Here is a 51,657-nt window from a genome sequence, read left to right as displayed (position 1 = left end):
GAACACTTGAAAATAGTAGACAGATTTGCTTATTGGCAGGTGTGGCAATTTTATTGAAAAGATTTTAAACAGGCTCTAAAACAATGATAATAAATAATTGTTTTTTAGAAGCTCTGAACGTTTTCCAAATACCAATTTCCTTTTTCCGTTCAGTAAGAAAATGGTCATAAGAATAGGAAATGAAAAAACATGAAAATAGCAGGATAATGAATTCACATGCAATTAACAGTTACTCTATTCCAGAAACTTTTGGATATGAAAGAAATGCTGCATACATATAAAAAATTGTAACTGATAGAATACTACTTACAAGATACACTATATACAGTGAAAAATTGCGAGTTATATTTTTAAGTGCGAGTGAAAATATTGACATCATTCTCCCCCACTTCTTTAGAGATATACAGTAGTATACGTTGATTGAAACTGAATTGCTTTTCTTCATAGGAACGTTGCATCTCATGAACAATCTTGCCATCTTTCAAAAATATGACCCTGTTGCAAAAACTAGCAGCTACAGAGTCGTGAGTTACCATTAAAATAGTTGTTTTATGTGTTTCATTCAATGTTTTTAGTATATTCAATACATCATAAGCAGATTTTGAATCTAGATTTCCCGTCGGTTCATCAGCAAATAACAGATAAGGATCATTAATTAATGAACGGATAATAGCTGCTCTTTGTTGTTGTCCCCCAGAGATTTCATAGGGATACTTTGGCAAAAGTGATTCAATATTTAGTTCATTCCCTAATGTATTGAGTTTATCCCTGACACCTTTTTTACTCCCCATTCTTAAAGCTGCGGGTAGAAGAATATTTTCTTCAATTGTTAAGTGATCTAACAAATTATAATTTTGAAAAATAAAACCAATATTTTCACGACGATAATTGCTTAATTGATCACCATCCATATTAGTTAAATTTTGTCCTTTAATTGTAATATCTCCATTTGAAGGAAAATCAAGAGAGGAAAGTACATTTAAAAGTGTAGACTTTCCACTCCCTGAAGGTCCCATAATTCCTACAAAATCTCCTTCATGAACAGTTAAGTTGACATTATTTAAAACTGGATATTCTCGGAATTTAGTTTTGTAAACTTTTTCGATTCCTTTAGCTTCTAACATAATCATGGTATACCTCCATTCTATCCTGTGCATTAACATGTAAATTCTTTTTTATTCCAAATGCTTATACAAACGCTAACACTAATAATCATGATACCTAGAATCAGAACGTATAAAGTGTTACTTCCTGTGCTGAGCGCATGGAAGATACTCTGGACAGATAATAAAAAGAACGATAATTGACTAATGTACAAGCACCCGATGTAGATTCCGATCAGAAGGAAAAAGCTAATAACTGCATTTGAAATTATGACACTTATTAAACTAGCAAGAGCTAAGCCACACATTTGAATAATAAAAAACAATCCATATACTTGTACTGTATATAATATCGCTTCTATCGCGGTCTTTTGTTGGCCGTAGAACATAAAAGCATCATCGGCTTTAAAAAACACCAACCCAAGTACTATGCCAACAAAAAGAACAACAAATAAGTAGAGTAACACCATTATAGAAAGAGAAAACCATTTTGACATAAGAAAGGTTATACGTTGAAAAGGCCTAATTAAAAATAGACGATATGCTCCTGAGTTGTATTCTACATTTAAGCTATTCAAGAAACATACAGGCATGAAAATCAAAGTAATTAAGAAAGAAGATTCCTTTAATAAAAACCATGAAAAATTCCAAGAATTTAGTGGAACTTGTTGCCCATCATTATAAATCCCCACTCCATAGTACTTTAAAAACCAAGCCTGAAGAAAAACAATGACAGTAAAAATCCCCAACATCCATTTGCTTTTTTTCTGATTCCATAGTCGTTCCCATTCACTTATAACTAATGCTTTCAATTAAACTCCCTCCTAGTTTTCAAATAAAATAATCTCTTTTCACAAATGACAGGTATGCGAACATTCCAAATAGGAAAATATAAATCGCTTCCACTATAACAATATAAATGTTTATACTATTACTTGTTGAAAGTATAAATGCTATACCTGTATGCTGAATTTTAACGATTGACATGTACATAAGGTGTAGTACAGTATTAGCGCTAATTATCGTTTGGTTAGAGAATTCTAAAATCTGTGGAATTGCAATAGCAAAGAAAATAAAGGCTACTCCTGATCCAAGAGTAATCATCGTACTTCTACTTAACGCCCCTATTAATGTAAATACAGAAACAATACAAACCATAGTAATGAAACATGCGAAGAAATACTTTAAGTTATATAATATCGCCCCTGCAATAGACACCTTGGTTTCATCTATAAATGTTATTAATGTATCTACCTTTGGAAAGAATAAATAACCCGCTATAGAATTAAAAATCCAAAACAAAGTTAAATATAGAAACATGGTAGTTAATATAGTAGCAAGTTTAGCTACAAACAATTGTGAGGTAGAGAATGGACGAATTAAAATCATTCTTAATTGTCCATTTTCTACTTCATACGCTATAACAGTGGAAATCAGTATTATAGCGATAATATTAAACGAAACCACAAGATGCTCAGAAATACTTATTATAGGAAAATTTAAAGCAGTAACGTAATCTGGTCTTCCAGGAGAAGTATGTTGATTCCAGTTTAAGTAATATTTCACTGACGCAACTACCATTAAAGGTAAGAAAAACAAGATTAACCAAGTTATTTTTTGCGTCCAAAGCCTTTCGAATTCAGAAATAAAAAGTCCCCTCATGATGTCATCATCTCCACAAACACATCTTCCAACCTTTTTGTTGGATCTGTAATTAATTCATCTTTCCTTCCTTGCGTAATAAGTTTTCCATTTCTAATTATGACAAGACGGTCACAGATTTGCTGAATTTCATCTAGTAAATGGCTTGAAATAAAAAAGGTTAAATTTTTCTTTTCACGAAGTTCAAGAATTAATTCCCTTAACTCTCTCATGCCCATAGGATCCAGGCCATTTGCTGGCTCATCTAACAAAATAACATCAGGATCACCTAGAAGAGCTTGTGCAATGCCAAGTCGCTGTCTCATTCCTAATGAATAATTTTTAATTTTCACATCCGCATCCTCAGTTAACCTTACAATAGATAGTATTGCTTCTACTTGTTCCAATTGTTCTTTTCGCGAAAGAGCAGGGTATAATCTCGCTAAATTTTGTAGCATTTTTCTACCCGTCATATATGGGAAGAATATTGGTGATTCAATAATTGCCCCCATATTCATCAAAGCCTGTTGTCTATTTTGATTTACATCTTGACCACTTATTTTTATGGCCCCTTTTGTCGGGCGAATTAATCCTGTAAACATACGCATAACAGTTGTTTTTCCTGCCCCATTCGGCCCCAGAAAACCACAAATATCTCCTTTATATATTTTAGTTGAAAAATCATTTACTATTGTCTTACCACCTACTGTTTTTGTTAAGTGATTTGCTTCTAAAACTATTTCATTATTCATATAAAATCCCTCCTTATGGACTAATATAGAAGACAAATATAAAAAAAAAATAAAGAAAAGAAAGAAAAAAATAAAAAACTCACATTTTTGTGAGTTTTAGTGCATTTCAACTGTTTCATGTACAGTTACTGACTTTCTTTTCTCAAATTCCTTAAAGAGTATATGCAATACTTCTTGATTATTAGGTAAAACATAGTTCGGTTTCAAAGACATAGTCGCAATTTCAAAAGCCGTTGTTTTCAAAGGCGGAATCACTATATGATCATATTCTCCTAAAAGACTAACATTATTCTGAACTACTTTTTTCTCCCACATTAATTTGTTCATATTAGGAAAAAAGAGAACTGGTTTATCATGAGCAAGAATGACTGTACTTAATAAATCATCAGCTAAACCATGAGCTACTTTTGAAATAGTATTTCCTGTAGCCGGTAGTACCATTAGTAAGTCTGCCCATCTAGCCAATTCCACATGACCTGGTTTACCACTTAGAGTAAGTTCCTCATCAACAAATACCTCATTACAATATAATTTCACAGTTTCTGCAGGGATAAGCTTTATTGCACTTTTTGTCATGATAACCTTTACTTCACTAAAATTCGCTTTCAATATAGCTAAATATTGAAAAATCCCAGCTACTGCAATAGATCCGCTTACTCCTACTAATATTTTCTTAGAACTGAGCAATTGCTTCATTTGGTCCATACTGTAACATCCTCTCAATTTTTTATTAGGAAATTAAAAATACTCCGTCCCACCATGGCTCCTCTACTGCGCTTAGACTTAATAAAGTTAAAAGTACACCACTTACACCTTCCAATAGTCCAACCTTGTTTAACTCATTGGATGTTTGCTCATTGGATTGTAAGTCTTTAAAACCAAATGGTGCTTGAGGATCATATGCATCCATTACATAATCTATTAATTTTATAATGGACTGCATCGATATCTCCCCATTTTCATCCTTTGCCATCCTAATAGACATTTGTAATAATCCCGCTCTTCCATGACAAAATGTTGGAGATGCTAAATCCCATTCCTCCTCACTTTGCAAAAGTGTATCTTGATAAGAACTTAAAGCTATTTTCATGGATTTCTGATCCTTCAAAGATCTCCCAGCCAAATAGAGAGCTCTTGCTACTCCTGGATTTCCATAGCACCAACCTTTTCGCTTTGGATACACATGGTATGCTTGGTCATTGACCACTTCTTTAAAACTAAGCCTGGCAGGCCACGAACCTTCATCTTGCCATCTTATTAACCAATCTATCATTTTACGAATCGCTTGCTTTTGCCCAGGGACTTCAATTCCTTGTTCAATAGCCAACGCCATCAAGGAAAGCGGGCCAGGCATTCCATGAGCATGGCCACAATTGAAATTCCCATCCGGAAATAGTATCTTATCAGTTTCCAAAAACTGATTGGCGTACGGTACGTACCAACCAGGTACAACTTCACCATTCACTTCAATGTCATTAGACATATTAATAAAACAATTGAGAATTTTTTTGAGTGCTTCTGAATTTGATTCAAGTTGAATATTTTGCAACAAATAACGCCCTACTCCAGTAGCGCCCTGAATTGTATCGTACATAAATGGATGAACACCACACTCTTCTTTCTGATAGTTCAATACAAGATGTAACTGCGATAATACAAATTCATTTAACTTTTTCAAAAATATATGATATCTTTCATAGTTACGCGAAGCATATGAAGTCGCATACGCAATACCAGAAACACCGCCAAACATAGAAATACTATTCACACCTTGTTTTTCTATTGCCTTTTGTATTTCTATCAAGTGACTATGTGCAATAAGATCCCATCCCTCTTCTGGAAACTGTCGATCTAATTCTGCAAATAACATAATAGTTCCTGGATAACCATGGGATAAAGTAATGGGGTCCCATGGATGAAGTGTTCCTCCGTTTGGTATATTATCAGGCTCCATAACAATTTTTTCTACATACATCGGATCCTTTAATCGCTCTGCTATATCACGAACTAACTTTAATGCTTTATTTCTTTTTTCAATACTAATTCCCTGTAACCAAAATGATTTTTTTTCTGTAGTTAATCGCATAGTTTTCTCCTCTCTAATTACACCTTCACTTGAATTTTAGAATGATTTATAAAATTTTTAGCTTGCAACTCAAATAGTCTTGCGTATATTCCTTTTACTTTTAGTAATTCATTATGAGTACCTAGTTCCGCGACTCTACCTTTATCAAGGACCATAATCTTTGTAGCATGCCTTACAGTTGAATACCGATGAGATATAAAAAGCCCCATACAATTCTTGGTAATTTCTTTAAAATCTCTAAAAACCTCTTCTTCTGCTTCTGGATCTAATGCGGCAGTAGGTTCATCTAGAATATATAGGCCCGCATCCCTCATGTATGCTCGTGAAATGGCGATTCTTTGCCATTGTCCTCCAGATAACTGTATTCCGTTCGCAAAAGTTTTACCAAGTTGTGTATCCATTTTGTTAGGCAAATTATTAATCATCTTTAATGCTCCAGATTTTTTAGCAGCCGCTTGTATAGCCATCACTTGATCGGCTTTTTTATAATCACCATAGCCAATATTATCTTTAACATCTAGTTCATATCTAACAAAGTCTTGGAAAATGGCACTCACCTTATCCTGCCATTCATTTGTACTGTATTGATGAATGGATTTTCCATCTAATAGAATAATCCCTTCAAAGTCCGTATAAAGTTTTGTAATTAACTTTACAATTGTAGATTTACCCGAACCATTAGATCCGACAAGAGCCAATGTTTCACCTGGTTTTATGTGAAAATTCACTTTTTTTAATATATATTCTTTTTGACCGGGATACTTAAAAGAGACATTTATAAATCGAATACCTTTTTCTTCAAAAGAGATACTTTCTATATAAGTATTGTCTCTATTATTTGAAACATCCCTTTCTTCAGGGATGTCCAAAAATGAGAATAGTTGAGTCATATAAAGATTGTTTTGATGCATATTAAAAATCATATACATTAATTCATTAGATGTTTTTTGTGTAGTATTTACAGCTTGAAAATAAGCGATAAGACTTCCAATAGCAATAATCCCTGTTACAGCATCCATAACCACCATAAACTGCACAAACATTACAAAAGCAACACTAATTAATTGGAAAAACAGGTCAATCCTCATCTTTTTTAAAAGCAAATGTCTATCTTGCTGATAAAATAGATTGAAGATATTCGAATAATTTTTGAGAAGCAAATTGCCTAATCCAAATAATTTCACTTCTTTTACTGTGATGTCTGTTGTTAGCAAATAGTAGTAATAAAATTGTTTTCGTGTTTCTTCAGCACGCTTATGACTAATTAAAAAAATTTCTTTTCCAATTTTCATGATGGACCAAGAAGAGATTAGTGGTAACAGAATTAAAATTAGGGTAAACTGCCAATTCCAAATCATTAAGATACCGGAAATAGAAATCACAGTTATTCCACTTTTTATAATCCCCATAAGTTCTTCAAAAATGGCAAATGGTTTATATGTGGAATCTTGGCGCGCTCTTTGAAGTTTATTGTAAATTTCTGGGTTCTCAAAACTGGAATAAGGTAATCTTTTTGCTTTTTCTATTAATTTTACATTGATTTTATTAGAAAGAAGATTTCGGTAAAGCTGTTTATATGTTTCCAAAACGGATCCTGTAACACCCGTTAAAATTGTAACTAGTGCAAAAGCTATAAAAAACGGTAAAACATGGGTAAAATAAGCATCCTGGTACCCATTCTGGTAGATGTTCTGTACTGTATTAACGAGGTATTGGATTGTCAAAATCAATGCTGCAGGTAATAATCCATTTAAAAAATTTAAGGTAAGCACACAGAAGAAATACCCTCTGTGCGTTTCCCATAAAAGTTTAAATAAACCAGGCCAATAATGAAAAGACTTTAGAATATTTATAAATGATAGTTTCTCATCTTCAGGTACGTGATTGAGTATCTGTTTCATTCTGATTCCTCCAATATCGCTGGCTTGATAAGATATGCCGCGTAAAGGCAAGTGCTTTTTTCTCTAGTTCTCGATTAGCTCCCAATAGTCGATTACAATGCATATGAATAATTGCTCCCATAATTGTTTGTTGTTTATTCCAGAGCATGTCTTCATTTTTATATTGTTGAATGCTGGAAACATATTCTTTTAAGGATTCTCTCCGAACTAATAAACTTTTATAAATTTCTTGTCCAATTGCTGAATTGTAATTACGTAAATTACTCCAATCACCTTCAGAATTTCCAATGTTACTTAATAATTTTCTCATTGGTCTAAATTCATCAATGAATTCATATTTATCCGTATTGCTTTCTATGGTTTCCAATTGTTGTTCATAAGTTAATCCAAAATTATCCATGATCTCAATTATGTTTAAGGATGCTAATACATGTACTGGCAGTTCCGCTTGTTGTCCTATCACATTAAGAAGCATTGTTACTGACCTACTATCGTAATGGAAGAAATTCTCGGCCAATTCTATCAGATACGGACCACCATATCGTTCTACTTCTCGTTCATACGTATCAACCGTCATTTTGTGGATAAATCCAGAGTCCATTAAATTATTTGCCCAATCCCTTAAATAGGTAAGAACAGATGCATTCAACTTCTCGGGATCTCCATAAAAACGCAAACGAATATGAGCATCCGGATCACGATATCGCATAAAGAACCATGATTGAGCCATACCACTTTGCACAATATAATTAGAAAATGATGTCATATATTTTGAAATAAATTCATTCTCTCTTGCTTGTGGAACATAAAGCTTAACATATAGCCATTCACTTCCAGGCAAACGGTAAATCATTTTCTCACTAACCATTTCTTTTTTCCCGTCTTCAACAGCTCCTATACTTTTTCTTTTAGCGACATCGTTCATTTTTTTCAATGGAAAAACAACTTCCATTGCATGACTACCAAGCGGACTGCTTAGACAATTTTTATTGATGTCCTGTAATGACTCTCTCAACTGTAATCTACCCTGCTTAAAAAGTTCATTCTTTAATTCTCGAAGGTGAAGAATATTTTCAAGATCAATTAAAATCCTGTTGTCGCTATACGTCATATATACATGGCGTGGAACCGTCCATTTCTCTCTCCATTTTTCAAATAGGATTAAAAATTCATCATCACTTTTAGGTTTATTTTTCATGCCAATAGTCTCTCTATTTAACTTCCAAATTGCAGGAGAAAGAATGATATTTTTGTAACGAATCCTTGGATAATAAGGTGAAGATGTCATATTACCCCAATTAAATATTCTCCAGTGGTCTAAATCATTTAGAGAAACTTCTCTCATGAAGCGATAAATATTAGGGCCACTTTGGTAATTTAATACATTACCAGCTACTACTTTAATTCTTTTCCCTAATTTTTTAGATTTCAGATAAAAGTTTTCTAATGATGCTCCAACAACAATGTCATCAATTGGAATTTGCAAAGTATCGTCATCTCCATTTGTTCCAAGAGTTACCGTTACTTCTCTTGTAGTTTTTCCAATTGCCACATTCGCTGAACGGCCAGTTGCCGGAAGAAAACTTCCCTCTACCATAACAATATCGTTATTAAATTGATGGTCAATCTCCACTTCTTGTTGCTGAATTTTACGTCTAACATTTGGATCTAAGATATCTAGAAATCGACCAAATGTGCTTCCTGCTGCATGAGACCCTGGATTTGGGCTTAGGCATAGCGTGTACTTTCCATTGTCTAATTCCTCTTGCGAAGTAGCATACAATTCTCCATATACTTCAAATGAATCCGGAGCGTATCGAGTATCTTTTTCTATTCCAATTCTGCTAATTATTTCATCTGTAATTTCAATTTCTTTTTGCTGATTATGAATAGCTTCAATAAGCATATATGATAATTGAACATTACGTTCTTCATCTAAAGGCAGCGTAAAATTTTCTCCATCCCTATTCCCTTTTGGGTTTTTATATGTCGCGGGTGCTCCAAGCCCTAATTCCTCACTTAAAAGTTCTACCAATGGAACTTCCCTGGTAGTTCCATATTTTTCCAAAAAAATCAATATGATATTTTTGGAGATGAGGGAATCCAACTCCACTATCAGCTATACTCCATAACACCTGAGCTGCTTTACTAACATCATTTGCTACGTTTTTTCCAATGGCTAAATCTTGCGTATTTAGAGCGAAATCGACTTGAAGGGGTGTTGTAACTTCATAAATCCTCTTCATTAATAGGATAAGATTGTTGTAAACAGAAAGCCCCTTCCCAAGCGGTAATTGATCATAAACAAGTATTAAATCTTTTACCTTCAGTAAATCTTCCCATATTTGATTTTCACCAACTCTTATTTTTAACTTGTCAATCACATAATCAAATGGAGAGTCATATGTAAGTGGCGGTCTTAGTTCAGTTATAAGGTATTCTTGTTCTACCAACTGGAGAATAAAGTTTTCCATTACCTTTACTTCTGTGCCTGGATAGTCATTTTGCAACTTTTGGAGAAGCTCTTTCACTTTAATATGTGTTTCAGCTAAATCTAGAACTTTCCTAACAACTTCACTATACAAAATTGAAATATTCTCCTTTTTCTCCATATCCTTCTTGCGAAGTTGTCCACATTCAGTTGAAAAAGGTAAATATAGGCGGTTTCCGACACGATAAGCAGCATGATTTTTACTAACCATTAAAGATTGGAGAATACTAGGATTTTTTTCAAGTGATGAAACCACTCCCAATAACCATTCCATATCAGGACGAGTTCTTTTCTTAAATTGTTCAAAATGGCTCATTTCAAGTAAAGATTTTTCCTTAAACTCTCCGGATGCTACCCCAGAAAAAGCTCCAAAAGGTGTTGGGCGTGTTGTCATTCTTAACATATATCGTAATACAGAAGATATTACTTGTTGTGTTTTCCTACTACTTAAATCACCATGTATATGTTTAAGAGATTCAAGCAAAGAAGGACTTGCAATGGCAATAGCTTCCTTAATGTAATCCATTTCTGCATATTCTCTTAATTTTTTAATCAATACTTCTTGATTCTTAATTTGATATAACGCGTTAAATGGTAAAAACGGGGATCTAATCATAAAAAATGGTAGAGGTTCAAATATATTATTACATGCGGTTTTATTTGATGTATGGATAGGCTTCCTTTTTTCTGAAATCATTTTGAATCTTCCTTTCTGTTCTAATCAAGTATTGTAATAGGAGAAAAGAGGGACACATCTGTGTTCCCTCTTTTTGGGCATTCAATTAGCAACAGAAGCTATTGAATGAACCTGTGTTTCCACAACCAGGCGTACAAGCTGAAATACTTGTAATTTGTGGATCTACATCGCCTGTAGCTGTTGTTACTTGTACATCTAAATCAAAAAGGTTTTTTTCATTAATCATTTTCTTTTCCCCCTAAAGTTTTTTTAAGACAATATGTCTTATTTAGCAATTAGCAACAGAAGCTATTGAATGAACCTGTGTTTCCACAACCAGGCGTACAAGCTGAGATACTTGTAATTTGTGGATCTACATCACCTGTAGCTGTTGTTACTTGTACATCTAAATCAAAAAGGTTTTTTTCATTAATCATTTTCTTTTCCCCCTAAAAATTTTTTAAGACGTTATGTCTTATGTGTCTAATTTATCAGATAAATATCCTAGTAGAATCCGTATATTCCGCAAGCTTATATTGTAAATTCACGCATTATAAAATAAAAAATATGTAAATTAAGTATTGAAAATTTAAGGACTATATTGAAAACATCCCGTTTTTATTGTATTTTTTTATATAGAACCAAAATACAGAATATTTAGAAAGAGGGTTATTTTTATGAATAAAGCACTATGGGAATTTCTAATGGAGATGAAAAAAAACAAACTTACCTTTGAAAATTATGAATTATGTCCTTCATTGGAAACTCTATCAGTTGAAGAGCGAATTGTATTAGATGAGTATGCAAAGGATTTCCGGGTGAAAAATGATGGTGGAAATCAGTGGGTTTAGAGATTGTTTAATCAATCACATTGCTTACCATATCCCCTACCGTAATCAAAGTGATGAATCTGAAATACTTCTATTTATTCAGAAATGTCTTTCCCAAAAAGGAAAGGTTTTAAATCCAGAATCTTCCGGTTTCTCTTGGGGAGAGCTATATCTAGCTCTTTCTTTTTTGACCAAACGACAACCAATAACAAAGAGAGAATTGGATAAGGCAATGGGGATTGAATTTATTTTTTTATCAGCGGATATAATAGATGATTTGTGTGATGGAGACATATTAAATCCATTATATTTTAAAAATGAATATCCCCGTTTTTTGTTAGTTTCTCAATATTTACTTATGCAAGGACTGATATACTTAACTTATAAGACAAAAGATACTGCAACAGGAGATCTTCTCCAACAACTAATACATTCGTGTTGTGGGGAATGGAAAGATATCCAATTTTGTTTTTCAATAGATAAAAAAATAATTTTAAGTGAAGAAGAATATATGAAGCTTATTGAAAAGAAATCGGGTCTACTAACAGAAACTATCTTTCGAACTATTAATCCTGAAAATAGAATTTTAAAAGAAATCACATCATATATAGGGATAGCTGGCCAGCTAAGAAATGATGCTAATGATGCCATGACAGATAATAAATATGACCTTCAGGAATTAAAGGCTTATCTTCCTTTTTTAAAAGCTTATGAATATAGTTACATAACACAAGATGATTTTTTTAAAAATTTAACGGACAAACAAATTTCTTCTTCACCTGAAGTACGGGCATTGGTTCGGGATTACATAGAACAATCTGGAGCACTTCACTATTGTCGTATCCTATCTCGGCTATATTATAGAAAAGCATTTGCACTCTTAGAAAAGAATTTTATTCTTTCTACAGACGAAATGACTTATTTTCAAATGATGGTTATAGGCAGGGATCACTTCTATGCGTAATATTGGGTTCTGTATTCCTTTAAGCATTTTATATTTACTAATACTTTTAACGAATAACTACTATTTTCACTCTAGTAATTTTAAATAAAGTGTTAACTCTTTATTAATTAGTCATTTTTATATGATCAGCGTTATTAGTCTTATTTTTTTCACTATAGGGTTAATTAGCTTTTTAAAAAAAAGACAATCTATTGTAGCAAAAAAATTCTTTTCTCTAACATCTGTCTTTGGGATAGCCATTCTAACATCTTTATTATCTAGCTATGATATAAATATTTTTAAAGCTATAGAGGTGAGTAGCATTTTTATGCTTTCTTATCTATTAATAAGTTTTTTCTCTAATTTCCCTGTATCTACCAAACCAAAATATGTGAAAATATTCAACCTTGTATCATTTTTAATTTCAACAGGATTGACTATTATTTATATATTTTTTTGTTGTTTTGGATATATGTCTAACAATAATTTTAGCTTTTTATTTAAAGTTTTACTAATCACTAACCTATTTCTCAGTATTAGCATCTGTGTTTTTCTTATTTCATTACATTTACGAGAAAATAATCTTAAGGTGAAAAGTCAATTATATATTCTAATTTTTGGTATTATCCTTAGTTTTTTACCAATTGTTCTACTTAATCTGATTCCTGGTCTACTTTTTGGGGAATCTAAAATTCCATTTACATATTGTTTACCTAGTATTATTATATTTCCTTTAACTATTTCTTATTTATTAATAAAGCAAGAAGTTATTGAATTTGAGATTAGAATTTCTAAATGGCTAACAAACTCACTCTTTTACTTGCTCAATTTATTCCTTTTAAATTTATCGGTTGAACAATTCATAGATTTGTCACAAAAAGAAATATTCATACTATGCAGCTTAAGTGTATTATCTGTTGTACTCTCTGTATATATATATAAACTTATTCTCTCATTATTTAGGTATTTCAACATAAAAAATGATGCGCAATCAGGTTTACATAAGATTGAACTTTTTCAAACACTCTCTAAGGAGAAACATGCTAAAGAGCTTGCAAAATTAATAGGACAGCTTATTAACCAGATGTTCAACATTAATGGTGTGTCTATAATATGGAACTCAAATAGTATTTATCATTCATTATATGAGACAGGTATTTTTCAGGATATGGATAAATTTGAGCTATTTAACCAATTGAATCAACTTGAACAGAATCTGTTACTAAAGGAAGGTACTACTCCTATTCATATTCAGTTTGAAAAATACCACTTAATTTGTTTTCCAATACTTATTTACCAAGGCATGCAGGGAGCTATTATTATTGGTGAAAAAAATGATTATACATTATTTAAACCTAAAGAAATTAATGAACTTGAAGAGGTTGTAATAAACTCGGCAAATTTACTATTAAGTGTTAATACCCTCAATAGTAATAAAAAAGAAATTCGGAAAGCAAAGGTAAAGGCTCAAAACTGGAAACAATTTAACTACCAAATTATACAGTCTCTAGAGGACGAAAGGAAAAGGCTTTCGATTTTCTTACATGATGAAATTCTTCAAATTCTTATTTTGCAATTAAACGAAATAAGAATACTTCAGACTAAGAGAAACTTTTCTATAGATATATTAAATTCAATGGATGAGCAACTTGAAGATATTATCTATAGTATTAGAAAAATGTGTCATAATCTTCACCCTATTATCGTAGAAGATTTAGGCTTAGAAGCGAGTTTACACACACTAAAACGCGAGTTCGAATTAAATTATCGCATTCTCATTCATATACAATTTAATTGCAAATTAAAAATTCTCTCGAAGAATCTCGAAATACAGATCTATCGCATAATAAAAGAGCTACTGAATAATGCTATTAAGCATTCCAAGGGGAATAATGTTCAAATACATATCATAGAAGAAAAAGGCTGCTATGTTTGTACTGTAGAAGATGATGGCATAGGCTTTTGTGTTCCAAACAGTTTTTCTGAATTTAGTACAAGCAACCACCTTGGCCTAATGACTATCCAGCGTCAAGTTTCCGAGTTAAACGGAAATTTGAGAATATCTTCTGAAAAAGACCATGGGACATTAGTCACATTTACCATTCCAGTAAATTGGGAGGAAAAAAATGAGTATACATACACTACTAGTGGATGACCATTTGCTAGTTATGCTAGGCATCCAAAGACTACTAGAATCTGAGGAAGATATTAAGGTAATTAATACCGTCAATGATCCTTCCATATTAATTAAAACCGTGGCAGAAACCCGTCCTGATGTAATTGTTACGGACATCAGGATGAAGCAATATAACGGCATTGAACTTACAAAAGATTTATTGGCAAAATTTCCGGATGTAAAGGTTGTAATTCTATCAGGATATGATCATGAAGAATATTATAATGCGGCCTTTGAAGCTGGAGCAAGTGCATACATCACGAAAGAAAGATCAGCATTTGACCTAGCTAACGCCATTCGTCAAAGTCACATGGGATATATACTATTTTCTAAAAATCAAATTATGGGAAATAATATTGAAGCACTAACTTCTGCTGAACAAAGAATACTTCACTTAATCTCAAAAGATAAAACAAATTATGAGATTAGTATGGACCTTTCCATCAGCAAAAGAACTGTAGAATATCACATTTCTTCAATTATTAGAAAATTGGGTGTAGATTCAAGAGTTGGAGCAGTCGTAAAAGGGATTAAAAAAGGATTAATTGAGGGTTTTTAATTACAAAAGGACATTGCAAAACAGTTCCATTACAAAGTCTCTTGAAAGATAAGGTAATGCGGAAGTATAGCTCAATACTACCAGAGCCATAAAATGAAGAAATAGGTCCCAGTGATGAAGGCCTATTTCTTCATTTTAAACAACTGTTATCCTAATCATTTATTGATATTTTTTAAAACCCCAAAAATAAAATCCTTTCTTACATTAACTGTTACGCATACATCGGAAACTTAAAAGCTTCTCACAACCTCCATATAAATATGCCTCCTTTGTTTTGATAACTAAACTGTATGTAAACACCGTTCCTATTTCTATATACTTTATCAAGTTATGATTACACTGATGTTATTTAGGAGGTTTTATATTATTCACCTGTCCACCTTATATTTTGACTTCATAGCGTACATTTTTTCCTAATACTAGAGTATAACAATGCCGATAACAGTTCCTCTTAATAATAGCTTTACTAAACTGTACTTTCGTTAGAAGAGAGAGACCCTTAGACAAAAATTATCTAAGGGAAAAATAGCGTAACATTTTTATAAATCTTCTTTATTTTTCGTATCACTCAGCGATTTATGTACCCTTATGCGATATAAATTACCAATTATTTCCCTGTATCATATTCACATATATGTAAAATATCACTTATATCAATTTCCTTAATATAAGACGATTCGTAAACAAGTTGGGGTATAATCATCTTTTAATCATCATAACGGTTTCTGCTTAAACTTTTGATAGTTCCGTACCTTTAACAGAAGTATACTGCCACAATCTGTACAAATATAAGCATCTACTGGTGAAGATGTGAACATCGTCTCCTTTTTCCGTATTTGTGCATATCCGACAAACTCACCTTCTCCTATGTTATGAGAACCACAATTAGAGCATGTCTGCACGACTTTTTGTTTCATGAGAGCACCACCTTTAATCTGTTTCCACTCCCTTCGACAGTTCAATTCCATTTCCCTTCCAAAAAACTTCTTATTCTCCTACATTACAACAGGAATCTCAAAACAAAAATCGTATATATACTATGAAATATATTTATTAACGGAGGAATTTTATGACTACTGTTATGACACTCGATATAGCAACAGAAATTGAAAATGCAGAAATTGATATGCTCTCTTCTAGATTAGAGGGACTACAAGCAATGAGTGGAAATCCAATGCAAGTGCAAATGAAAAATTTCGGTAGTGCCACTGCCTTTTCATCAAAAATAATTGCCGGTCCTGCTTTTAATACGGTAAAAGGTATTACAAATGTAGATGCGATTGATGCAATCATTTCTTATTATAAATCACTACAAATTCCTTGCCGTTTTGAAATTACACCAGCGCAAGGCACAACTGAACTATTTCAATACTTATCTCAAAAAGGTTTTTACCAATCTAGCTTCCATACTGCTTTGTATAGTATACCGAGAAAGGGTTCATCACTTCTTCCTTCTAATATTACATTACGAAAACTGAAAGAAAATGAATTTGATATTTTTGCAGACATATATGTACGTGGATTTAATATGCCATCCTTTACAAAAGATGGTGTTCGCCAAAATAACGAAATTCTTTACAATGAACCAGGATGGCATTTTTTCATAGCAGAAATTCAAAATAGCCCTGCTGGTATTGGTGTCCTGTATATAAATAAAGGTGTCGCATCATTAGCTGCTTCTGCTACTTTGCCAGAATTTCAGCGTAAAGGCTGTCATACTGCATTAATTCAAAAGCGCATTAAGACAGCTATTGAATCCAATTGTACTTTAATAGTTGGACAAGCAAGGTTCGGTAGCGGCAGTCAAAATAACATGGAACGTGCCCACATGAAAATTGCTTATACAAAATCAATATGGACCGCAAAAGACATATAATTTACTTTATTTCACCTTCCGTTACATTTTTAAACATTTTATGACAAATCCTTTTCTATCCTATTAATCATTTGAATATTCAAACTAGATTTGTTACGATATTACTAGATACATCATTCAACTTGCAATATGAAAAGAGAATTCTAATCAAACTACAAGGAGGAGAAATGTATGACTAAACATGATCATGGTTTAAAAGAAAAAGTAGAAGGTGCCATTGATAAGGTAAAAGGTGAAGTAAAAGAAGTTGTTGGGAAAGTAACTGACAATAAGAAATTACAAGCTGAAGGAAAATGGGATAAGGTGAAAGACACTGCTAAAGATACAGTTGGTAATGTAAAAGAAAAAGTACATGAATATAAAGAACATAAGAAAGAAAAATAAAAAAAGAGCCCATCGGCTCTTTTTTTATTTTCCATCATTCTTCTCTAGCACGTATAAATCTTCTTCGATATTCGTTAATTTCTCACTTACAAGCTTTCTTGCATCTCCAATTGCTTGATTATATGCAAACGGTCCAACTAATTTAATCATTTCTTCTATTAAACGCTCTGCTTGGAAACGTCCAATTTCATCTAAATCTTCTTCCATAAAAAATTGCTGAATTTGTGCTACAAGTTCTTCTTTTTTATCATTTGGTATTTTTATATTCATCATCGTTGTTACTCCTCTATATTTAAGATAGTATCTTCCTTAACTCTACCATAGAAAAACGATTACCAGGACAGCTTTTTGTAACTCCTTCTAACTCTCTATGACCGAGTATATTTTCTTTCTTTATAGCAAATTGCTTCATAAACAGTTTGCATAAAGAATATAATGCATTCACTTGTGCAGGAGTTGGATCGTATTTATCGAAATTTCCCGTCATACATATTCCAATTGTATGGCGGTTATGGTCTTTCGCGTGCGCTCCAATATGTAAACCTCGTCCTTCCACTACAGTTCCATCCTTTTCGATAAAATAGTTGTAACCAATTCCGCTCCACCCCCTTACAGTTTGATGAAATTCATGCGTTTTATACACGTCCCATCCATCTTCAGCTGTATGGTGAATAATCAGTTTGTTTACTTTTTCTAAAGGAACTAATTCATCTTGAAATGTTAGATTGACACGTTTAATTTCCATTTGAACTGCCTCCTCTTAAAAATCAATCATAATAATCGTTTTATCATCTGGCCTTATTCTCTTTTCCGCTTCTAGCTCTTCAATAATTGCTATATATTCGTTTATACTATTCTTTCTTATATATGCAACAGTTTGTTCTAATGACCAATCTGGGTGAAATAACCCGTCTGAACAAATAAAAATCCCACTCACTTCATCTGTATGTAATTCACCATGTTGTAAATAATTTATCGCTTCTTTCATTCCATTTGCAACTGAATAACCATTTGGGATATTTGCAAGATAACGATTGTATTTTAACTGTTCTCGAACATCTTGAAAAACATATTCTTCTGGTACAGATAACCCTTTTTTACGATCTTCTTCCCTCTTCTTTTTTGCTCTTTTACTAATTCCTTCAACTGTGTCTTTCGTTAATACTTGCATCGTTCCATTTTGAAAAGTTGCGACAATCATACAGTCCCCAAGCTGCGCATATTCAATTTTCTCACCAACTATTTGGACTGCCGCGATACATGTGCACCACAAATGCTCTTTTTTTCTCGTGTCTACTTCATATTCTAACATTTTGCTTTGCAATGCTTCATTTGCTTTGGCAACCGCAAATTGTAAACTATGATTCTCTCGTAATGCAGTAAAATAACTTGCAAATAAATGCGAAGCGATGTATGCTCCATTATGTCCCTTTTCATCACGAAACGGGACAAGTGGTGTTGCACCGTCACATACACCATAAATCTTTTTTTCTTTATTACAAAAATAAGAATCCTCACATTCTTGCTTCAACGGGCTTTTCTGTTGATATGTTTTTATCTTCACAACTGTATCCCCTTTCAAATGATAAAATACTCAAATTCTTTTGATTAATCTAATTTACCTAAATAAACTGTTTTTACCCAAAACTTTCAATATCATATATAATCTTGAAATAATATGAATTTTTCAGTGAAGGACGGGAAAGAAATGGTCAGATTCCTTGGTGTTATTATCGGTTCTATTATTATTGCGGTTGCCTTTAATCTTTTCCTTATCCCCCACAAAATTTTAAGTAGTGGAATTGGCGGAATTGCTATTATTTTAGGGATTGTAACCCCTGTAAACACAGGCATTATTAACTTTGTATTAAACTTACCTATCCTTATTTTAGGGTACATAGGTCTTGGAAAAAAAGTAATTTTTAACACAGTTGTCTCTGTAGTTGTATTATCTGTTGCATTATACTACGTTCCAGTAAAAGTCGTAGCAACAGATCCATTGTTATCTTCTATCTTCGGAGGTGTCATCGCCGGAGCTGGTATTGGTCTTGTTTTTAACTGTAATGGATCCACTGGTGGATTTGATATTATCGGTATGCTTTTATCCCGCAAGCGAGACATTAAACTTGGCGGATTCCTTATTGTTCTAAATACAGTCGTTGTAATAATCGCAGGATTCTTCTTCACCTGGGATGTTGCACTTACAAGCTTACTTTCAATTTATGTAACTGGTAAAGTAATTGATGCTGTTCATACAAAACATCGTAAAGTTACACTTATGATTGTAACAAATGAAGCAGAAAAAATGAAAAAACAACTTCTTTCAACTGTTGTACGTGGAATAACGTTACTTGATGGCGAAGGTGCTTATTCAAGCGAGAAAAAGCGTGTACTTATGACGGTCGTTTCTCGTGAAGAATTAGCAAGTATGAAACTAACAATTTCTGAAATCGACCCGAATGCATTCGTTAATATTACAGAAACTGTAGAAGTGTTAGGACTTTTCAGAAGAAGTTAAAGACTAGGTGGGAATCCACCTAGTCTTTATTTTGCATAAATTCAATTCGGTTTCCAAATGGATCTGACACGTAAAATCGAATTACATCTGGCCGTGCATAATCATCAATCACTTTAACACCTTGCTCTATAAGTGTTTGCTTAAATTCATTAATTTCATTCACATAAAAAGCTGGATGAGCCTTTTTAGCTGGTGTAAAGTTCCGCTCGACACCAATATGGATTTCTTGATTTCCGCATTTAAACCAACATCCACCTCGTTTTTTCAACTCTTCTGGCTTTGGAATTTCTTCCATACCAATCGTATTCCCATAAAAATCACGCGCCTCTTCTTCACACCCTACAGGTGCAGCTACTTGCACGTGATCAATCCCTTGAATATAATTTTTCATTTTCTCTTCCCCTCCTCTACCCTAATGTTATACGGAAAACAGCCGTCTGTAACTTACAAAAGGTTTATAAAACAATATAAGCTCCCCTTATTACCATCCTGCATTCACCTTGCAAAAAATAAAAAAAAACAAAATTTATTCTATAACTTCCATTTTTTATAGAAATACACATTACATCTATATTATAGTTATAAATAGACAAATCTTTTTAGATGCTATTTGTACGGAGGAACTATTATGAGTCGTAAAAAATATTCACCAACTCAAAAAAAACGTCATCCGAACATTTCTAGACGTTTGCGAAACCATATACAAGATCGTTCATTAACAGAAATGTACGCATCTCTGTTCGAACACAATCCTGATAGTATTATTTCATTAAATTTAGAAGGAGTTATTCTACATATAAATCCTTCTGCCGAAAGAATATTAGGTTACACTTCTTTAGAATTAGAACAGAAAAATATTACCTCTATTTTAGAAGCCCATATTTCTGAGCAAGTATTACAAAATATAAAGAATACTGAAGCGGATAATCAACAAGAGTATATCTTATCTATTTATCATAAAAATGGATTCTTATTAGATGTTGTGACAAAACTAGTTCCTATTTTTGTTCAAAATCGTCTTACTGGCGTATATGCTATTATGAAGCCGCTTGAAAAATCAGAAAGAATTGAGAATATGCTAAAAGAAAGTGAGAAGAGATTACGTACATTAGTAAACTCCATGCCTGCGTTTGTTATTTTTAAAGATCATGAAGGGCGCTGGCTTGAGGCAAATGATTACGCACTTTCTTGCTTCAATTTCCATCATGTACCTTACCACGGGAAAAAAGATAGCGAACTCATTCAATATAATGAAGCATACCGGGAAGCTTTTTTACATTGTGAAGAAATCGATGAACTAGCATGGCAACAAAAACAAATTCTTCATGGCGAGGAATTTATTATACATAGAGATGATTTCGATCTAATCTTAAGTATATCAAAAGTTCCGCTTTATCATCCTAATGGTTCTCGCAAAGGTCTTATCGTGATGGGGAGAGATGTTACTGAGCTAAAAGAAACTGAAAAGTTACTACGAAAATCAGAGAAGCTCGCAGTAGTCGGACAACTGACAGCTGGAATTGCCCATGAAATTCGAAATCCACTCACTTCTCTAAAAGGTTTTCTAACGTTGCTCCTCCCTGAAATAAGTGAGGAGCAGAAATGGTATATCGATGTTATGTTAAGTGAGATTTCACAAATGGAATCCATCACGAGTCAATTTATGGCGATGTCTAAGCCACAAGTATTATCTATCCAAACTTGTAACATACAAACTTTAATTGAAGAGGTAGTTACATTTATTTTACCGACTGCAATTATGCATAGCGTTCATATCATCATGGATCATTTTGATTACGTATATGATATTCAATGTGACGGTAACCAATTAAAACAAGTGTTTATAAACATATTAAAAAATGCGATAGAAGCAATGCCAAATGGCGGAAATATTTTCATCCAAACAAAACCATTAGAGGATAATTTCATCTTAATACGAATTATCGATGAAGGTTGCGGCATTCCTGAAGATCGTATCTCCCGTCTAGGCGAACCTTTTTATAGTTTAAAAGAAAAAGGCACAGGACTAGGATTAATGATGTGTTACAAAATAATTGAAGAACATCATGGTAGATTACACATTTCAAGCGAATTAAATAAAGGTACGATTGTTGATATTGAGCTACCACTTTCTTCATCTCATCTTGCAATCCAGTCTTAAATAAAAAAGAAGCATCTACTAATCGTTAGCAGATGCTTCTTTTTTTAAAATGCTTTGTCATACCACTCTTTTGCTTTTTCTACTTCACCCATCGTTAATTGATGCCCTCGATTTTCCCAATGCATTGTTACATTCGCATTTGCATTTTCTAATAGTACCTTCAATTCCTCTGACTCTGCTGATGAACAAATTGGGTCATTTGTCCCAGCAGCAATAAACACAGATTTCCCTGCTAAATTTGCTAATTGCATTGCTCTTCTTGGTACCATTGGGTGATGAAGCACAGCACCTTTTAATGCATTTTCGTAATGGAATAATAAGCTTGTTGCGATATTTGCCCCATTCGAATAACCGATAGCTACAATGTTATTTCTATCGAATTTATATTCTTTAGCCGCTTCATCTAAAAATTCATTTAATTCCTTCGTACGGAAAATTAAATCCTCTTCATCAAAAATGCCCTCTGCTAATCGGCGGAAGAAACGCGGCATCCCATTCTCTAACACATTTCCCCTAACGCTTAATACCGACGCTTCCGGATCAATTATTTCTGCAAGTGGTAGTAAATCTAATTCATTACCACCTGTGCCATGAAGTAATAACAACACTGGTTTTGACGTATCTTTTCCTTTTTGAAAAACATGTTTCATCATAATCCTGTTCCCCCTTCAATCACTTTAATCTAAATTTCTCACTTCAAATGGTAAAAGCGTTTGTTCAATCTGTTTTCTATGTTGTTCATATTGTTCCGGTAACTTTAATTCCTCACCCATCGTCTCTAACGATTCATCATGAGCGAAACCAGGAGGATCTGTTGCAATTTCAAATAAGATTTCACCATGTTCTCTAAAATAAATCGCGTTAAAATAATTTCGATCTTGTACAGGAGTTACGTGATATCCAAAACGCGACACATGCTCTTTCCAGTCTAGCTGATCAGCATCGTCAATCGCTCTCCAAGCTATATGATGAACTGTACCAACGCCCATTTGGCCACGACCGATTGTTGATAATTTCAAATCAATAATATTTCCAATATCAGCAGAAGAACGGAATCGAACAAATTCACCCTCTTCTCCAATTTTTTCAAGACCCATAATATGTTCTAACAATTCAGCTGTTTTTTGAGGCTGTGCAGATAAAAGAACAGCACCTCCAAACCCTTTAATTGCTACTTCTGGTGTAACTTCTCCAAAACTCCAATTATTTAATTCGCCTGCTTCTCTTTCAACTAATTCTATATGCAAACCATGCGGATCATCAAATTCTAAATACTGCTCTCCAAAACGAGTCATTTTCGTATACGAAACATCGAATTTTTCTAATCTATTTTCCCAAAACTCCATTGCACCTTTTGGTACAACGTAAGACGTAATTCCTACTTGACCATCCCCAATAATACCTTGACGAGCACCTGCCCATGGGAAAAACGTAATAATTGTTCCAGGTTTTCCTCCTTCATTTCCAAAATAAAGATGGTACGTACCTGGATCATCAAAATTCACTGTTTGTTTCACTAAACGTAACCCTAATACACCAGCATAAAAGTCTACATTTTCTTGTGGATGCCCTACAATCGCTGTAATGTGATGGATTCCCATTGTTTTCTTTTCCATTTCTTCCACTCCTTTTTTATTTCATTATAAAAAATTCTTTTACATTTAAATTCATTATTCATTTTGTCCATGCTACAAAGTAAAATCCGTCATTATAATTTTATCTCGAATTCGAGATATTGATTATAAAAATACACATTAACTTCCAGCTTGTCAATTCATCTCAAATTCGAGATAGTTTTTAAAAAATATTTACTCCATTTAAAATCTTTATTCAAAGTACAAATTAACTTGAACTCAAATTTATTATAAGTTACTTACTTTTAGTTGTCAATAAGTTCCTTATTTTCATTTTAAATAAAAAGAGAGTAAACGCCAGTTTCGTTTACTCTCTTCGCTAATCATTTCGTTTCTTCTTCCAATATTGCTTCCATCTCATTAAATTCACGATGAACTGCCTTAACGGGTTCTTTCGTTAATAAACTTACAACGATAACAGTTAATAAACTACAGAAGAATCCAGGTACCATTTCATACATAATTGCTTTTAAACTTGGAATTTGTACCCATGCTATAACAACTACTGCACCAACATTCATACCTGCAAGAACGCCCCATTTATTCGTCCTTTTCCAATATAAACTTAATAAAATGGCTGGTCCGAACGCTGAACCAAATCCAGCCCAAGCATAACCTACAAGTGTTAAAATTGTATCACTTGGATGATACGCTAAAACAACTGCGATCATAGCTACTACTAATACTGACAATCTACCGATAAATACAAGTTCTTTGTCACTTGCATTACGACGGAAAAATGTTTTATAGAAGTCTTCCGTTACTGCACTTGAAATAACAAGTAATTGTGAGGAAATACTACTCATAATCGAAGCCAAAATAGCTGATAATAAAAATCCTGTAATGTACGGATGGAATAAAATATTGGAGAATGTTACAAAGACCATTTCTGGGTCTTGCAATGTCGCATTATTTTTAGCATAATAAGCGATACCAATTAGACCAGTAAGCATTGCACCTATAATTGAAATTGTCATCCAACCGATACCGATTCTACGAGAAGTCTTTAAATCTTTAATAGAGGTGATTGCCATAAAACGGACAATAATATGCGGTTGACCAAAATACCCAAGTCCCCATGCTAAAAATGAAATAATGCCAAGTATTGTGTTCCCTTTAAACATATCTAAATGCGATGCATCGACTTGTTTAATCGTATTAAATGTTTCTGTTACACCACCGACATCCGTAAAAGCAACAATTGGCACTAGTACAAGCGCAATAAATATAATACAACCTTGTACAAAGTCCGTCCAGCTTACGGCTAGAAAGCCACCGAATAGTGTATACGCAACAACGACACCCACTGTTACAAATAAACCAATTTTATAATCTAGGTTGAAAGAATTTTCAAACAAACGTCCACCTGAAACTAAACCAGCCGACGCATAAAATGTGAAAAATACTAAAATGACGATAGCGGAGACAAAACGAAGTATTTTCGTACGATCTTTAAACCGATTCTCTAAAAAGTCTGGAATCGTAATTGAATCATTTGCCACTTCTGTATACGTTCGTAAACGTGGGGCAATGATTAAATAGTTTGCATAAGCACCTATTAATAAACCTATCGCAATCCATACACTTGATAATCCTGTTGCATACATCGCACCAGGTAATCCCATTAGCATCCAACCACTCATGTCAGAAGCACCAGCTGATAAAGCTGTAACTGCTGGACCGAGTCCCCTTCCACCTAACATATAATCTGATAAATCGGATGTCTTCTTATAAGACCAATACCCGATATACAACATACCTGCCATATAAATAGCAAGCGAAACCATAATTTCAATCTTCACCAAATCTCTCCCTTATTCCATAAGCCATTCAAAATTTCGAAAAATGAATTTTTCTATTTTCTTGTTTTCGCTTATGGTTCCCTACCTTAACAAACATTTTTTGTTCTTTCAAGTGAACGAGCACTTTTCATTACATGTGAAAACCTTTATAAACGCCTTTATCCCAGTGGATTACAATGATTTTTCAAGAAATTAAAGTAATAATATTCAGAAAATAAAAAAAGCCATACAAATGTATGACTTTTAACTCTATTTAAGCATAGCTCATCTTCTATTTACTAGTAGGAAACAATTCTGAAAGAGAAACTACCCGCCCCACCTCATCTTTAAACACAATATGCTCTCTCATTAAATGGCGCGGACTCTTTACTCCCGCTGCTGCTGCGAGTGAGAACACACTATATCTCATACTTATTATATAATTCATGACTCGCCACTTCTTCTCATACGGATCTAACGCTTTTTGATAATGCGGATTCGTCGTGGCTACACCAGATGGACATTGGCCAGAATTACATTGAAGGGCCATAATACAACCGCTTGCCATCATAAATCCGCGGGCTGAACTTACAGCATCCGCTCCAATCGCTAAAGCAATCGCCACTTTATCTGGTGTGATTAATTTACCCGATGCAAATACTTTAAACTTGTTACGGACACCATAATAATTTGCTGTATCGATAAATGTAAGTAATGCTGGAATAAGCGGCAGTCCCATACAATCTGCCATCGATTTATACGTTGCCCCTGATCCGCCTTCTGAACCGTCTATTGTAATAAAATCTGGGTAAATATTTAGTTCTTTCATTGTTTTTATTAAATCTTCCAAAGGCTCCTGCTGACCAATTACAATTTTCATTCCAACTGGTTTACCGCCGCTTTCTTGCAACTGTTGAATAAAACAAAGTGTATCCACTGCATTCTTTAAAAATGAAAATCGATTCGGTGAATTAATCGTCTCTCCCTTTCGGACGTTGCGAACAAAAGCAATTTTCTCATTTACTTTTTGTCCCTCTAGATGACCACCACGTATTTTAGCACCTTGCCCAAATTTCAATTCGAATGCTCTAATATTACTTTCTTTCGCTTTCTCCATGAATTTTCCCATTGAAAAATTACCGTCCTCATCACGGTACCCAAATAACCCTGGACCAATTTGCGCAACGATATTCGCTCCTGTATGTAAATGTTCTGGAATAACGCCACCTTCACCAGTATTAATCCACGATCCGCCTGCCATTTTCGCTCCAAAACCACTCGCTAAAATATAATTTTCTCCAATCGCGCCGTAAGAAGTCGCAGATGCTCCAAACATGCCATGTAGTTTCCACGGATATTTACGGTTTTCACCGACTATAATTGCATCATCTTCTTCGTACAGCCAAAGATTCGTTGTATCCGCTGTCAATTTTTCTCTTCTTGAAAATAATCCTTCTTTATGAATCATGTACTTTTTACCTTCCCGCTCTTGCGAAAGATTCACACTTAATTCCTCAGTTAATATCGGAAATAATGTATTAGCAATATAATAGCCAGAAGCTTCAAAATCTCGTTTTGATCCAAAACCAAGTATTTCAGAGCGATATTTCGCTAAAAACATAACACTTTGAAAATCATAACGTGAGAAAGGCTTTCCATCCGTATCATGATCAAACCAATATTGTCGAAATTCAGGCCCTATCTTTTCCAGTAAGTAGCGCATTCTTCCTAAGTACGGATGTAACTTTAAAATAGAATGATGTGTTCGTTTTTTTATAAAAAATGTAATGATAAAAAAGATGATTAAAAGCAACATTAAAAATAGTAATATACTAATAATAACGAGTAGCGTTTCACTCATCCCGCTTCCCCCTATGAAATCCCATAATAAAAGGAGAACACTCGGTGTGCTCTCCTTTTATCTTTATTCATACTAACGTAGCAAGATGCTCTTTCGCGTCATATTCAACTAAACTTTCAGCATGTTTAATTCGATGAACAAAGTCTGGATTAGCAATTAACGGTCTGCCGAATGCCACTACATCAATTGTTCCTTCTTGCAACGCTTCTTCGGCCTCTTTCGGATTTAAATTACCAACCCCAACAATCGTACCACCCCAATATTTTCTTACTAGTTGATGAAAATTCTTTCCGTCAGCAATCTCTTGCGTATAATTCATCGTTGAAGGATGAATCATCGTTAATCCAACTTCTTTGAACATATTTACGAACGTTTCAATTGCAAGCTCTGGATTTTCCCACATATAAGTAGGGTTATCACCTTTAAAAGCAGAGAAACGAAGAAGTGTTTTATCGGCTCCAACTGCTTCTATTACAGCCTCCGTTACTTCTTTCATAAATGTTAACCTTTGTTTTAAATCACCACCGTATTTATCTGTTCGCTTATTCGCAAACTCATAAGTAAATTGATCAATTAAATATCCGTGTGCACCGTGAATTTCTACTCCATCAAACCCAGCTTCGATTGCATTTTTCGCAGCTTGTGCGTATTGACCAATAACTTCTTCTATTTCTTCTAACGTCAATGCTTCTGGTGTATCAAACGGTTTACGAAAACGCGGAACATTCCCTTCTGCAGCAATAGCAGACGGTGCTTGTGGCAATTGACCACCAATTATTTCATGATGACTCATACGCCCAACATGCCATATTTGAGCAATAATCGTCCCGCCTTCTTTATGTACTGCCTCTGTAACAGGTTTCCAAGAATCGATTTGTTCTTGCGTATAAATACCTGGTACTCCTGGGTTCCCTTTTGCTCTCGGACTAATGACAATTCCTTCCGTAATAATTAGTCCAATTCCATCCGCAGCACGTTTTCTGTAGTATTCCACTACATCAGCGCCAACTACTCCAGTCTCATTATCTGCAAAGCATCTTGTCATCGGTGCCATTGCTATACGATTACGAAGAGACAATGCTCCAATTTGAATTGGATCAAACAACTTTGTTTCTTCAACGTTTTCAAAAGATCCACCAGCGTTTACATTTGTTCCTTCATAAATACTCGCTGCTTTATTACTTGAACTTGTCATTTTTCTTCCCCCTAAAAAATCTTACTATAATCGCATCATACTTACTTTTAGATAGTAACGTCAATTTTTACGACTTTACAATAAAAAATTCGAATATCAAAAAAATAAAATACTATAAATAATATTAAAAAGGTTTCCTTAGAAGGAAACCTTTTTTGTTGACCATATATGGCTGTCAATTCGTTTATCTCTTTAATATAAAAAATACCTTATCAATAGAAGTGAATATGGTTCAGTATTCTTCTAAAAATAATAACTTATATACCTAAAACAATGAAAGCCCTACCTCTCTTTCATCCTTACGGCTCCTCGTCCGTGCCAGTGTGAATCAGGATTGCAAAAATCAAGTAACTATTTTATCGAAGTATTGAATTAAACTTCGAACATTCGTAAAAGAAATTTAAAATAAAAATGGATTTGATTGTAGTAATAACAAAAGAGGTTAATGCTTTAAAAGTGGTTTGAAAGAGTTGAATGTCTTTGAAATGATTGATTGCCTATAATTATGTTCCCAAAAAATTCAAGATCTTTTTTGGGATGCAATACATTATTTGTAATGAACCTTAACAAAAGCTTTTTATTTGATTTTCTGTGATACCTTCAATTAATCCAAGTTCACTAATCAAAAATTCATGTGCGTTATCTAACATTTTCTTTTCGCTTGCATTAAGTGCTTTTTCTTTCTGTATACGCATTAAATCATGCACAACTTCAGCACCTTCTTGCATTTTACCCGTTTTTATTTTATCAGTGTTCACTTTATACCTTTGTTTCCACGTAAGTAATCTATCTGATTCCCCATGCAAAAAAATATCTATTATGTGTAGTAATGCCTTGATATCTGTAACTGGTCGTATATTTGAGTTCAATATTTTGCCTTCAGGAATCATTATTTCCATATTGTTAGCCGACATTTTTATAACATAATATTGTTGTTTTTTTCCTGCGATTTCTTTCTCTTCTATGGCTTTAATTATACCTGCTCCTTGCATTGGATAAACAATGTTATCGCCAATTTGAAACAAATAATCCACCTCCATATATGGTAACCTTCTTAAGCTTAACACACATTCATTTTTTTAGCAAAATTTTTATTTTATCACAAAATTATTTTACACGTCAACACTTCAGAAGCAAGAAATTAAATTTACACAATACACTATAAAAACCGCAATTCCATTAACGGTTCCACACACATTCATTCTCTTTTAACACAAAAACACATCACTACATTTAAGTAGTGATGTGTTTTTGATAAGGCATAAATAAAGATCTACTTTTCTGTCTATATACTAACCTGCTTACGAATCGTCTCCCGCGCTAAAAGAAAACTCATAATCACTTGCGCAGCTACTCTACTCGTCATATCCCTAAAATCAAGAGTTGGATCAATTTCTACTATATCCATCCCTTGAACGAGTGGCTCTTTACCAAGAAATTCAATTGCATCAAGTAAAGTAGTACTATCCATCCCACCAGGGCCAATTGCTGGACAACCTGGCGCAAATACTTGGTCTAGTACGTCCATATCAAGAGAAATGTAAATAGAAGTCACACCCTGATTTCTTAATACTTCAATACTTTCCGTGATAATATCTTTTATTTCTCGTTTTCGTACGTCTTTCATTGTGTACACTGTCACACCATGTTCTTTTGCATATTCATGGTACGCACGTGCATTTGAAAAATTACGAATGCCGATTTGAACGAGTTGTTTTCCTGTTATGACATCATTTTCTAGCAAACTACGGAACGGTGTACCATTTGATGGACCACCATCATCTAAATTACGTAAATCATGATGAGCATCAAATTGAATAATACCGATTTTCCCTTTACTATTTGCAAATCCTGTTATACTCGGAAAACTAATTGAGTGGTCACCACCAAGTACAATTGGTATCATGTTCGGATTTACTTTCGTTACATGACCAACTGTTTTCGCAATTCGGTTATGACTTTCTTTTATATCCGTCACATGCATCGTAATATCACCGCAATCATACAGAACACTTTCTTTCATATCGTGTTCTTCTGTAATTGCGTATGTACTATATGCATCTAACATCGCACGAATTGTTTTTGGCGCAAAACATGCACCTGAATGACTAATAGATGGTTTAGAAAGGGGTGCTCCAATTAAGGCAGCACCGAATATTTCTACACCTTCCTCCCAATCTTTAATCATTTCACTCCATTTCGTCACTTCACGATCAATAAACTTTGCATTTTTCTTTAAATAGTGGCCGTGCTCCACGATTGTTCACCTCTTGTATATGCAATATTCCCATTCTTCCATACTGTATTTACATGACTTACACCATAATGGTACGGTACGTAAGCATAATTGTAAGCATCCCATAACACTAAATCTGCCTTACGACCAACTCTAATTTTCCCAGCTACATCACCACGGTTAATGGCATAAGATGAGTTAACTGTTACGGCATTCCAAACTTCTTCTGGTGTCATTTTCAGTTTTAGCATTGCAATGCTCATAATAAGCTGAATGTTTTCAGTTGGACAGCTACCTGGGTTAAAGTCTGTAGCTAATGCAACTGCAACACCTTCATCAATCATTTTACGACCGCGAGCGAAGCTTTCTTTATTTAAATAGAAAGTTGTTCCTGGTAATAGAGTTGCTACTGTATTCGAGGTTGCAAGCATTTCAATTCCTTTATCAGAAGCGCCAACTAAATGATCTGCTGATGCTGCACCGATTTCAGCAGCAGCTTCCGCACCACCAAGAGGGTCGATTTCATCTGCATGAATTTTCACCTCAAAGCCAAGCTCTTTCGCTTTTAGTAAAAACTCTTTTGACTCTTCGACAGAGAACACACCTGTTTCACAGAAAATATCGACGAACTCAGCCAATTGCTTCTCTTTCATTTCTGGCAATAAATCTAACATCCATTGTAAAAACTCTTTTGATCTTCCTTTATACTCTTTTGGAACTGCATGAGCACCTAAAAATGTTGAAACTAAATCGACTGGATGCTCTTTTTGTAATTGTGCAGTTGCCTCTAATTGTTTCCATTCCGTCTCATCATCTAATCCGTAACCACTCTTCGCTTCTACAGTTGTCACACCGAAAGATAGCATGCGGTCTAAATGGAATTTCGCTTTTTGAACAAGTTCTTCTTTCGATGCTTGTTTCGTTGCATTTACAGTCGAAAGAATACCGCCGCCTTGTTCTAAAATTTCTAAGTACGGAACTCCTTGTAATTTCAGCGCGATTTCATTTTCACGAGATCCACCAAATACAAGATGAGTATGCGGATCAACTAGGCCAGGAGAAACCATTTTCCCTCCGCAATCAATAACTTCTTTCGCTTGTAATCCTTTTACTTCTTCCGCTGTTCCAACGAAAGTGATTACGCCATTTTCAATTCCGACTACACCGTTTTCGATAACAGGAAGCGTGTTCATTGCTTCCCGTCTTAACAAGCCATCTTCTTGATTCATTGTTAGTAATTGACCGATATTTATTAGTAAAGTGTCCAGCATGTTTTCTCCTCCTTATTTCATCATTGGAATGTTAACGCCTTTTTCTTTCGCAGTTTCAACAGCTAAGTCATACCCAGCATCTACGTGACGAACAACACCCATACCAGGGTCAGAAGTTAATACGCGTTCAATACGTTTTGCTGCTGCTTCTGTTCCATCTGCAACGATAACCATTCCAGCGTGAAGTGAATACCCCATACCAACGCCGCCACCGTGGTGAACAGACACCCAGCTTGCACCGTTTACACTGTTAATTAATGCATTTAAAATTGGCCAGTCTGCTACTGCATCACTACCGTCTTTCATCGCTTCTGTTTCACGGTTTGGAGATGCTACTGATCCGCAATCTAAATGGTCACGACCGATTACGATTGGTGCTGATAATTCACCATTTGCCACCATTTCATTAATGATGCGACCAAATTTCGCACGCTCACCGTAACCTAACCAACAAATACGTGATGGAAGACCTTGGAATTCAACTTGCTGACGAGCCATACGAATCCAGTTACATAAATGTTCATTATCAGCGAACTCGCGTAAAATTACTTCGTCTGTTTTATAAATATCTTCTGGATCACCAGAAAGTGCTACCCAGCGGAACGGTCCTTTTCCTTCACAGAATAATGGACGGATAAATGCTGGAACGAATCCTGGGAAGTCGAATGCATTTTTCAAGCCTTCATCGAAAGCAACTTGGCGAATGTTATTTCCATAATCAAATGTAATTGCGCCTTTTTCTTGCATTACAAGCATTGCTTCTACATGTTTTGTCATACTTTCTTTTGATAATTGTACGTAACGTTCTGGATCTTCTTCACGAAGTTTCGCTGCCTCTTCTAACGTATAACCTACTGGAATATAACCGTTTAATGGGTCATGAGCAGATGTTTGATCCGTAACTAAGTCAGGGATAATATTACGATTTACTAACTCAGGTAAAATTTCTGCTGCATTGCCTAATAATCCAATTGAAATAGGCTCTTTCTTCTCTTTATACTCGTTTGCAATAGCCAATGCTTCTTCTAATGATTCTGTATACTTATCACAATATCTCTTTTCAATACGACGATCGATACTACGCTTATCTACATCAATAGCAATGACAACACCGCCATTCATCGTTACAGCAAGAGGTTGTGCACCACCCATACCACCTAAACCAGCAGTAAGTGTTAATGTACCTTTTAATGAACCTTCAAAATGTTGACGAGCTGCTTCACCAAATGTTTCATATGTTCCTTGTAGAATCCCTTGTGTTCCAATGTAAATCCAGCTACCAGCTGTCATTTGTCCGTACATCATAAGACCTTTTTTCTCTAGTTCTCGGAAGTGATCCCAATTCGCCCATTTTGGTACTAAGTTTGAATTCGCTAACAGAACACGCGGCGCGTCTTCATGTGATTTAAAAATGGCAACTGGTTTTCCTGATTGAACAAGTAACGTTTCATCGCTTTCTAACGTTTTTAATGAATCTACGATTGCATTGTAGCTTTCCCAGTTACGAGCTGCACGGCCAATTCCACCATATACAACTAATTCTTCTGGTTTTTCAGCTACCTCAGGATCTAAATTGTTCATTAACATTCGAAGTGCTGCTTCTTGCACCCAACCTTTCGTTTGTAACTCTGTACCTCTTGGCGCGCGAATTGTTTGTTGTACTTTTTCCATTTCAATCTCTCCCTTTTCTCATTTTATAGTGCTGCGTTTACATCTAATCTTTCTTTTATCGAATAATTCGTTTTTAACCAATGCGCAATATTTTCAATATCAGTTGAGAATATGCGGTCATTTGTAATAGAAGGTACTTGTTGACGGCCTTGATGGTAGAAGCTCTTCGTCACTGCACTCATGTTTTCAATACCGCGATATTCTGCTGCTTGCATTGCACAAATCATCTCAATTGAAAGAACACGTCTTGCATTTTGAATGATCTGATGTGCATGGCGTGAAGCAATTGTTCCCATACTTACATGATCTTCTTGGTTAGCAGAAGACGGAATTGAATCTACACTCGCCGGATGTGCTAACGTTTTATTTTCAGAAACTAGTGACGCTGCAGCATATTGCATAATCATTGCACCTGACTGTAGTCCTGGTTCTGGACTTAAAAATGGTGGTAAATCATTTAATTGCGGATTTACTAAACGCTCAATACGACGTTCTGAAATATTTGCAAGTTCTGCCATTCCTACTTTTAAGAAGTCCATCGCAAACGCAATCGGTTGACCATGGAAATTCCCGCCCGAAATTACTTTTTCCCCACCATCAAAGATAAGCGGATTATCTGTTGCTGCATTCATTTCAATTTCTAATTTTTCTTTCACATAATTTAAAACTTGCCAAGAAGCACCGTGTACTTGCGGGATACAGCGAAGTGAATAGGCATCCTGTACACGTAGTTCTCCTTGTTTTGTTGTTAATTTACTATCATGAAGAATGTCACGAATTCTGCTTGCTACTTCCACTTGCTCTTTATAACCACGTGCTTTATGAACATTTTCATCAAATGCATCAATAATGCCTTGTAACCCTTCAATTGTCATCGAAGCAATTAGTTCAGCTTGATACGCCGTTGCTTCTGCTTCTATATAAGAAAGAACTCCTTGTGCCGTCATCGCCTGCGTACCATTAATTAACGCAAGACCTTCTTTCGCTTCAAGTTCAATTGGCTCAAGCCCTTCTTCTGTAAGAGCAACCATTGCATGAACGCGTTTCCCTTTATAGAACACTTCACCTTCGCCTAATAATACGAGCGCGAGATGAGATAAAGGCGCTAAATCTCCACTTGCACCAAGTGAACCTTGTTGCGGAACGACTGGATGAATTTTACGATTTACAAACTCAAGAAGCATATTTACAACAAGCGGCCTTACGCCTGATACTCCTTTAAGCATCGTGTTTGCTCGTAAAATTAACATTCCGCGCGATACTTCTTCAGGGAATGGATCACCAATCCCGCATGCATGTGACTGAATTAAATTATGCTGAAGTGCCTTTACATCATCTTTTTGGATAAGCACATCACTAAACTTTCCAAATCCAGTTGTAATTCCGTAAACGACTTTTCCGTCCTCTACAATTTTCTCAACTACTTCGCGGCACTCCGCTACCTTTTGCATACTAGTTGGACAAGCTGTTACACCTTCTCCTTCCAGTAATAACCTCTTCATTTCTTCAACTGTCAATGTATGTCCTGTTAACGTAATCATCATTTTTCCTCCTTAAAAAGGCAAAAGGGGACCTTATCTTTTTAAGACAGACTTCTATCCTAAAAAAGTAAGGCCCCCTTCTAACTAATAGACTATGGGCAAATCATATGTGATTAATTCCTAAACCAATCGCCTCATGCTCAGATCCTTTTACAGGTGCACCAATCGTTCCATATAATGCAACAGCAACCCATTCGCCTTCTTTTTTTCCGTCGTATGGTGTACCGCGCACAATCGCAAAACGAAGTCCTACTGTACGAAGAACGTCTGCTAACTGAATTTGACCTCTCGTCACTCCGTACAAAGCTTCCATAATTGCATGATAAAGTGCATGTGTTTCTCTGTAAACGTCTGTTTCAATAACTTGGTTGCTTTTAGCCGCTGTTTCCATTGCTGCGACAACCTTTTGCGAATTCATTGAACCCACTTTCCCCGTACAATACTTCCAACCTTTTGGAATGGATAATACAGGACTTTCATTCTCATCCGCAAGTGCCAACAGCATGGCCATACGACCAATTCGATGTGTTCCTTGAAGAAGCATGTGACTCTCTCATTTCTTTTGAATTATTTGAATATTACTTAATTTAAGAATATATGAAAACGTTTAAATCGTCAATAGTTTAAAATCATATTCAAATATTTTTTTCATCCCCATAATTTTGTGTACACAAATGATTTACACAAAATTTCCAGACGTGCTATAGTCTCACTAACAGATGCAAAGGGGCGAAATTTCAGTGACAAAACGAAAAGATATTCATTTTCGAATTGAAGAGAAATTACTTGAAAGGTTTGAATTAGCACTCCATTACGAAGGTTTAAAGAAAACAGATGTATTAACGCACGCAATTCAGCAATTTTGCACGAAAGTGGAATGCGAAAAGATGAATGATGTAAAACGCCAATACAACGTAAGTAACCATTTACAAACACGTATTAATACGCATAAACATTATGAAGAAAAACATGTGAATTTAGATGAAGTCGTCATGAATCATTTACAACTTCAAGGAGATGAAAAAATATTAGAGGTTGGGTGCGCTAACGGGAGTTTCCTTTCCCTATTACAAACTAACGGTCATACAGGACATTTAACAGGTTTGGATCAATCGAAAACGATGCTTTCTGAAGCTACAATAAAAAATAGCATAATTGAGTGGAGACTAGGTGACGCTGGTAAACTTCCTTTCGAAGCTAATTGCTACGACTGGATCGTCGCAAGACATATGTTATACCACATGAAAGACGTCGAAAAAACAATCCAAGGATTCCATAAAGTAATACGTCCTGGTGGCTCACTTTTAGCTACAACAAATTCTGACGTTACATTACCTCGTATAGTTGAAATGTGTAACCGCATGTTAGACGCATTTGATTTACCGAAAACAACATCTTCAGTCACGCCATTTTGTTTGGAAAATGGTAAAGAGATATTACAGTCTGTTTTTCCAACTGTTGAAGAAGCAGTTATTCATAATGCTCTCGTTTTTCATCATGCTACTCCGATTGTAAACTATATTTCTAGCATGTTTCCATCGCTAAATATACCTGATAATACATACCTTCACACGGAAATGAAGGTATGGCTAAAAGAAGAAGTAGAAAATGAATTGTCACTTCATAACGGTATATGGCGTGATCCAAAAACGTTAGCCATTTATCAATGTCAAAAAGAAAACAGCTAGCATTTGCTAGCTTTTACACGTTTTCTCGTAAAAGTTTCTCCATTACTACATTGCCTTTACCACCATAAAAATCTGTATTATGTTCGTCTGCCACTCCAAAATAAGAGGCAATTGCTATTCCGAATGGTACAAATGCATGCCCTTGTGCTGTAATGATATTTGAGTGTTGCACAACTTCTTTATACAAGAAATTTTCTATTGGAAAACAATCGAACTTTTGATAATCTATAGTCGCAGTATAAGAAATCCCCTTAAATAAGCCCGCTTTTGCTAGCGCATACGGTCCAGCGCAAATTGCCGCCACTAATTTTTCTTGTTCATGAAATTGACGAATGATTGAAAAAAGAGATTTTGCATCTTCCAACTCTCCTTCTTCTCCACCTGGAATAAGTATCCCCTCATACTCATCTACACGTACTTCACTTACTTCTATATGCGGCTGCACTTGCAACCCTGTTTCACTTATAATCAATTCGTTCGTTAAGCCCGCTGTAATGATTTCATATTTATTTTTCAGCAATGCCGTTGCTACTGTTATTTCAAACTCTGCAAATGTTGGGTATACAAATAAAAGTATTTTTTTCATAGCCCTCTCTCCTTTAACCAGTACATAAAATATACCTCTAGATCGTCCACTGTTAATCTATTCGTATCCAAATAAGTTACAGGAAATTGTTTATACCAATCTTTTTCCGTTTCTACTAATTTAAATTGCTCCTCAAATGTACTTCGTTTTCTTGTCCTATCGTTATTTTTTCTATCATATACATTCTTTTTCGTCACATCTAAATAAAAAATGGCATCTGAACGACATTCTCTTACTTTATATAATTCACCTTTCAATTCAGCTTCTATATCCCACTCTTCCCCTATAATCGTTGGATAAAAGAGTGTAAAAAACTCAATGTCTTCTGGTCCGCGATCAAAAATTACGACTGAACCTTTCACATTTTGAAACTCCTTAATTTTTGCTTCGATAAACATTTTTTGATTTATGATAAACCCTTCTTTTGAATTCATATCCAAATTTAATCGCTTTCGCTTTTCTACAATTGGATAAGGATTTTCATATATAACCGAAAGCCCACATCTCTCTAACCTTTTAGCCAATGTTGTTTTTCCGCTAGCCATCGGCCCTTGCAGTGAAATTACGTATACCATACCTCTCATTCCCTTACACTTTAGTACACCTATAATATACAGAATTTTTAAAACTCTCAACATTATATATATCATCTTGTTTCTTATTCCTATCTAACTTATAATAAAAAATAGAGATTATGACGGACGCATCAATAATGTAAGCTTGGAAATCCAAGCTTACATTATTTTTTGCTTTCCCTTTTCGAATAAAAAGAGTATACTAGATTAGAACGTATGTTCTTAATGATTACATACAGTAAGGAGATAGAACAATGGTATACGACACAAAAGCAATTTCTTGGAATGAGTCTTTAAAACAACTTCAACGCCGCTATACAAACAAACAAGTTGACCGAAAAGAATTTGAGGATATTGAACTGATGGAATTCTTCCGCGATAACGACTACATTTCTTTACCTACACATATAAGCGGCCTATCAAAAACACGTTTTACTTCTTACTCTATTTTCACAACTGAAGATAAAGATCGTAAAGTTGGCACACTTATTATTGAGTATGTTGAAGACGATAATAATAATTTATGTGTTGAACAACTATACTTCGTTTAAACTATAACGCTTGGTCAAAATGACCAAGCGTTCTTGCTTTCTATGAATCTCACTGTATATAATATGAATAAAAGAAAACCGCTATCATTAAGGGGGGATATACTTGCTCGAAGGATGGTTCAGTTGGTTCATTGTATTATGGACGGTTATTTTATTAGGGCTTATGTCTATCGGTGGATACTTTATGTTCAGAAAATTTTTAAAAAGATTACCAAAAGAAGACGGCATGTCCATTTTGGATTGGGAAGAACACTACATAAATAAAACGAGACATTTATGGGCTGACGAACAAAAACAATTGTTAGAAGAGCTTGTAAGTCCTGTTCCAGAACTATTTCGCGATGTTGCAAAATCAAAGATTGCTGGAAAAATCGGGGAACTTGCATTACAAGAAAATGCCTCTCAAATTACACAAGACTTAATTATTAAAGGATATATCATTGCCACACCAAAGCGTGATCATAAATTTTTAATTAAAAAACTACAAGAAAAAAAGATTGATTATTCTAACTATCAATCTTTACTCGCAAAGTAACTTCATATTATTTTCGATAAAAAAGACAGCGCCTTTGACGCTGTCTTTTTATTTAGTACATATACAGTTTTTAAGTTAGCTTCATATCTTTTTCATTATAAAAACCATCTTCTTTTTCCATTTCCTTCTTTAATTTCGTAAAGGAACGGTACATTGCAATTCTCCATGACACAATCATCGCGAACGCAAGTAAGAAGAACATGCCACTAAGTTGTCCTAAATCAAGAGATTGGCTTAAGTATGTTTTAAATACAATCCGCACTACAAGTAATCCAATTAATATAAAAACAAATGCTTTTGAACGCTTCAAATAAATCTCTTGTCCTCTAATTTCAAATTTAGATGTTTTAATAAGAAAAATAGAGAAAATCAAACCGACACCAATTGCTTCTAACATTTCTGCTGGAGTTAATCGAAATTCAGGAAAAACATACATCAATGCGCCCGTACTCATAAAAAATGGTGGAAGTATAATTTTTTTCAATGTTGCAGGTTTCTTAGCTGCTTTTAAACGAATAAACATCGCACCGACAGCCATACAAACAGCAACGATACTGGATAAAACAACTATGTTCATATTTTCTCATCCTTTTTTGTGGCTATATGCAAAATATACTTTCATTATATGCTTTTCCGTTAGTATTTCCAACATTTTCGCAGAATAATACTAAAAACCGGTAAAACCACCAAATAAACTTGAGAAATATACGATAATTTTCGTCATCCAGTTAAAGTATAGGAAGACACCCATAACAATCATAATGTATCCTCCGACTTTCATGAAGGCCATACTATTTCTTTTAATCCAAGACATTTTCGTAATAAAGAATGACAGTACGAAAAACGGGATTGCAAATCCAAGTATGTAAGCAATCATGTATATCATTGCTGATTCTGGATTTGTTGCTGCTAATCCAATTACGGACACTAGAATTGGTCCGGTACATGGCGTCCACCCTGCTGCAAAAGCTAATCCAATTAGTACTGATCCAAAATAGCCACTTGGACGATTTTTAAATGTAAATTTACGGTCTTGCATTAAAAATTTCGGCTTAAACACCCCGACAATAATTAAACCGAACACGATGATAAAGATACCACCTAACTGTCTGATTAAATCTTTATAGTCAGTAAAGATTCCTCCAATAAAACTTGTACCAAATCCAATTGCAATAAATATAATTGAAAATCCAAGTAAGAAAAACGCTGTATGTATCATACTTCTTTTGCGAAGCATTGCATTTTCTTCTTTCAATTCAGAAACCGACATACCTGTTATGTACGATAAAAATGCCGGATAAAGCGGTAAGCAACATGGGGAAATAAATGATAAGAACCCGGCGCCAAACGCTAAAAAAATACTAATATCTTGCATCATTCCACTCCTCTCCCTAAATATTGTAACAAAAACACATAAAAATACTATGAACAATTCGTGAAATCACTTTTACAACGTGGCAATAAGAAAAAACATATTTTCTCACAGTTTCTAATAAAACGTTTTCATTTCCTTCTATTATATAGAAAAAACTCAAATGCATTATGAAACTCCTTTAATTGTTATTAACATAACAAAGGTAACATAGTTTCTCAAATAATTAGCACGCTACTAGTACGCCTATTTACATATTTGTTTAAAAATTATTTTTTTCAAATGCTGTCTCTATACAATGCAAAGTTGATTTTATAATACTTCTACTATTAATAATTTCAAGATTATGCATAAATATCATACTTTTATTATTATTCTATAAAATGTCATACTTTTCTTTCATTTGACCCTTTATTTCTAATTTTGTATACTTCCCTCTAGTTATATATTTTCGATACGGAACAACTTCATATAGATGGGAGGAATTTTTCATGCTTCGTTATTCTCTTTTAGTTTTATTAGGAGCGTGTAGTTATGGAATTTTAGCTATTTTTGTTAAGCTTGCATATGCAGAAGGATTTTCACTTGGAGAGGTAATTGGCAGCCAATATTTGTTCGGTTGGATTATTTTGCTTGCTATTACACTTCTATTTTCTAGACATCGCGTTCCTTTAAAGCAAGCATTACTTTTATTCGTTGCAGGAACATCTGCAAGTTTTACCGGAATTTTTTATTATGCTTCATTAAAAACTGTACCAGCTTCTATTGCAATTATTCTTTTATTCCAATTCGTTTGGGTCGGAATTATCATTGAAGCAGTCGCAACAAAAACATTACCTTCAAGAGAAAAAGTTATTTCTGTTATTTTCTTACTTGTAGGGACATTTTTATCCAGTGGTTTACTAGAACAATCAGCAGGTGCTTTCGATACGACTGGAATCATTTTAGGTTTATTATCTGCTGTTACATTCGCAACATACATTTTCGTGAGCGGAAAAGTTGCTGTTGAAGTACCTTCATTACCGCGCGGTGTTCTCTTAATGACTGGTGCTTTAACTTTAGTCATGATTGTATTCCCACCAACATTTATTTTTAATGGTGCCATTTCTCAAGGTCTTTGGAAATACGGTTTAGGATTAGGAACATTTAGTATCGTCATTCCATCTATTGCCTTTACAATCGGGATTCCAAAAATCGGTTCTGGCTTAGCGACTATTCTTGGTGCAGCGGAACTACCAGTTACAACAATTATGTCCGTATTCGTTTTAAAAGAGGCTGTACTATCTTCACAATGGTTCGGTGTATCACTTATATTAATTGGGATTGCAATCCCGCAAATTGCATACGCAATGCGTGGACGTTATCGTAAACATCATACGCATAAAAAAGTCGCAGCATAAAGTGAAACTTTAATTAGTTGAACCAATCGGGCTTTTATGGGATAAACGAGAGAGGATTTTCATTTGAGAATCCTCTCTTTTATTGTTGTATACTTATGGTAAATATTTTGCTGAAGAAAGAAGGCATACTACATGGTATCTATTTCAAATCAACTAAAAGAAAAACTTATTTCCATCCGTCGACATTTACATGAGTATCCAGAACTATCATATGAAGAGTTCGAAACAACAAAAGCAATAAAAAATTGGTTAGAAGAAAAAAATATTACTATCATTGATTCCAATTTAGAAACAGGAATTATCGCTGAAGTGTCTGGTAATAAAAACGGACCAATTGTAGCAGTTCGTGCTGATATTGATGCCCTTCCTATTCAAGAAGAAACACATTTGTCCTATGCATCTAAAGTAAGAGGGAAAATGCATGCTTGTGGACACGATTTTCATACAGCTGCTATTTTAGGTACTGCTTTCTTATTAAAAGAAAGAGAATCTTCCCTAAATGGAACGGTTCGCTTCATATTCCAACCAGCTGAAGAAAGTAGTAATGGCGCTTGCAAAGTTATTGATGCTGGACATTTACGTAATGTGCAAGCGATTTTCGGCATGCATAATAAACCTGATTTACCAGTAGGTACAATTGGCATTAAAGATGGTCCACTGATGGCTGGAGTTGATCGATTTGAAATTGAAATTCACGGAGTTGGTACACACGCGGCTGTACCAGATGCTGGCGTAGATCCTATTGTCGCATCCTCTCAAATTGTGATGGCACTGCAAACAATTGTAAGCCGAAATATAAGTTCATCTCATAATGCGGTTGTTAGTGTTACAAATATTCATGCAGGAAATACGTGGAACGTGATTCCTGAAAAAGCTACGTTAGAAGGAACGATTCGCACGTTCCAAGCTGAAACACGTGAAAAGATTCCAGCACTCATGGAGCGTATTATTAAAGGTGTATCTGATGCATTAGGTGTAAAAACGAAATTCCGTTTTTATTCAGGTCCTCCTGCTGTTCACAACGATAAAGCTCTTACAGACTTATCTACTCAAGTTGCCACAAAGATGAATCTTAATATCATCTCGCCTAGTCCGTCAATGGCTGGAGAAGATTTCTCATTTTACCAACAGGAAATACCAGGTTCATTCGTCTTTATGGGAACGAGCGGTACACATGAATGGCATCATCCTGCTTTTACAATTAATGAAGAGGCACTGCCTATAAGTGCAGAATACTTTGCTTTACTAGCCGAAAGAGCACTTAAACAATTCTCATAAAAAAAGCCGTTCAAAGTGCATCTCAGCACCCTGAACGGCTTTTCTTATTAAGTTAAATCACGTTTTAAAAACACAGTATATGAAATACATAAAAATACGAACAAATAAAGTAGCAACATACATGATGCAAACGGGAATGTTACTCCATCAATAAAACTTCCATTCTTTGAAATACTATATAAATCTGTGTTTGCTGGCAATAAATATTTCGCCCAGTTATATCTAGTGGCTGCTAATAACGCAATATTGCCTGATAAAGCAAGGAATAGTGAAATACCAATTGCACCTCCACTAGATCTCGTTAACACAGAAATCATAAATGCAAACGATGCGTACACAACCGTTGGTAACCACGATAAAACATAATATTTACTTGCTTCCACAAAAATATTTTGTTTTATTATATTTCCATCTTGGAAAATAAACTCACTCCATGCAGGCTGTTGGAATTTATAAATAACAAGTCCACATAAAGCGGAGAAAATCATATTAAATATAAACAATAAAGCTGCAAATATAACGATTGCTAAAAACTTTGCTGTTAAAATTTTAAATCGACTCGCCGGACGGATTGTTAAAAATTTATATGTTCCCCAGCTATATTCATTCGCAAAAATTGTACTTGCATACACGAGGATAAATGGGAGCAAAATTGGAAATACGATAAAACCTGTATCTCTCATGAAAGAAAGTGGAGAACTGCTTGCCGGTGCTGTATCCGTATCTAAATGCTTCATCTTAAGCTGGTATTCTTTTACAAGCTCATCCCCTGATTTTTCTGATAAAATAGCTTCTTTTTTCATGCCAAGCTTTTTCTCAATTTCTACAGTACGTTCTGTATAATCTACTTTCCATCCTTTTGTTTCCGGTTCAAAATACTTTACCGTAACCCACCCTAATCCGATTATTAATACTGCAATAACCGCAAATGGAATAATCGTTCGCTTCCGCTTAAATATTTTATACAGTTCGTTATATACTAAATTAAACAATATCTTTTCCCCCTGTTAGTTCTAAAAATTGCTCTTCTAACGTTTTTCTTTCTTCATATACACGATACACTTGAATATTTTTCTCAAGCAATGTACGAATAACATTTGGGATTTCTTCATCTTTTACGTTAATAATTAATTCATTATCCTTTACTACAACATCATGCCCTAACATTTCCGCTGCTTTATTCGCATCATCTACACGTATACGGATCGTCTCCATCTCTTCGCTTTGGCTATGCTGAATATTTTGCGTAGCCACATATTCCCCGTGCTGAATAATGATAACTCTGTCACACATTAATTCAACTTCTGAAAGTAAGTGACTTGATACAAGTACAGCTTTTCCTTGTTCGTGTGCAATTTTTTTTATGTACATTCTCATTTCATGTATTCCACTAGGGTCTAATCCATTCGTCGGTTCATCTAGTACCAACACATCCGGATCGTGAATAAGCGCCTGAGCGATCCCTAAACGTTGTCTCATGCCGAGTGAATATGCCTTTACTTTACGATTAATTACTTGTCCCATTCCTAACAATTTCACTACTTCATCGATACGCTCTTCGGTCACATTACCATTCATTCGTCCGAAATATGTTAAATTTTCATACCCGCTCAAAAAAGGATAAAATTCGGGTGTCTCAATTACCGCCCCAATTTTCGCAGCGGTTTTTTCAAATTGCTGTTTCACAGATTGGCCATCAATCCATACTTCACCTTCTGTCATACGGATCATACCAACCATCATTCTCATTAAAGTCGTTTTTCCAGCACCGTTTGGTCCGAGTAAACCGACAACCTCGCCTTTTTTCACTTCAAAACTAATATTTTGTACAAGTGTCTTTGAGCCGATTCGCTTCGTTAACCGATCGACTTTTACAATTGATTGTTCATTTGTCATTCTATACAACCTTTCCTTCCCATTCTTTGTCAGGTCTTTTCACTGTAACATGATTATTTTTACGTGTAAAATAGAAAAAAGCATGATTTCTCATGCCCTTTCTTTAAACCACAACGAATTTTCATCTTTTAAACTTCGAACAAATCGATAACATTGCATCATCGATATTAAAACGACAGTCATCATAATTACACTAATAATTACAACTGCATATATTGTAATTGGCGCACTATTTATTCCTTGTATCCCTGCGATTTTCATAAAGATAACCGTGAATAATTTCAAAAATAGCATCCCATTAATTAATCCAAAAACAAATGCTGCTCCATAAATGAATAATTGCTCCTGACATAATACACATAGTACCTCTTTTCTTTTCATATTTTCTGCTACATAAGATATAAACTCCTCTCTCCTCACTAGCAAAAGGGAGTACATCATTTTATATGTAGTAAAAATACATATGAAAATTAGTACAATAAACAGTGTGTAAAAATACATTTGAAATACAAATGCATCCCCTACTTTCAAAATAGCTCCTTCATTAAATTGTAACGATATCATAAAAAACAAAATCATAGTACTCATAGCAATCCACATAAATTGCTTCATCCTTTTGGTAGCAAATGTTCTAATATTTTTTCTCGCTAACCGACATAAAGACATAAAATTCTTCCCCTACCTTATTACATACGCATTCTATACTACTAGTGTATAAAAATATGACATTTTAAACATCGCACTACAATCGGAATTTCTTCTAAGTCTTTAGTCCTAGAAAACGAAATGATAAAAAATCACATTTAGAATATAATTGTAAAAAGGAGGAGATTGCATGCGTATAAAATTACTATCAATCTTGTGTTTATTATTACTCACAAGTTGTAGCCAAATAAAAAACAATGAAGTTGCCATTGTTGAGCCATACAAATTAACAAAAGAGCAAGCTTCTATTTTACAAATGACTCCTTTTCAAGAAGGAAATAGCATGTTTTATAACGTTACTCTTAAAAATGATAAAGATGAAATAAATGCTACAATTGATTATTATAACAATGGTAAAAAAACAAAAGAAATTGCTAATATAGCTACCTCACATTTTTCAAAAAAGAAAGTAAAGCTTTCTTTTTTACCACCACATTTCCAATTCGATAAAGATATACAAGAAAAAAGGCAGTGGTATCTGAATATTGAAGGTGGTTCAACACTTGTTCCTGAAGAAGCGCCACCAAGCGTAAATAGCTCTGCAACTACTACAATCCAATCTATAAAAAATTTAAAATACAATCAAAAAACAACTTTAGCTGCTGTAATCCAAACCAGTAAAGAAACTGTAAGCGTTCCTACCATTGATGAAGAAACAGGTATTGATCTACTCTTAAAAGAAAATGAACACGTTTATCTATTTAGTATCGAGCTAAAAAAAGAACAATAAAGCGGGAATGCAACTTAAGTTGCATTTCCGCTTTATTGTTTAATAAGGTGTACTTTTATGGATTTGAATTAAATCCATATTCTGTTACTACTATTGCTCATCTTCTACTTCTATTCTTTTCTTCTCTCTTGCAATTTTTAAAAACTCTAGCAGCTCTGGATTACTATTCATTTTTTTGTAAGCCACTGACATTTCTGCAACAAAATTAGAATCATATAACTCTTTATATACAACTTCTGTTTTATATAACTTATTTGCCGACACGGGTATTACTGTAATTCCAATCCCTGCTGCTACAAGCCCCATAACTGTTTGATACTCTGTTGCTTCTTGTACAATACGCGGACTAAATCCAACTTCTCTGCAAAGAGATAAAATTGTATCATACAAAGCTGGCCATACTGGTCTCGTAATAAATACAAACGGCTCATCTCGTAAATCTTCTATATGTATTTCATCTTTCTCTGCAAGTGGATGTGCCTTTGGTAAACATAAGGTGCAAGATAACCTTTGAATTGGCTCTAATTCTAATAATTGTGTTGGAATTGGTGGACGTAAAAAGCCAATATCGATACGGTTATCATGAAGTGCATGAACTTGATCTGGTGTTGACAATTCATGTAATGCAACAGACACTCTCGGAAATTTTTTTCTATATTCCCTAACAATTGATGGTAAAATATCATATATCGCCGCACCTACAAAACCAATTGAAAGTGATCCTACTTCTCCCCTTTGCGCACTTTGTGCAACTTCTACTGCTTTTTCAATTTGTTCAAACGCCTTTTTTACTTCTTTTAAAAACATTTCTCCTGCTTCTGTTAGTTCAACCTTTCTTTTCGTTCTTGAAAATAATGTAACTCCCATTTCTTTTTCTAATTGCTGTATTTGTTGACTAAGTGGTGGTTGTGTCATTTGTAAACGAGCAGCCGCCCGTCCAAAGTGTAACTCTTCTGCCACAACAACAAAATATTGCAAATGCCGTAATTCCATTTTTGGACACCCTTTTCACTTTCGATTAATATGTCTAATATATTAATAACATATAATTTATATATTAGACAAATATTTTGAATGAACGTATAGTAGAAATTGTTAATTCTTTTTTACAATTTTTATGTAAAAAAAGAAAGAGGTGGTTACTGTATGAAATGGTGGAAGTTAAGCGGACAAATTTTATTACTATTTTGTTTCGCTTGGACAGGTGAATGGATTGCAAAACAGGCACACCTCCCAGTTCCAGGAAGTATAATCGGTATTTTTTTATTATTAATTTCATTAAAATTTAACCTAGTTAAAAAAGAATGGATACAGGACGGAGCAGATTTTTTATTAAAAGAACTTATTTTATTTTTCATCCCTTCTGCAGTCGCTGTCATACGTTACAGAGATACACTAACACAATATGGAATCGATCTCATTTTAATTATTATGATTAGCACTCTTTGCGTTACCTTAGTTACAGGACTTTTAACAGAATTGCTACTAAAGCGGAAAGGATCAACGCAATGATCGGATTTCTTTGTTTACTATTAACACTATTCACATATTGGATATCAAAAAAAATGTATCAACGCTGGAATTGGAGTCTACTTTCTCCTCTTCTCGTATGTCCCATTATTTTAATTGCTTTATTGCTCGGATTAGATACGCCTTATGAAACATATGAATCTGGTGGTCACTGGTTAACTGAATTATTAAAACCCGCAACAGTTGCTTTTGCATGGCCAATCTATAAATACTTTGATTTATTAAAGAAACATGGAATGGCTATCTTACTTAATGTCATTGTCGGTTCGTTTTTATCAGTCATTACTTCAGCACTACTAGCAAATTATTTTCAAATTGATTCATCACTAGAACATAGTTTAGCGCCACATATCGTAACAACACCAATCGCAATGGCTATTTCAGAAATGATTGGTGGTATGTCACAATTAACTGCTGTATTTGTCGTTTTAACTGCCTTAACAGGAGCATTGCTCGGCCCTTCTCTCATACGTATTTGCCGTATTAAAACAGCAATCGCAAAAGGTATTATGTTAGGAACAAGCGCAAATGGAACCGGTACATCAAAAGCATTCGAAATCGGTCCTGTGGAAGGAACAATTGCAAGTTTATCTATGCTTTTAACAGCAGGCGCTAGTTTAGTTATCGTTCCGCTTTTCTTGTCTTGGATACATTAAAGAAGCAAGTATTTACATACTTGCTTCTTTATCTATATATTGGCACAGCAATTCATAATCCTCCGGAAAAGCTAAACACAATTGTTCAACTTCATGTATCCCTTTCCAAGCAATTTCATGTATTAACTCATCAGGATCTTGGATTTTCATATTACCGCCTATTTGTTTAACAAAATAATAATGGACATACACTGGAACACCGTATGTAATACCCTCTTTTTCATATATTTTATTTACAACTTCCACATTGTAACCTGTTTCTTCCCAAACTTCCCTGATACAACATTCTTCTAGTGTCTCTCCCTTTTCAAGTCCTCCACTTGGGACAGACCACCTTTTTTCTTCTCCCTCTTTGCCCTGCAATACCATTAAAACTTCATATTTTTCATTTACACATACCGCTGCACTACCTATCCATCTCTCCATAAACATCCCTCCCCTACTAAAATTCGCCTTCTTTATTATTTTCCCCTTGAAAAAAAGAGGAAAATAATAAAACAATGACGAAAAGTTACATCAACTTCATAGACAATCCCTTCTTAGAAATTAAAACTGGAAGGATGAAAATATGATTTCTAATTATGTTGTGGAATGTGTCTTTTGTGAAGAAAATCGAAAACCTCGCCAAGCTATTGTCACAGTTCCCGCCACTACTCAGCTACTAGCCCTTGAAAAAGTGCGCGCGGAATGCAAACGTCGCTTCGGAAAAACTGTATTATTGCAAACAGAAATTAAAGAAGAAATAATTTTCGAACAAAAAGAAAGCTGACCATAAATTGGTCAGCTTTCATATCCGATCATATTTTCACATGAAGATTAGGGGCATCCTCTTTAAGGATCGGGATTTTCCCATTATGCACGTTCCATAATGGTCATCGAACAATATATTTCTATGCAATTAACTATTGAATAGAATAGGGCAAAACTTGTTCGCATTTTTAGAAAAGGGATAGGGATATAATTCAAGTAGTACTTCGAATACTCGAACTTTACACTCATAATATTAAAACAAATCCTTTTATATGGGAAATATGAATTACCTATATAATTCATTCGTAAAATATATTAATAGTTTGCTATATTAATTTTATCCCGCTATTTGTAAGCAGTAACCCCCTACTGATTATAATTTCACTTTATTCCATCAATAGCATACAACCAGCTAAAACCGGTGTCATAATCATCGAAAACCTCAAAAGCGTTCGCGGTGCATAATTTGTAAACTTCGCGCCAATGTATGCCCCTAACATGGTCCCAATCAATACTTGTAATAACAATATATAATCTAAATATCCTTCCGAACTATATCCTATCCCGCCTCCAATTGCAATCGGTAATATAACAAGCATTGTTGTCCCTACAGATTGCTGAATCGTAAGTCCCAATAGAACCATTAATCCAAGTTGAATAAACGGTGCAGAACCAATCCCAAATGAACCAGCCATCATTCCAGTAACTAATCCAAGGCATACACATTTCAACAAGTAGTTCACGGAAAACTCTTTATGTTTATATAAAGACGACTTTTCTTTGTTTTGGAACATAATTAATTTAATAAACATAAAAATTGCCGATAAAAATAACATCCCAGCTGTAAACCAATGAAGAAGATGTGCTGGTATAAGTGAACCAAATTTAGAACCAATATAAGAGCCAATTGCGCCAAATCCCCCAACAATCCCGCCTATAATAAGTGCAACATTGCCTTCACGGTAATGACTTACAACACCTGATAATGTCGTAAATGCCATTGCAGTTAAAGATGTTGCAAGAGCAACATGAATAGGAATTTGGAATACTAAAGTGAGTATCGCGATAATAAACCCAGCTCCTCCAGCTCCAACAAATCCTAATAAAATACCCATTACTAACATTGTTATAATTATTGCCACAGACTTTCCCTCCAGTAACACAATTATCCATCATATTTATCCTTACATACAAATAAAAAGCATCCTAGATGGATGCTTTTTATTTCAATGATATGTACTTAATCTTGATTAATCAAAATAACTGCTGGACCAGCGACCACCACTCCAGCTACTTCTATCTTTTCAAATTCCTTTACTGTAATAGAGATAACTCCTTCTCTTTCCATCAATTCTTTACTCAGGACATCAGTCGGGATTGCTTTCACCGTCTTACCTCCTTTTCATTTATACAATATGATAAAGTGAAACTTTAATGAGTGGGGTTTTTGTCCGTACTTATTAATTATTATCCCTCACCAATCGGACTAATAATCACCCAATGCATCTATATATATGCATCACCTCCGCTTTCATTCCTTATTCCACTCAAAAACCTTCTCCCCCTTCCGTGACATATTGAAAAATAAAAAAGAAGCTATAACATATAGCTTCCCTCTACGTTTCTTTAATCTTTATGCACCGTATATTCCATGACTTTTCCATCTCTATCAAATTGGAAAACAAGCTGTTCGCTATCTATTGGAATAAAGCCACGTTCAGTCCCAAGATAATACAAAGTGGTAACTCCTTCTTCCCCACTTCTCGTTTCCGTTGGAGCCCCTAATAATTGTATAATTTCTTCATTTGATTTCCCTATTAATTTATATTTTTGTAATAGATCATCTACCATATATACCCGCTTATCTGCATGATTTAACCATCTATTTTGATTAAACTTTGATGTATATTCATTTACACTTAGTTGTACAGTGCATACTATTAATGGTATGAGTGCTACTATTACCCCCCCCAACATTTGCTTCTTTTCTTCATTACGATTTTTAGAAACATATAAAATAGCCCTTTGAATCATGACTAATAAGAGGGTGTTGCAAAACTCATAAATATCCAAAAATGAATGCATAAAGAAACCCGTTTTCCTGGAAGAATGATAGTA

57 protein-coding genes and 1 pseudogene are annotated in these 51,657 nt (G+C 34.4%); 17 read left to right on the top strand and 41 right to left on the bottom strand.

What is annotated here, in order from left to right:
• Nucleotides 1–73: 73 nt before the first annotated feature.
• From ACQRBL_RS17550 to ACQRBL_RS17495, 12 genes and pseudogenes are all read right to left on the bottom strand, one after another.
• Nucleotides 74–376 (bottom strand): annotated as a pseudogene (locus tag ACQRBL_RS17550) (FtsX-like permease family protein); the annotation flags it as partial.
• Nucleotides 351–1,130: an ABC transporter ATP-binding protein gene (locus ACQRBL_RS17545; RefSeq protein ID WP_023522743.1), complete on the bottom strand. Its 780-nt coding sequence runs from the start codon at nt 1,128–1,130 to the stop codon at nt 351–353. The pseudogene ACQRBL_RS17550 and the gene ACQRBL_RS17545, both read right to left, overlap by 26 nt.
• A gap of 26 nt (nt 1,131–1,156) precedes the next feature.
• On the bottom strand, nt 1,157–1,915 hold the full coding sequence (locus tag ACQRBL_RS17540) for an ABC transporter permease (protein ID WP_023522744.1): 759 nt from the start codon (nt 1,913–1,915) through the stop codon (nt 1,157–1,159).
• A gap of 19 nt (nt 1,916–1,934) precedes the next feature.
• Nucleotides 1,935–2,765, bottom strand: a complete 831-nt coding sequence (locus ACQRBL_RS17535) for an ABC transporter permease (protein ID WP_065484954.1) — start codon at nt 2,763–2,765, stop codon at nt 1,935–1,937.
• Nucleotides 2,762–3,496, bottom strand: a complete 735-nt coding sequence (locus ACQRBL_RS17530; protein ID WP_411996167.1) for an ABC transporter ATP-binding protein — start codon at nt 3,494–3,496, stop codon at nt 2,762–2,764. The genes ACQRBL_RS17535 and ACQRBL_RS17530 overlap by 4 nt, the downstream gene beginning before the upstream one ends.
• 96 nt (nt 3,497–3,592) lie before the next feature.
• Nucleotides 3,593–4,201, bottom strand: a complete 609-nt coding sequence (locus ACQRBL_RS17525) for a flavoprotein (RefSeq protein WP_023522747.1) — start codon at nt 4,199–4,201, stop codon at nt 3,593–3,595.
• 25 nt (nt 4,202–4,226) lie between these two features.
• Nucleotides 4,227–5,582 (bottom strand): lanthionine synthetase C family protein, encoded by a 1,356-nt coding sequence (locus ACQRBL_RS17520; RefSeq protein WP_023522748.1) that lies wholly within the window; start codon nt 5,580–5,582, stop codon nt 4,227–4,229.
• A 17-nt stretch (nt 5,583–5,599) separates the two neighbouring features.
• The gene (locus tag ACQRBL_RS17515) at nt 5,600–7,483 is read right to left on the bottom strand and encodes an ABC transporter ATP-binding protein (RefSeq protein WP_063548353.1); all 1,884 of its coding nucleotides are present in this window, start codon (nt 7,481–7,483) and stop codon (nt 5,600–5,602) included.
• On the bottom strand, nt 7,455–9,518 hold the full coding sequence (locus ACQRBL_RS17510) for a lantibiotic dehydratase (protein ID WP_411996168.1): 2,064 nt from the start codon (nt 9,516–9,518) through the stop codon (nt 7,455–7,457). The genes ACQRBL_RS17515 and ACQRBL_RS17510 overlap by 29 nt, the downstream gene beginning before the upstream one ends.
• A complete protein-coding gene (locus ACQRBL_RS17505; RefSeq protein ID WP_411996169.1) occupies nt 9,499–10,671 on the bottom strand; it encodes a lantibiotic dehydratase family protein in 1,173 nt (390 codons plus the stop codon). Before ACQRBL_RS17505 ends, ACQRBL_RS17510 begins: the two co-directional genes overlap by 20 nt.
• Before the next feature lie 85 nt (nt 10,672–10,756).
• The gene (locus tag ACQRBL_RS17500; protein WP_023522751.1) at nt 10,757–10,897 is read right to left on the bottom strand and encodes a gallidermin/nisin family lantibiotic; all 141 of its coding nucleotides are present in this window, start codon (nt 10,895–10,897) and stop codon (nt 10,757–10,759) included.
• 49 nt (nt 10,898–10,946) lie between these two features.
• Complete coding sequence (locus tag ACQRBL_RS17495) at nt 10,947–11,087, bottom strand: gallidermin/nisin family lantibiotic (RefSeq protein WP_023522751.1); 141 nt, start codon at nt 11,085–11,087, stop codon at nt 10,947–10,949.
• A 240-nt stretch (nt 11,088–11,327) separates the two neighbouring features.
• Between ACQRBL_RS17495 and ACQRBL_RS17490 the strand changes: the two genes are divergently transcribed.
• The 4 genes from ACQRBL_RS17490 (at nt 11,328) to ACQRBL_RS17475 (ending at nt 15,158) form a co-directional block, all read left to right on the top strand.
• Nucleotides 11,328–11,501: a hypothetical protein gene (locus tag ACQRBL_RS17490; protein WP_023522753.1), complete on the top strand. Its 174-nt coding sequence runs from the start codon at nt 11,328–11,330 to the stop codon at nt 11,499–11,501.
• Entirely contained in the window at nt 11,476–12,444 is a 969-nt protein-coding gene (locus ACQRBL_RS17485; protein ID WP_411996170.1) for a polyprenyl synthetase family protein, read from the top strand. The genes ACQRBL_RS17490 and ACQRBL_RS17485 overlap by 26 nt, the downstream gene beginning before the upstream one ends.
• A 121-nt stretch (nt 12,445–12,565) precedes the next feature.
• Nucleotides 12,566–14,578, top strand: a complete 2,013-nt coding sequence (locus ACQRBL_RS17480) for a sensor histidine kinase (protein ID WP_411996171.1) — start codon at nt 12,566–12,568, stop codon at nt 14,576–14,578.
• Nucleotides 14,550–15,158 carry a response regulator transcription factor gene (locus ACQRBL_RS17475; RefSeq protein ID WP_023522756.1) on the top strand — a complete coding sequence of 203 codons (609 nt, stop codon included), beginning with the start codon at nt 14,550–14,552 and terminating at the stop codon, nt 15,156–15,158. Before ACQRBL_RS17480 ends, ACQRBL_RS17475 begins: the two co-directional genes overlap by 29 nt.
• A gap of 713 nt (nt 15,159–15,871) precedes the next feature.
• Here ACQRBL_RS17475 and ACQRBL_RS17470 read toward each other — a convergent pair.
• The gene (locus tag ACQRBL_RS17470) at nt 15,872–16,075 is read right to left on the bottom strand and encodes a hypothetical protein (protein WP_063549354.1); all 204 of its coding nucleotides are present in this window, start codon (nt 16,073–16,075) and stop codon (nt 15,872–15,874) included.
• A 152-nt stretch (nt 16,076–16,227) separates the two neighbouring features.
• On the opposite strand from ACQRBL_RS17470, the gene ACQRBL_RS17465 reads away from it, so the two are divergent.
• Together ACQRBL_RS17465 and ACQRBL_RS17460 are read left to right on the top strand one after the other, a co-directional pair.
• Nucleotides 16,228–17,034 carry a GNAT family N-acetyltransferase gene (locus ACQRBL_RS17465; protein WP_098563744.1) on the top strand — a complete coding sequence of 269 codons (807 nt, stop codon included), beginning with the start codon at nt 16,228–16,230 and terminating at the stop codon, nt 17,032–17,034.
• Between the two features lie 171 nt (nt 17,035–17,205).
• On the top strand, nt 17,206–17,418 hold the full coding sequence (locus ACQRBL_RS17460; RefSeq protein WP_098214160.1) for a CsbD family protein: 213 nt from the start codon (nt 17,206–17,208) through the stop codon (nt 17,416–17,418).
• Nucleotides 17,419–17,442: 24 nt separating this feature from the next.
• Here the strand turns inward: ACQRBL_RS17460 and ACQRBL_RS17455 are convergent, their stop codons facing one another.
• The 3 genes from ACQRBL_RS17455 to ACQRBL_RS17445 are packed head-to-tail and all read right to left on the bottom strand — an operon-like array spanning nt 17,443 to nt 19,000.
• Nucleotides 17,443–17,691 (bottom strand): DUF2164 domain-containing protein, encoded by a 249-nt coding sequence (locus tag ACQRBL_RS17455; RefSeq protein ID WP_411996172.1) that lies wholly within the window; start codon nt 17,689–17,691, stop codon nt 17,443–17,445.
• Between the two features lie 19 nt (nt 17,692–17,710).
• The gene (locus ACQRBL_RS17450; RefSeq protein ID WP_000403999.1) at nt 17,711–18,163 is read right to left on the bottom strand and encodes a peptidoglycan recognition protein family protein; all 453 of its coding nucleotides are present in this window, start codon (nt 18,161–18,163) and stop codon (nt 17,711–17,713) included.
• Nucleotides 18,164–18,178: 15 nt separating this feature from the next.
• Complete coding sequence (locus tag ACQRBL_RS17445) at nt 18,179–19,000, bottom strand: protein phosphatase 2C domain-containing protein (RefSeq protein ID WP_411996173.1); 822 nt, start codon at nt 18,998–19,000, stop codon at nt 18,179–18,181.
• A 126-nt stretch (nt 19,001–19,126) separates the two neighbouring features.
• Here ACQRBL_RS17445 and ACQRBL_RS17440 point away from each other — a divergent pair, with 126 nt between their 5' ends.
• On the top strand, nt 19,127–19,936 hold the full coding sequence (locus tag ACQRBL_RS17440) for a YitT family protein (protein WP_000251348.1): 810 nt from the start codon (nt 19,127–19,129) through the stop codon (nt 19,934–19,936).
• A 19-nt stretch (nt 19,937–19,955) separates the two neighbouring features.
• Here the strand turns inward: ACQRBL_RS17440 and ACQRBL_RS17435 are convergent, their stop codons facing one another.
• Nucleotides 19,956–20,327 carry a VOC family protein gene (locus tag ACQRBL_RS17435; protein ID WP_000800772.1) on the bottom strand — a complete coding sequence of 124 codons (372 nt, stop codon included), beginning with the start codon at nt 20,325–20,327 and terminating at the stop codon, nt 19,956–19,958.
• A 237-nt stretch (nt 20,328–20,564) separates the two neighbouring features.
• On the opposite strand from ACQRBL_RS17435, the gene ACQRBL_RS17430 reads away from it, so the two are divergent.
• Nucleotides 20,565–22,097: a BA3702 family sensor histidine kinase gene (locus tag ACQRBL_RS17430; protein ID WP_411996174.1), complete on the top strand. Its 1,533-nt coding sequence runs from the start codon at nt 20,565–20,567 to the stop codon at nt 22,095–22,097.
• Between the two features lie 44 nt (nt 22,098–22,141).
• On the opposite strand, the gene ACQRBL_RS17425 is transcribed toward ACQRBL_RS17430, so the two are convergent.
• The 11 genes from ACQRBL_RS17425 to hutP all read right to left on the bottom strand — a co-directional run bounded on the left by ACQRBL_RS17425 (nt 22,142) and on the right by hutP (nt 35,831).
• Nucleotides 22,142–22,750: an alpha/beta hydrolase gene (locus ACQRBL_RS17425; RefSeq protein WP_097920578.1), complete on the bottom strand. Its 609-nt coding sequence runs from the start codon at nt 22,748–22,750 to the stop codon at nt 22,142–22,144.
• A gap of 24 nt (nt 22,751–22,774) precedes the next feature.
• Nucleotides 22,775–23,713, bottom strand: coding sequence for a ring-cleaving dioxygenase (locus ACQRBL_RS17420; protein ID WP_000412727.1), 939 nt, complete (start codon nt 23,711–23,713; stop codon nt 22,775–22,777).
• Between the two features lie 341 nt (nt 23,714–24,054).
• Nucleotides 24,055–25,533, bottom strand: a complete 1,479-nt coding sequence (gene putP, locus ACQRBL_RS17415) for a sodium/proline symporter PutP (protein ID WP_411996175.1) — start codon at nt 25,531–25,533, stop codon at nt 24,055–24,057.
• Between the two features lie 271 nt (nt 25,534–25,804).
• Nucleotides 25,805–27,373 (bottom strand): FMN-binding glutamate synthase family protein, encoded by a 1,569-nt coding sequence (locus ACQRBL_RS17410; protein WP_063548367.1) that lies wholly within the window; start codon nt 27,371–27,373, stop codon nt 25,805–25,807.
• Nucleotides 27,374–27,440: 67 nt separating this feature from the next.
• Entirely contained in the window at nt 27,441–28,568 is a 1,128-nt protein-coding gene (locus ACQRBL_RS17405; protein WP_411996176.1) for an alkene reductase, read from the bottom strand.
• Between the two features lie 563 nt (nt 28,569–29,131).
• Nucleotides 29,132–29,593, bottom strand: coding sequence for a CarD family transcriptional regulator (locus ACQRBL_RS17400; protein ID WP_411996180.1), 462 nt, complete (start codon nt 29,591–29,593; stop codon nt 29,132–29,134).
• Nucleotides 29,594–29,853: 260 nt separating this feature from the next.
• Nucleotides 29,854–30,825 carry a formimidoylglutamase gene (gene hutG / locus ACQRBL_RS17395; protein ID WP_411996177.1) on the bottom strand — a complete coding sequence of 324 codons (972 nt, stop codon included), beginning with the start codon at nt 30,823–30,825 and terminating at the stop codon, nt 29,854–29,856.
• Nucleotides 30,804–32,075 carry an imidazolonepropionase gene (gene hutI, locus ACQRBL_RS17390; RefSeq protein ID WP_411996178.1) on the bottom strand — a complete coding sequence of 424 codons (1,272 nt, stop codon included), beginning with the start codon at nt 32,073–32,075 and terminating at the stop codon, nt 30,804–30,806. Before hutI ends, hutG begins: the two co-directional genes overlap by 22 nt.
• A gap of 12 nt (nt 32,076–32,087) precedes the next feature.
• Entirely contained in the window at nt 32,088–33,746 is a 1,659-nt protein-coding gene (gene hutU, locus ACQRBL_RS17385) for a urocanate hydratase (protein ID WP_023522768.1), read from the bottom strand.
• A 23-nt stretch (nt 33,747–33,769) separates the two neighbouring features.
• Complete coding sequence (hutH, locus tag ACQRBL_RS17380) at nt 33,770–35,287, bottom strand: histidine ammonia-lyase (RefSeq protein ID WP_023522769.1); 1,518 nt, start codon at nt 35,285–35,287, stop codon at nt 33,770–33,772.
• Nucleotides 35,288–35,390: 103 nt separating this feature from the next.
• Nucleotides 35,391–35,831, bottom strand: coding sequence for a hut operon transcriptional regulator HutP (gene hutP / locus ACQRBL_RS17375; RefSeq protein WP_000926516.1), 441 nt, complete (start codon nt 35,829–35,831; stop codon nt 35,391–35,393).
• Nucleotides 35,832–36,027: 196 nt separating this feature from the next.
• Here hutP and ACQRBL_RS17370 point away from each other — a divergent pair, with 196 nt between their 5' ends.
• Nucleotides 36,028–36,975, top strand: a complete 948-nt coding sequence (locus ACQRBL_RS17370) for a class I SAM-dependent methyltransferase (protein WP_023522770.1) — start codon at nt 36,028–36,030, stop codon at nt 36,973–36,975.
• Between the two features lie 13 nt (nt 36,976–36,988).
• On the opposite strand, the gene ACQRBL_RS17365 is transcribed toward ACQRBL_RS17370, so the two are convergent.
• Nucleotides 36,989–37,561 carry a DJ-1/PfpI family protein gene (locus tag ACQRBL_RS17365; protein ID WP_065484976.1) on the bottom strand — a complete coding sequence of 191 codons (573 nt, stop codon included), beginning with the start codon at nt 37,559–37,561 and terminating at the stop codon, nt 36,989–36,991.
• Nucleotides 37,558–38,145 carry an AAA family ATPase gene (locus ACQRBL_RS17360; protein ID WP_411996179.1) on the bottom strand — a complete coding sequence of 196 codons (588 nt, stop codon included), beginning with the start codon at nt 38,143–38,145 and terminating at the stop codon, nt 37,558–37,560. The genes ACQRBL_RS17365 and ACQRBL_RS17360 overlap by 4 nt, the downstream gene beginning before the upstream one ends.
• Nucleotides 38,146–38,390: 245 nt before the next feature.
• Here ACQRBL_RS17360 and ACQRBL_RS17355 point away from each other — a divergent pair, with 245 nt between their 5' ends.
• Together ACQRBL_RS17355 and ACQRBL_RS17350 are read left to right on the top strand one after the other, a co-directional pair.
• Nucleotides 38,391–38,687, top strand: coding sequence for a hypothetical protein (locus ACQRBL_RS17355; protein ID WP_000262400.1), 297 nt, complete (start codon nt 38,391–38,393; stop codon nt 38,685–38,687).
• A 103-nt stretch (nt 38,688–38,790) separates the two neighbouring features.
• Nucleotides 38,791–39,222: a DUF2621 domain-containing protein gene (locus tag ACQRBL_RS17350; RefSeq protein ID WP_000889371.1), complete on the top strand. Its 432-nt coding sequence runs from the start codon at nt 38,791–38,793 to the stop codon at nt 39,220–39,222.
• A gap of 70 nt (nt 39,223–39,292) precedes the next feature.
• On the opposite strand, the gene ACQRBL_RS17345 is transcribed toward ACQRBL_RS17350, so the two are convergent.
• The 3 genes from ACQRBL_RS17345 to ACQRBL_RS17335 all read right to left on the bottom strand — a co-directional run bounded on the left by ACQRBL_RS17345 (nt 39,293) and on the right by ACQRBL_RS17335 (nt 40,763).
• Nucleotides 39,293–39,799 (bottom strand): CcdC family protein, encoded by a 507-nt coding sequence (locus ACQRBL_RS17345; protein WP_327898070.1) that lies wholly within the window; start codon nt 39,797–39,799, stop codon nt 39,293–39,295.
• A gap of 90 nt (nt 39,800–39,889) precedes the next feature.
• On the bottom strand, nt 39,890–40,597 hold the full coding sequence (gene ccdA, locus ACQRBL_RS17340; protein ID WP_001152676.1) for a cytochrome c-type biogenesis protein CcdA: 708 nt from the start codon (nt 40,595–40,597) through the stop codon (nt 39,890–39,892).
• A gap of 16 nt (nt 40,598–40,613) precedes the next feature.
• Nucleotides 40,614–40,763, bottom strand: a complete 150-nt coding sequence (locus ACQRBL_RS17335; protein ID WP_002152557.1) for a hypothetical protein — start codon at nt 40,761–40,763, stop codon at nt 40,614–40,616.
• Nucleotides 40,764–41,085: 322 nt separating this feature from the next.
• Between ACQRBL_RS17335 and ACQRBL_RS17330 the strand changes: the two genes are divergently transcribed.
• Together ACQRBL_RS17330 and ACQRBL_RS17325 are read left to right on the top strand one after the other, a co-directional pair.
• Nucleotides 41,086–41,994 carry an EamA family transporter gene (locus ACQRBL_RS17330; protein WP_000947043.1) on the top strand — a complete coding sequence of 303 codons (909 nt, stop codon included), beginning with the start codon at nt 41,086–41,088 and terminating at the stop codon, nt 41,992–41,994.
• A gap of 132 nt (nt 41,995–42,126) precedes the next feature.
• Entirely contained in the window at nt 42,127–43,272 is a 1,146-nt protein-coding gene (locus tag ACQRBL_RS17325) for a M20 peptidase aminoacylase family protein (RefSeq protein WP_000253676.1), read from the top strand.
• Nucleotides 43,273–43,319: 47 nt separating this feature from the next.
• On the opposite strand, the gene ACQRBL_RS17320 is transcribed toward ACQRBL_RS17325, so the two are convergent.
• From ACQRBL_RS17320 to ACQRBL_RS17310, 3 genes are all read right to left on the bottom strand, one after another.
• Complete coding sequence (locus ACQRBL_RS17320) at nt 43,320–44,264, bottom strand: ABC transporter permease (protein ID WP_023522776.1); 945 nt, start codon at nt 44,262–44,264, stop codon at nt 43,320–43,322.
• Nucleotides 44,257–45,168, bottom strand: coding sequence for an ABC transporter ATP-binding protein (locus tag ACQRBL_RS17315; RefSeq protein WP_023522777.1), 912 nt, complete (start codon nt 45,166–45,168; stop codon nt 44,257–44,259). The genes ACQRBL_RS17320 and ACQRBL_RS17315 overlap by 8 nt, the downstream gene beginning before the upstream one ends.
• A gap of 90 nt (nt 45,169–45,258) precedes the next feature.
• A complete protein-coding gene (locus tag ACQRBL_RS17310; protein WP_023522778.1) occupies nt 45,259–45,834 on the bottom strand; it encodes a hypothetical protein in 576 nt (191 codons plus the stop codon).
• A 169-nt stretch (nt 45,835–46,003) separates the two neighbouring features.
• Here ACQRBL_RS17310 and ACQRBL_RS17305 point away from each other — a divergent pair, with 169 nt between their 5' ends.
• A complete protein-coding gene (locus ACQRBL_RS17305) occupies nt 46,004–46,603 on the top strand; it encodes a hypothetical protein (RefSeq protein WP_023522779.1) in 600 nt (199 codons plus the stop codon).
• 90 nt (nt 46,604–46,693) lie between these two features.
• On the opposite strand, the gene alsR is transcribed toward ACQRBL_RS17305, so the two are convergent.
• Nucleotides 46,694–47,596, bottom strand: coding sequence for an acetoin biosynthesis transcriptional regulator AlsR (alsR, locus tag ACQRBL_RS17300; protein WP_000423235.1), 903 nt, complete (start codon nt 47,594–47,596; stop codon nt 46,694–46,696).
• A 153-nt stretch (nt 47,597–47,749) separates the two neighbouring features.
• Here alsR and ACQRBL_RS17295 point away from each other — a divergent pair, with 153 nt between their 5' ends.
• Both ACQRBL_RS17295 and ACQRBL_RS17290 read left to right on the top strand, forming a co-directional pair.
• Nucleotides 47,750–48,115, top strand: a complete 366-nt coding sequence (locus tag ACQRBL_RS17295) for a CidA/LrgA family holin-like protein (RefSeq protein WP_000872365.1) — start codon at nt 47,750–47,752, stop codon at nt 48,113–48,115.
• Nucleotides 48,112–48,789: an LrgB family protein gene (locus tag ACQRBL_RS17290; RefSeq protein ID WP_000578954.1), complete on the top strand. Its 678-nt coding sequence runs from the start codon at nt 48,112–48,114 to the stop codon at nt 48,787–48,789. The genes ACQRBL_RS17295 and ACQRBL_RS17290 overlap by 4 nt, the downstream gene beginning before the upstream one ends.
• Before the next feature lie 12 nt (nt 48,790–48,801).
• On the opposite strand, the gene ACQRBL_RS17285 is transcribed toward ACQRBL_RS17290, so the two are convergent.
• A complete protein-coding gene (locus tag ACQRBL_RS17285) occupies nt 48,802–49,215 on the bottom strand; it encodes an NUDIX hydrolase (protein WP_023522781.1) in 414 nt (137 codons plus the stop codon).
• Nucleotides 49,216–49,357: 142 nt separating this feature from the next.
• Between ACQRBL_RS17285 and ACQRBL_RS17280 the strand changes: the two genes are divergently transcribed.
• On the top strand, nt 49,358–49,558 hold the full coding sequence (locus tag ACQRBL_RS17280) for a DUF3903 domain-containing protein (RefSeq protein ID WP_000625226.1): 201 nt from the start codon (nt 49,358–49,360) through the stop codon (nt 49,556–49,558).
• Between the two features lie 367 nt (nt 49,559–49,925).
• On the opposite strand, the gene ACQRBL_RS17275 is transcribed toward ACQRBL_RS17280, so the two are convergent.
• From ACQRBL_RS17275 to ACQRBL_RS17265, 3 genes are all read right to left on the bottom strand, one after another.
• Nucleotides 49,926–50,681, bottom strand: coding sequence for a sulfite exporter TauE/SafE family protein (locus tag ACQRBL_RS17275; RefSeq protein WP_000974667.1), 756 nt, complete (start codon nt 50,679–50,681; stop codon nt 49,926–49,928).
• 98 nt (nt 50,682–50,779) lie between these two features.
• Nucleotides 50,780–50,926, bottom strand: coding sequence for a BC1881 family protein (locus ACQRBL_RS17270; RefSeq protein ID WP_000644411.1), 147 nt, complete (start codon nt 50,924–50,926; stop codon nt 50,780–50,782).
• Nucleotides 50,927–51,165: 239 nt separating this feature from the next.
• Nucleotides 51,166–51,624, bottom strand: a complete 459-nt coding sequence (locus ACQRBL_RS17265) for a hypothetical protein (RefSeq protein ID WP_411996181.1) — start codon at nt 51,622–51,624, stop codon at nt 51,166–51,168.
• Nucleotides 51,625–51,657: the final 33 nt, after the last annotated feature.

It is taken from the genome of Bacillus sp. AF62 (genome assembly GCF_050312695.1).
Classification (GTDB): Bacteria; Bacillota; Bacilli; order Bacillales; family Bacillaceae_G; genus Bacillus_A; species Bacillus_A cereus.
Note: the sequence above shows the minus strand (reverse complement) of the source record. Positions and strands in the feature narration are given on the sequence as shown.

Coding starts and splice junctions, on each gene's coding strand:
- ACQRBL_RS17475 (WP_023522756.1), top strand. CDS start 14,550: ATGAGTATACATACACTACTAGTGGATGACCATTTGCTAGTTATGCTA.
- ACQRBL_RS17515 (WP_063548353.1), bottom strand. CDS start 7,483: ATGAAACAGATACTCAATCACGTACCTGAAGATGAGAAACTATCATTT.
- ACQRBL_RS17355 (WP_000262400.1), top strand. CDS start 38,391: ATGGTATACGACACAAAAGCAATTTCTTGGAATGAGTCTTTAAAACAA.
- ACQRBL_RS17265 (WP_411996181.1), bottom strand. CDS start 51,624: ATGCATTCATTTTTGGATATTTATGAGTTTTGCAACACCCTCTTATTA.
- ACQRBL_RS17330 (WP_000947043.1), top strand. CDS start 41,086: ATGCTTCGTTATTCTCTTTTAGTTTTATTAGGAGCGTGTAGTTATGGA.
- ACQRBL_RS17430 (WP_411996174.1), top strand. CDS start 20,565: ATGAGTCGTAAAAAATATTCACCAACTCAAAAAAAACGTCATCCGAAC.
- hutI (WP_411996178.1), bottom strand. CDS start 32,075: ATGCTGGACACTTTACTAATAAATATCGGTCAATTACTAACAATGAAT.
- ACQRBL_RS17440 (WP_000251348.1), top strand. CDS start 19,127: ATGGTCAGATTCCTTGGTGTTATTATCGGTTCTATTATTATTGCGGTT.
- ACQRBL_RS17325 (WP_000253676.1), top strand. CDS start 42,127: ATGGTATCTATTTCAAATCAACTAAAAGAAAAACTTATTTCCATCCGT.
- ACQRBL_RS17460 (WP_098214160.1), top strand. CDS start 17,206: ATGACTAAACATGATCATGGTTTAAAAGAAAAAGTAGAAGGTGCCATT.
- ACQRBL_RS17545 (WP_023522743.1), bottom strand. CDS start 1,130: ATGATTATGTTAGAAGCTAAAGGAATCGAAAAAGTTTACAAAACTAAA.
- ACQRBL_RS17290 (WP_000578954.1), top strand. CDS start 48,112: ATGATCGGATTTCTTTGTTTACTATTAACACTATTCACATATTGGATA.
- hutP (WP_000926516.1), bottom strand. CDS start 35,831: ATGCTTCTTCAAGGAACACATCGAATTGGTCGTATGGCCATGCTGTTG.
- ACQRBL_RS17405 (WP_411996176.1), bottom strand. CDS start 28,568: ATGACAAGTTCAAGTAATAAAGCAGCGAGTATTTATGAAGGAACAAAT.
- ACQRBL_RS17420 (WP_000412727.1), bottom strand. CDS start 23,713: ATGGAAAAGAAAACAATGGGAATCCATCACATTACAGCGATTGTAGGG.
- ACQRBL_RS17410 (WP_063548367.1), bottom strand. CDS start 27,373: ATGAGTGAAACGCTACTCGTTATTATTAGTATATTACTATTTTTAATG.
- ACQRBL_RS17500 (WP_023522751.1), bottom strand. CDS start 10,897: ATGATTAATGAAAAAAACCTTTTTGATTTAGATGTACAAGTAACAACA.
- ACQRBL_RS17360 (WP_411996179.1), bottom strand. CDS start 38,145: ATGAGAGGTATGGTATACGTAATTTCACTGCAAGGGCCGATGGCTAGC.
- ACQRBL_RS17295 (WP_000872365.1), top strand. CDS start 47,750: ATGAAATGGTGGAAGTTAAGCGGACAAATTTTATTACTATTTTGTTTC.
- ACQRBL_RS17520 (WP_023522748.1), bottom strand. CDS start 5,582: ATGCGATTAACTACAGAAAAAAAATCATTTTGGTTACAGGGAATTAGT.
- hutH (WP_023522769.1), bottom strand. CDS start 35,287: ATGATTACGTTAACAGGACATACATTGACAGTTGAAGAAATGAAGAGG.
- ACQRBL_RS17285 (WP_023522781.1), bottom strand. CDS start 49,215: ATGGAGAGATGGATAGGTAGTGCAGCGGTATGTGTAAATGAAAAATAT.
- ACQRBL_RS17335 (WP_002152557.1), bottom strand. CDS start 40,763: ATGCATTTGAGTTTTTTCTATATAATAGAAGGAAATGAAAACGTTTTA.
- ACQRBL_RS17310 (WP_023522778.1), bottom strand. CDS start 45,834: ATGTCTTTATGTCGGTTAGCGAGAAAAAATATTAGAACATTTGCTACC.
- ACQRBL_RS17425 (WP_097920578.1), bottom strand. CDS start 22,750: ATGATGAAACATGTTTTTCAAAAAGGAAAAGATACGTCAAAACCAGTG.
- alsR (WP_000423235.1), bottom strand. CDS start 47,596: ATGGAATTACGGCATTTGCAATATTTTGTTGTTGTGGCAGAAGAGTTA.
- ACQRBL_RS17525 (WP_023522747.1), bottom strand. CDS start 4,201: ATGGACCAAATGAAGCAATTGCTCAGTTCTAAGAAAATATTAGTAGGA.
- ACQRBL_RS17365 (WP_065484976.1), bottom strand. CDS start 37,561: ATGAAAAAAATACTTTTATTTGTATACCCAACATTTGCAGAGTTTGAA.
- ACQRBL_RS17315 (WP_023522777.1), bottom strand. CDS start 45,168: ATGACAAATGAACAATCAATTGTAAAAGTCGATCGGTTAACGAAGCGA.
- ACQRBL_RS17530 (WP_411996167.1), bottom strand. CDS start 3,496: ATGAATAATGAAATAGTTTTAGAAGCAAATCACTTAACAAAAACAGTA.
- ACQRBL_RS17435 (WP_000800772.1), bottom strand. CDS start 20,327: ATGAAAAATTATATTCAAGGGATTGATCACGTGCAAGTAGCTGCACCT.
- ACQRBL_RS17465 (WP_098563744.1), top strand. CDS start 16,228: ATGACTACTGTTATGACACTCGATATAGCAACAGAAATTGAAAATGCA.
- ACQRBL_RS17480 (WP_411996171.1), top strand. CDS start 12,566: ATGATCAGCGTTATTAGTCTTATTTTTTTCACTATAGGGTTAATTAGC.
- ccdA (WP_001152676.1), bottom strand. CDS start 40,597: ATGCAAGATATTAGTATTTTTTTAGCGTTTGGCGCCGGGTTCTTATCA.
- ACQRBL_RS17450 (WP_000403999.1), bottom strand. CDS start 18,163: ATGGAAATTAAACGTGTCAATCTAACATTTCAAGATGAATTAGTTCCT.
- ACQRBL_RS17505 (WP_411996169.1), bottom strand. CDS start 10,671: ATGATTTCAGAAAAAAGGAAGCCTATCCATACATCAAATAAAACCGCA.
- hutU (WP_023522768.1), bottom strand. CDS start 33,746: ATGGAAAAAGTACAACAAACAATTCGCGCGCCAAGAGGTACAGAGTTA.
- ACQRBL_RS17470 (WP_063549354.1), bottom strand. CDS start 16,075: ATGAAACAAAAAGTCGTGCAGACATGCTCTAATTGTGGTTCTCATAAC.
- ACQRBL_RS17535 (WP_065484954.1), bottom strand. CDS start 2,765: ATGAGGGGACTTTTTATTTCTGAATTCGAAAGGCTTTGGACGCAAAAA.
- ACQRBL_RS17305 (WP_023522779.1), top strand. CDS start 46,004: ATGCGTATAAAATTACTATCAATCTTGTGTTTATTATTACTCACAAGT.
- ACQRBL_RS17490 (WP_023522753.1), top strand. CDS start 11,328: ATGAATAAAGCACTATGGGAATTTCTAATGGAGATGAAAAAAAACAAA.
- ACQRBL_RS17495 (WP_023522751.1), bottom strand. CDS start 11,087: ATGATTAATGAAAAAAACCTTTTTGATTTAGATGTACAAGTAACAACA.
- ACQRBL_RS17485 (WP_411996170.1), top strand. CDS start 11,476: ATGATGGTGGAAATCAGTGGGTTTAGAGATTGTTTAATCAATCACATT.
- ACQRBL_RS17280 (WP_000625226.1), top strand. CDS start 49,358: ATGATTTCTAATTATGTTGTGGAATGTGTCTTTTGTGAAGAAAATCGA.
- ACQRBL_RS17345 (WP_327898070.1), bottom strand. CDS start 39,799: ATGAACATAGTTGTTTTATCCAGTATCGTTGCTGTTTGTATGGCTGTC.
- ACQRBL_RS17455 (WP_411996172.1), bottom strand. CDS start 17,691: ATGATGAATATAAAAATACCAAATGATAAAAAAGAAGAACTTGTAGCA.